The sequence below is a fragment of the Mesorhizobium sp. M0983 genome (assembly GCF_040318975.1).
Lineage (GTDB): Bacteria > Pseudomonadota > Alphaproteobacteria > Rhizobiales > Rhizobiaceae > Mesorhizobium.
The window spans coordinates 501091-558272 of the sequence record NZ_JAMYNH010000001.1; the positions used below are offsets into that span (position 1 = coordinate 501091).

Below are 57182 nucleotides of genomic sequence, written 5' to 3' on the forward strand. Positions count from 1 at the left end.
GCTGCGCATTCCTGCCGCGCGGCGCCAGCCGTTCCATAGTGGCGACGATGGCCAGCGGCAACATGAACAGGACCGGCAGCAGCCAGCGGTCCTTGACAACCGTCACGCCGGTGGCCAGCACAAGTATTGCCAGCATAGCCAAGCCGAGCGCCAAGCTACGCCACAACAGAATTTCCCTGGCCGGACGTTTCGGGTGCCGCTCGGAGAAACGGAACTTCGCCACCCCGAAGGCCAGCGCGGAAACGAGCACCGGCAAGACCGCGAAATTGAAGGTCCCCATGACAAACTTGCCGGCGCCGACAAAGGCCGCCGCGATGCGCCCTTGTTGCGGGTCTATTCCGAACTTCTCGCCTCTCGACAATAAATCGGCGGGATGCATGAGGCTCCAATAGGTGGTTGGTGCCAGCACCAATATCGCGACCGCTATGCTGATTGCGAACTTTGGATCAAGGATGGCGCTGCGCAATTCGCGCAGCGACAGCGCTGCCGCAACAAGGGCCACCACGAGGAAGACGTCGTTATACTTGGCAAGAATTGCCGCCGCCGTGGCCAGGCCAAACGCCGCATAGGCAATCATGCTACGCCGCTCGAGAAGATAGGCCATGGTGAGCAGGAGCAGCGAGCAGAAGCCGACGACGGCGACGGAATGCGACAAAGCGCGCTGCGATTCCCAGACGACCTGCGGGATCGTAAACAGGCCGAACATGGCCGCCGCCGCTGTCGCCTTGGTGTAGCCGAACCGCCGCATGGCGGCGAACACGCTGCAGGCGGCGAGGAACAGCACTGAGTATTTGACGAGCTTCAGCGTGAAGATACTGGTGCCGAAAACATGCGCGGCCAGCCAATTGATCCAGGTGTAGAGAGGTGGTTGCGAGCCGCCATATCCAGCCCAGAGATACGGTACATAGATCAGCTGCTCCGCATCGTCGATGCCGACGCCGGTTCCCGCCCAAGAGCTCAACAGGGACAGTATGATGGTCTGCAAGGCAAAATAAGCCGCGACCATGACGATCGCCGCCGGGAAGGGGCCGATCCGTCCCTCGGCCAGCCACTCGGCCCATTTCATGTCGTACTTCAAGGAAGTCTCATCGCCCCTGCCGGCACAGTTGCCGGCTGGGCTAGCATGAAGAGCGTGCTCCGCACAATGCGACCGGCTGGCTGCACCTACGTTCGCATCTTTTCGCCACTCGGATCGAAGGGCGGCTCGACGTTGATGCGCGCCGACCGCCGGTGTCCAAGGATCTCGATCTCGAACAGCCCGGCGCTCTCGTTTTCGGCAAGCACTGCCGGTACGTAGCCTTGCGCCATCGACTTCTCGACATAATGCGCATAGCCGCCGGAGGTGACCCAGCCGACCACGCGCCAGTTGCCGTCGACAATACCGCGCACGGCAGACGCGCCTTCAGCGGCGTTCGAGCCGCGCACTTCCTTGCCGCCCGCGTCGAAGCGCGGCGCGCCATAGCCATGCGGCTTTTCTACCGTGCCGAAATCCTTGTCGCCGACCTTGGCCCAGATCGGCTCGTCGCCCATGACGTCGGCATCCGCAGCATCGACGATAAAGGAAACGCGGCGCAGCTTCGGCCCTGCCGCCTGTTCCTTGGCCGCTGCCTCGCGGCCGATGAAATCGTTCTTCTCCAGCTTGATAAAGCGGTCCATCGAACCTTCGAACGGTCCGTAGATCGGACGTAGCTCGCGGAACCAGGTCGGAAAGTTCTTTTCAAGCCGCATCGAGAGCAGGGCGCGCATGCCGAAATCAACAAGTCCGAACTCTTCGCCGGCCTCCTTGATCGCCTTGTAGACCAGACGCTGATAGGCCGGCGCCATCCAGATCTCATAGCCGAGATCGCCGGTGTAGGTGATGCGGTTGACCATGCAGGGCGCGCCGCCGACCGCCATCTCGCGGAAATCCATGAAGCGGAAGGCCTTGGTCGAGATGTCGACGTCGACCAGTTTCTGCAGCAGGTCGCGCGATTTCGGCCCGGCGATGGAGAGGCCAACCAGCGTCTGGTCGAAGCGGTGGATGCGCACCTCCGACGCCCTTGGACCGTCCTTCGGCAGATGCTTCTCGAACCAGCGCATGTGATATTTTTGCGCGGCCGAAGAACCCCAGATCATGAAGCGTTCTTCGCCCGCCTTGGCGATGGTGAAGTCGCCGATCAGTCTGCCGAACTCGTTCAGCATCGGCGTCAGCACGATGCGGCCGGTCTTCGGCATGCGGTTGGTCATCAGCCGGTTGAGGAAATCCTCGGCCCCAGGTCCGGAGACTTCGTATTTGGCGAAGTTGGCGATCTCGGTGACGCCGACCCTCTCGCGGGTGGCGCACACTTCCTCGCCGATCGCGCCGAAATCATTCGAGCGGTGGAAGGACACGATGTCCTTCGGCTCCGAGCCTTTCGGCGCGAACCAGAGCGGGGTTTCGAGACCCCAGCTGTCGCCCATGACGGCGTTGTTGGCGAGCATGGTGTCGTAAAGCGGGGTCGTCTGCGCCGGTCTTGCCGCCGGCAATTCCTCGTTGGGAAAGCGGATGGAGAAACGGCGCGAATAATTTTCGCGCACCTTTGCGTTGGTATAGCGCAGCGTTGCCCATTCGCCGAAGCGCGCAACGTCCATGCCCCAGACGTCGAAGCCGGGGTCGCCATGGACCATCCAGTTCGACAGCGCCAAGCCGACGCCGCCGCCTTGGCTGAAGCCGGCCATGACGGCGCAGGCGCACCAGAAATTGGTCAGGCCCTGCACAGGGCCAACGAGCGGGTTGCCGTCGAGCGCGAAGGTGAAGGGGCCGTTGATGATCTGCTTGATGCCGGCTTTCTCGATGCCGGGAAAATGCTTGAAGCCGATCTCGAGCGACGGCGCGATGCGGTCGATGTCGGGCTGCAGCAGCTCGTGGCCGAAATCCCATGGCGTGTTGACCGGCGACCACGGCTTGCAGGCTTTTTCATAGGTGCCGAGCAGGATGCCGTTGCGTTCCTGGCGGGTATAGATCTCGCCCTTGAAGTCGAGCACGCCGATCATCTCGCGCCCGGTCGACTTGTTGAATTCCTCGACCTCCGGCATCGGCTCGGTCAGGAGATACATGTGCTCCATCGCCAGCACCGGCAGCTCGACGCCGACCATGCGACCGATCTCGCGCGCCCAAAGGCCGCCGCAGTTGACGACATGCTCGGCTTTGATCGTGCCTTGCTCGGTGACGACGTTCCAGGTGCCGTCGACCTCCTGCGTCAGTTCGACGACGCGGTTGCGCAGCACGATCTCGGCGCCGAGCTTCCGGGCGGCTTTGGCATAGGCGTGGGTGGTGCCGGAAGGGTCGAGGTGGCCCTCGACTGGATCCCACATAGCGCCGACGAAATTCGTCTCGTCCATCAGCGGGAACATCGCCTTGGCTTCGGACGGCGTGATCAGTTCGGTGTCCATGCCGAGATAGCGGCCCTTGGCATGGGCGAGGCGAAGGAAGTCCATGCGCTCTGGCGTGTCGGCCATCATGACGCCGCCGGTCAGGTGCAGCGAGCAGGATTGGCCGGAAATCTCCTCGATCTCCTTGTAAAGCTGCACCGTATAGGCCTGCAGCTTGGCGACGTTGGGATCGCCGTTCAGCGTATGAAAGCCGCCCGCCGCATGCCAGGACGAGCCGGAGGTGAGCTCCGAACGCTCGATCAGCATGATGTCGGTCCAGCCGGCCTTGGCCAGATGATAGAGCACCGAGCAGCCAACGACGCCGCCGCCGATAACAACCGCTTTTGCATGAGATTTCATGAAGATAGTTCCGTTTTTGAAGAGATTGAATCGAGTGAGCGGGGCGCGAAAACAAAGCGGAGATCGAATAGAGCGATGTTTTCGGCCAGCCTGCCATCAAGCGCGGCAAGAATGGTTTCACAGACGGAAGTACGATGTTTCAGGACGTCATGGCTCCAAAGACGCAGGATCGAGTAGCCTTGGGCGCGCATGAAATCATCGCGGCGGCGGTCATATGAACTGCCGGCGTGCTGTTGTCCGTCGACTTCAACAACAAGCCATTTTTCGCGGCAGACAAAGTCTGCAAAAAAGGCGCCGATGGAGAACTGACGCGTAAAGCGATAGCCGCCAAGCTTGCGCGCCTTTAGTTCAGGCCAAAGCAGTGCTTCGGCCTGATTGCCTGCTTGCCGCAGGCTACGCGCTCGCTGGGTTGTGCCTGTTTTGCGGCGGCTGCGCGTTTCATGAACGGCTTCCCCCACTCCGTCGCCGCTTCGCGGCGCCACCTCTCCCCCCTCCGGGGGGAAAGGAAGGGCGCCAACTGGAATCGTTTCGCGCCCTTCCTCTACCCCGTCGATCGGGGGAGAGGTGTCGAGCGAAGCTCGACGGAGTGGGGGTCGACTACTCATCAGATGATCAGAAATCGGTCGGGGCGCCGCCTTCGGCCCGGCGCTTGTCGACGAAAGCATTGAGCTCCTCGCGGATCGCCGGGTCCATATAAGGCTCTTCATAGGAGGCCAGCCGCTCCTTCCAGACGCGATTGGCTTTTTCGAGCGCGGTCGGTGACCCAGCCTCCGCCCAACTCTCGAAATTGCGCCAGTCCGAAATGATCGGCGCATAGAAGGCGGTCTTGTAGCGGTCCTGCGTGTGCTGGGTGCCGAAGAAATGGCCGCCGGGGCCGACCGACTGGATGGCGTCGAAACCGAGCGCCTCGTCGGAAAGATCGAGCGGCGTCAGGAACTCGGCGACCATCTGCAACAGGTCTATGTCGAGGATGGTCTTCTCATAGGAGCAGCGCAGGCCGCCTTCGAGCCAGCCGGCGGCATGCATCATCAGATTACCGCCGCCCTGGATGGCACCCCACAGCGAGAACACGCTTTCATAGGCGGCTTGCGCGTCGACGGTGTTGGCGGCGCAGGTGTTGGAGGTGCGGTAGGGGATGTTGTAGCGGCGGGCGAGCTGGCCGCCGACCAGCTGCGCCTTCATATATTCCGGCGTGCCGAAGGCCGGCGCGCCGGACTTCATGTCGACATTCGAGGTGAAGCCGCCGTAGCCGACAGGCGCGCCCTTGCGCACCATCTGTGCGAAGGCGATGCCGGACAGCGCCTCGGCATTCTGTTGCACCAGCGCGCCGGCAATCGTCACCGGCGCCATGGCGCCCGACAGGGTGAACGGCGTCACGATGACCACCTGGCCCTTGCTCGACATCTGGATGATGCCTTCCATCATCGGCACGTCGAGCTTGAGCGGCGAATTGGTGTTGATGATGGTGAACACCGACGGCTCCGCAAGCAACTGCTCGTGGCTGATGCCACGTGCGATTCTGGTGATCTCGATGCCGTCGACGTTGCGCTCTTTGCCGAGCGAATAGATGTGGAACATCTTGTCGGTCAGCGTGGCGAGGTCACGGATGCATTCGAGGTGGCGCACGGACGGATGGATGTCGATCGGCTCCACCGGATAACCGCCCGTGCAATTCAATATGTTGTGCATCTGCGCAAGCTTGAGAAAGTTGCGATAGTCCTGCTGGTTGCCCGGCCGGCGGCCGCGGTCGACGTCGGAGCAATTGGGTGCCGACGCCATCATCGAGATGATCAGATTATCGCCACCGAAGCGCACATTGTGCGCCGGGTTGCGGGCGTGGATGGTGAATTCCGGCGGGCAGTGCGCAACCAGTTCCAGGATCATGTCGCTGTCGAAGCGCACCCGCTCGCTGCCTTCGCGGACATCGGCGCCATGCGCCTTCATGATGCGCCGCGCTTCGTCATGCAGCACGTCGACGCCGATTTCCCGCAGCACGCGCAGAGAGGCGAGGTGGATGGATTCCAGCTCGTCCTCGGAAACCAGCCGGGTCGGCGTCAGCGGGTTCTTCAACTGGCGAAACGGCGGCTGGTCGAACGCCGCCGATCCGCCGGCACGCTTCCCCGCGCGGCCGCCGCGACGGGCGCGGTCGTTTGCCAGTGCCGGTTCGGCGGGCTGAAGGGCGGCGGTCATGATAGTCCTCGTACGCTGCGGCAATGCGGCGGCATAATGGACTGCCGGCCCTCCGGCCATTGCGGAGGCGGCGACCACTAGGACGAGGGAAGCGACATGCCCTGGGGGCAGCCGGCGGGATCGTCAGCCTCTTGATCGCGTTCCGGCTGGCGCAAGCGGTTTTCGTTGCCGGTGCTTACTGCGACGGAACCGAAACGCTAATCCTGCATCATGGACCGGGCGGAACAGAACAGCGGCGAGACAGTGCAATGGGCGGCCATCACCGGCGTGATCGCAACCGTCTCGGTGTTCGCCATTGCGCAAGGGCTGAGCTATCCGCTGTTGAGCTTCATCCTGCAGCGCCAGGGCGTCTCGCCGGCCATGATAGGCCTGTCGGCGGCAATGACGCCGATCGGCTTCATCGTCTCCTCGCCGCTGGTCCCGGCTCTGTCGCGCCGTTTCGGGGCCGGGCGCACCGCGCTTACTTGCGCGGCACTTTCCGCGCTGGTGCTGGCGCTGATCGGCTGGACGCAAAATGTCTATCTGTGGTTTCCGCTGCGCTTTTTGATCGGTGGGGTCACCAACCCGCTCTACGTGCTGAGCGAAGTCTGGGTGATCGCACTGGCGCCGCCAGCACGCCGCGGCCGCGTCATGGGCATCTATTCGACGATCATTTCGGCGGGCTTTGCGGCGGGGCCGCTGTGCCTGCTTGCGGTCGGCACCGTGGGATGGCCGCCGTTTCTGGTCGGCATCGGCGCATTCCTGTTTTGCGGCGCCTGCCTTGCCTCGGTGCTGGCACGGCTGCCGAGGGTCGACGAGAGCGGGCACCGGGTTTCGGTGCTGGGATTCGTGCCGCAGGCGTGGCTGCTGTTGTCGGCGGTCGTGGTGGCCGCTGGTTTCGAACAGGCAGTGCTCGCCTTGCTGCCGGTCTACGGAACGCATTACGGCATCGCCGAAGCGCGCATGTCGGCGCTGCTGTCGGTGATGATCGCCGGCAACATCGCTATGCAGGTGCCGCTCGGCCTGTTGGCGGAACGACTGACGGCGCGGCTGGTGCGGTTCATCTGTGTGGCGGTGACGGTGCTCGGATGCGTGCTGTTGCCGGTTCTCATCGAGACGCCGCTCATATGGCCATGCGTCTTCATCTGGGGTGCGGTTTCCTACGGCATCTACACGATGTCGATCATCGAGCTCGGCGAGCGGTTCACCGGCTCGGCGCTGGTCGCCGGCAACGCCGCCTTTTCGCTGATGTGGGGCGTCGGCGGCATCGCCGTGCCGCCGCTGGCGGGCGGCGCCATGGATGTTGTTGGCGCAGGCGGCCTGCCGCTCACGCTTGGCGCCATTTGCCTGGCGCTGGCGCTTGTAACGGTCATTCGAAGGCGGATGGTGTGAATGCCTGAAGTCGCCGTTCTGACGCAATGACTTGAATATTAGCGGCCCCGTGTCGATCTTGGCGATGCCGACGCCCGACTCAACCGGAGACCTCATGACCAAATTGAACAGCCAGGCCCAACCGGATCCGGCGGCCGAAGATCCCTTCCTCTGGCTGGAGGGCAGGACTGACCAGCGAGCGCTCGACTGGGTTCATCGCCAGAATGAAATCACTGTCGCCGAATTGCAGGGTGACCCGTCCTACCAGGCAACGTTCCAGACCGCGCTCGACCTGATGACGGCCGAGGATAACATCGCCGTCGGGGCCGCTATCAACGGCCATGTCTATAATTTCTGGCAGGACCGCACGAACGTACTCGGCCTCTGGCGGCGCACCACCGTCGCGTCCTACAAGACCGACAAGCCGGATTGGCAGACGATCATTGACTTCGACAGTCTGGCGGCGGAAGAGGGGGTGAAATGGGTGTTCAGCGGCGCCAGCCGGCTTTACCCCGATTTCAGCCGCTGCCTGCTCAGCCTGTCGCCGGATGGCGGCGATGCCAGCGAGATGCGCGAATTCGATATCGAAAGCAGGTCCTTCGTCGAGGGTGGCTTTCGTGCTCCCGCCTCGAAATCGAACTTCAGCTGGCTGGACGAGGACACGGTCATCGTTTCCGCCGCCTTCGAGGAGGACGACAAGACCCAGTCCGGCTATCCGCGCGTGGTCAAGCTCTGGCGGCGCGGCACGCCACTGGAAGCGGCGATGCCGATCTTCGAGGCGCTGAAGCAGGATCTCGCCGCCGGCGGATCCGTCGAATTCGACGGTGACAGGCGCCACGTCTTCCTGGCCCGGACGCTCGACTTCTTCGCCTCGCACAGTTTCCTGCGGCTGCCTTCTGGCGAGAACCGGCGCATCCCGTTGCCGGACGACGTCACCGATACGGCGCTGTTCAAGGGCCAGCTTGTCTTCGGCGTGCGTACCCCGTGGACGGCGCCGGACGGCACGCTGTGCAAGCCCGACGGGCTCTATTCACTCGATTTCGAGCGCTGGATCGAAACCGGTCTGTTCGGATCCATCGATATCGTGCTCGAGCCGGCGCACCGTGTCTCGATCGCCGGCATCGCCCGCACGCAGGCCCGGCTGTTCATCAATTTGATGGACAATGTGCGCGGCAAGGTCATCGCCGGCGAGCGCAGCGACAGCGGCTGGGAGTTCAAGCCCGTTGCATTGCCCGAAAACGGCAATGTCGGCATCAGCCATGCCGAGCATTTCGGCTCCAGCGTCTCCTTCTCCTTCACCGATTTCCTGACGCCGAGCTCGATCATCTGGTCGGACGATAATGCCGCGGCGCTGGCAACGGTGAAGTCGCAGCCGGCGCGCTTCGATGCGTCGTCCCTGGTCTCCGAACAGTTCGAGGCGCGCTCGAAGGACGGCACGATGATCCCGTACTTCGTCGTCAGGCGGCGCGACCAGGACGGGCCGGTGCCGACATTGCTTTACGGCTATGGCGGCTTCGAAGTGCCGCTGCTGCCCGGCTATGCCGGCGTGCGCGGCAGGCTGTGGCTGGAGAAGGGCAATGCCTATGTGCAGGCCAACATCCGCGGCGGCGGCGAGTTCGGCCCGAACTGGCACCAGGCGGCGCTCAAGGCCAATCGCCAGAATGCATTCGACGATTTCGCAGCGGTGGCGCAAGATCTGGTCAAACGCGGCATCGCCACACCGGCCACGCTGGGCATCCAGGGCGGTTCGAACGGGGGCTTGCTGACTGGCGTCTCGCTGACGCAACGCCCGGAATTGTTCGGCGCGGTGATCATCGACGTGCCGCTGCTCGACATGCTGCGTTACACCGAGCTGCCGCCCGGCGCGTCATGGATGGCCGAGTATGGCGATCCGGCGAAGCCGGAAGAGGCAGCTTGGCTCGCCTCCTATTCGCCCTACCAGCATGTAGACACGGATGCAGCCTATCCGCCGGTACTGCTGACGACCTCGACTGCCGACGACCGCGTCCATCCCGGCCATGCCCGCAAGATGGCGGCGCGGCTGCAGGCGGCGGGCCATGGCAAGACGCTGTTCTTCGAAGAGACCGAGGGCGGGCATGGCGGGCGCGGCGATCGGCGGCCGCAGGCCGCACAGGCGGCGATGAAGTACGTCTTCCTGCAGCGGGCCCTGACTGGCACCAATTGACCGACATCGCTTGACCGGTACGGCTTGAACTGAGGGCTGGAGGCAGCCTAAGGTACATGCATGGCTCGGCTGGCGAAATCGGGGTGCGCATTTGGGGTGGCGGTGACGCCGTCGCCGCGCACGCTTCGCGCCGAGCTGTTGCGGCTGTGCGCCCGTATCGGCTATTCGCCGCCCGCTGTCCTCTAACGAATCCGCCCCGGCGCGAAAGCTGCCGGATTGGTTCAAGAGGAAAGACCAGACATGACCTACCAGAATTATTCGCTGAAGCAGCTTCAGCAGATCGATGCCGCGCATCACCTTCATCCGTTCACCGACCACAAGGAGATGCGCGAGACCGGCTCGCGCATCATCACTCACGCCAACGGTCCGTTCATCTACGATGCCGAAGGGACGGAAATCCTCGACGGCATGGCCGGGCTATGGTGCGTCAATGTCGGCTACGGCCGCGACGAGCTTGCCGACGCCGCCTACGCCCAGATGAAGGAATTGCCCTACTACAACTCCTTCTTCAAATGCTCGACGCCGACGCCGGTTCTGCTGTCGAAAAAGCTGGCGGAGATCGCGCCAAGGCACATCAACCAGGTGTTCTACGGCTCATCCGGTTCGGAGGCCAACGACACGGCGCTGCGCCTCGTCCGCCACTATTGGGTGCTGGAAGGCAGCCCCGAGAAGAACCGCATCATCTCGCGCAAGATGGGCTACCACGGCTCGACCATAGCCGGTGCCTCGCTCGGCGGCATGGATTTGATGCACAACCAGCTCGGCGGCGCCGTGCCCAACATCGTCCACGTGATGATGCCCTATGCGTACGAGCTCGCACTGCCCGGCGAAAGCGACCATGATTTCGGCCTGCGCGCGGCAAAAGCGGTCGAGGACGCGATCCTCGAAGCTGGCGCCGATAAGGTCGCCGCCTTCATCGGCGAGCCGGTGATGGGGGCAGGCGGGGTGAAGATCCCGCCGATGAGCTACTGGCCGGAGGTGCAGCGCATTTGCCGCAAATACGATGTCCTGCTGATGCTGGACGAGGTTATCACCGGCTATGGCCGCACCGGCGAGTGGTTCGCCGCACAAGCCTTCGATGTCGAGCCCGACACCATCACCACGGCCAAGGCGCTGACCTCCGGCTATCAGCCGCTGTCGGCGCTGCTTGTCGGCGACCGCATCGCGGCGACGCTGGTCGAAAAGGGCGGCGAATTCTATCACGGCTACACCTATGCCGGGCATCCGGTGGCCTGCGCGGTGGCACTGAAGAACCTCGAGATCATCGAGCGCGAGGGCCTGGTCGAGCGCGTCAGGAACGACACCGGGCCTTACTTCGCCAGGGCGCTGCAGGAACGTTTCGGTGGGCATGATCTGGTTGGCGAGGTGCGCTCGTTCGGGCTGATGGGGGCGATCGAGATCGTCAAGGACAAGGTGACCAAGGAGCGCTTCCTGCCGGCCGGCAGCGCGGCGGTGATGGTTCGCGACCACGCCCTTGCCCAAGGCATGATGCTGCGCGCCACCGGCGACACGATGATCCTGTCGCCGCCGCTGATCTGGACGCGCGAGACGATCGACATGGCCTGCGACCGCATCGCCAGGGCGCTCGACCTGGCCGAAGCAGATTTGCGCAAGCGGTAAGATGGAACGATCGCCGGGCGTCCGGTAATCGGGCGCCCGGAGTTTGAATGCCGCTTTATGGCGAAGAGTTCGCCAGGCGAGGCTGTTGGCAGTATCGACGACCACGCGTGATCACTGGCCCGCCTTGACACCGATGACGTGCCCCTTCGCGTCAGTGACCAACATCCCTTTCGATTGGTCCAAGATCACAACAATGTTGCCGAAAGGATCGCGGACACGGGCGCACCGCCCGACCGCGATCTCGAATGGCGGTTGCACAGCCTCACCGCCGGCGGCCAAGAATTCCTCAAACGCGTCGTCCACGTTATCGACCAGGATGTCGGTCTCGGGACCGATATGAAGATGGACAACCAGCTCCGCATCGGTTTCAGGCAGCGCAAAGCCGGCGGCTTCATCGTCCCGCCAAACGAGCGCATGACCGAGACGATCCCCATAGAACGATACGGCTGCATCGAGGTCGCTCACCCGCAATAGATGATTATCGAGCTTGCGGAATAATGGTCTTTTTCGAGGCTCGTGCGCCATTGCGGGACCTCAATATGTGAAGAGATTCGTGCGGCCGTATAGCCTCTAATGAAATAGTCTTCGCGACTATGTCTGCAACTGGGTTGCCTTCAAGCTTTCGAGCCCGCTCGGTGGAAATGGTAGCGAGCCGAAATTCATGTGGGGGTCGTGAGCGGAAATTCAAACTGAGACAGCACCGAAGGGCCGCATCAGCGACGCGGCAATCGGAATATAGCTCCGACGACATGGCGAAAACGCAAAAACCGCGCTCCATCGGAACGCGGCTTTGCCAGATACGCATGGTGCTTCGCCAACAATACACTTGCGAAACTTACGGCGAAACTTACGGGCTCCGGTACGCGAGACCTGATCCGGAGCGCCGGGCGGATGTCCGCCTCGCAATCCGTTTTAAACGCACATCGTTACTGCAGGGTTAGCAAGAGCTTAAGCAAACCTAAATTTGCCGACTTTCCGCTTTGGGCAGATCGAAAACTATGAAATTTGACCTTACGCAGGGTCACCGCGCAGGAAATTGATGATGCCGGAAAAATCCGCGCCGGCATTGCCTTGTGCGTTGAACAGCGCATAAAGCTGGGCTGCCTCGGCGCCGAGCGGCGTTGCCGCACCGACGCTCTGTGCGGCCTCCTGCGACAGTTTCAGGTCCTTCAGCATCAGTGCCGCTGCAAACCCGGGCTTATAGCCATTGTTGGCGGGCGATGTCGGCACAGGGCCGGGCACCGGGCAGTAAGTGGTCAGCGACCAGCACTGGCCGGACGAGGTCGAGGCGACGTCGAACAGCGCCTGGTGCGACAGGCCGAGCTTTTCCGCCAGCACGAAGGCCTCGGCAACGCCGATCATCGAAATGCCCAAAATCATGTTGTTGCAGATCTTCGCCGCCTGCCCGGCGCCGTCGTCGCCGCAATGAACGATGCGGCCGGCCATTGGCTTGAGGATCGGTTCGGCCTTGGCGAAGGCGTCCTTCGAACCGCCGGCCATGAAGGTCAGCGTGCCGGCCGCCGCACCGCCCGTCCCGCCGGAGACCGGCGCGTCGATCGTCAGCAATCCGTGCTTGGCCGCGGTGGCATGGGCCTTTCGCGCCGACTCGACGTCGATGGTCGAGGAATCGATGAACAACGCGCCTTTTTTCGCCTTGGCCGCGATGTCTGCGTAAACCGACAGCACATGCTTGCCGGCCGGCAGCATGGTGATGACCGCATCGGCATCCTTTACCGCCGCAACGGCATTGGCCATGATGACGACGCCGTGCTCCCTGGCGATGACGAGGTTTTCCGGCACCAGGTCGAAGCCGTGCACGGCATACCCGGCCTTGACCAGGTTGGCGGCCATCGGATTTCCCATATTGCCGAGGCCGATGAAGGCGATGGTGGTCATAATGGCACTCCGCGGTTTGGGTAAGGCAGGCAGTAGGCAGTAGGCAGTAGGCAGTAGGCGACCTATTCGGGCGCAAGTTTGCTAATAAGTTGGCGAAGCATTTTTCCGATGCCCTCGGTCGCTAACAGTACGTGATAAGCTTGGTCATGCGTGGCAAGGCCAATGCGTTCAGCGATCTGAAGGTGTGTCTCGAACTCCTTCAACGATCCTTGGGCTATCCTGAGAAATTGCTGATAGGAGCCTCTGTTGTCTCGACCATAACCTTCCGCGATGTTTGCAGGAATAGAGGTTGCTGAGCGGCGAATTTGGCTGGTCAACCCATACAATTCTTCTTTTGGCCATGCCTTGGTCAAGGAGTAGGTGGTGACGGCCAGATCCATCGCCTGCTGCCATACGATAAGATCCTTGTACGAATTGATCTTGCCGGTCATCTTCCTGCCTACTGCCTACTGCCTACTGCCTACTGCCTACTGCCTTACCGTCCGATCAGCGCGCGAGCGATGATGACGCGCATGATCTCGTTGGTGCCTTCGAGGATCTGGTGGACGCGCAGGTCCCGTACCAGCTTCTCGATGCCGTAATCGTGCAGATAGCCATAGCCGCCATGCAGCTGCAGGGCGTCATTGGCGACGTTGAAGCCGGTGTCGGTGACGAAGCGCTTGGCCATCGCCGACCATTTTCCGGCATCCGGCGCCTTGCGGTCGAGCTTCGAGGCGGCGGTGTAGAGGAAGATGCGTGCTGCCTGCAATTCGGTCTCCATGTCGGCGAGCTTGAACTGCAGCGCCTGGAACTGGTTGATCTTCGAGCCGAAGGCCTTGCGCTCGGCGGTGTAGGCGAGAGCCTTGTCGAGTGCCGATTGCGCGCCGCCGAGCGAACAGGCGGCGATGTTCAAGCGGCCGCCGTCGAGCCCGGCCATGGCGATGCCGAAGCCGGCGCCTTCTGCCGACAAAAGGTTTTCCGCCGGCACCTTGCAGTCCTCGAAGACGACCTGGCGGGTCGACTGCATGTGCCAGCCCATCTTGTGTTCGTTGGCGCCGAAGGAAAGGCCGGGCGCATCGTTCGACACGACGAAGGTGGAAATGCCTTTCGGCCCGTCGGCGCCGGTGCGCGCCATGACGACATAGAGGTCGCTGTCGCCGGCACCGGAGATGAACTGCTTGGCGCCGTTCAGCACATAGTCACTGCCGCTTTTGACCGCGCGCGTCTTCAGCGCCGCCGCATCCGAGCCCGAGCCCGGCTCGGTCAGGCAGTAGCTTGCCAGCCATTCCATCGAGGTCAGCTTCGGCAGGAAGCGCCGGCGCTGCTCGTCGCTGCCGAAGCGGTCGATCATCGATGCTGCCATGTTGTGGATCGAGATGAAGGCGGAAAACGCCGGATCGGCACGCGAAAGCGCCTCGAAGATCAGCACGGCGTCGAGCCGGCCGAGCCCCGAGCCGCCGACATCGTCGCGGACATAGATGCCGCCAAGGCCGAGCGGGCCGGTCTCGCGGATCACGTCGGCGGGGAAATATTTGTTGCGATCCCAGTCGAGTGCGTTCGGCGCCACACGATCGGCGGCGAAGGCCTCGGCCATCTCTTGGATGGCGCGCTGGTCCTCGTTGAGTTCGAACTGGCTGGTGCCCGCATCGACAGCGGCGTCCATGGCGTGCTCCCTGATGTTTCCGGCCTGCTGGCCTGTCGTTTTTGGCTTTGCGCGCCGTCCAATCTAGACCAATGATGCCGCCGCGCAACCCGACCGTCTGCGCAGCCGCTGTGTGCGAATGCGCTTTGGAGCAAAGTGTGACGACAAATTTCGACGAACTGCTTGGACGCTTCCATGCCTATCTCCAGACGTTCGATGATGCGCTGGTGCGCGACGCCGTGGCCCGAATCGGCTGGGACATGCCAAGCCGGCCGCTCGAACCGCATGCACTGCCTTGTCTCGTCCTGCTCGACCGTATCGTCGAACTCGCTCCCGCTGCGGCCAAGCCGCTGGCGCGGCTGGTTGCGCAGCGTCGCGGCGATCTGCGCTGGGGCCAGACCTATGGCGAAGCGGATTTCGGCAAGATTTTCATCGACAATTACGGCTGGCTGGAGGTATTCGGCACGCGCGGTCATTTCGTCAATGAAGAGGTCGCGGCCGGCCTGCTGATCCTTGGGCCCGACATTGTCTACCCCGATCACCATCATGTCGCGGAGGAGATCTATATCCCGCTGACCGGCGGCGCCGAATGGCGCATGGGCGATGGCGGTTTTCGCCTTCGAGCGGCGGGCGAGTTGATACACCATGCCTCTGACGTCAGCCATGCCATGCGCACCGGCAAGGAGCCGCTGCTGGCGCTCTATCTCTGGCGCGGCGGCCCGCTGGCAGCCAAGTCGACGATCACCGGAACCGTTGCGCAGGGCAGGGGCTGATATGGCCAAGGCAATCATGCTGCAGGGCACGGGTTCGGATGTCGGCAAGACGGTGCTCGTCGCCGGTCTTTGCCGCGCGGCGAAGAACCGCGGCTTGAAAGTGCGGCCGTTCAAGCCGCAGAACATGTCGAACAATGCCGCCGTCGCCGATATTCCCGGCGATTCAAGCGGCGGTGAGATCGGCCGCGCGCAATGGCTGCAGGCGATCGCCTGCGGCGTGCCGCCGACCATCCACATGAATCCGGTGCTGCTCAAGCCGCAGACCGATGTCGGCGCTCAAGTTGTCGTGCAGGGCAAGGTGTTCGGCGAGGCGCGGGCGCGCGACTACCAGGCGCTGAAGGGCCGGTTGATGGATGCGGTGCTGGACTCCTGGGCGAAGGTCGGCGAGGGCGCCGATCTGGTCATTGTCGAGGGCGCCGGCTCGCCGGCCGAGATCAATCTCAGGAGCCGAGACATTGCCAATATGGGCTTTGCGACGCGCGCCGGCGTGCCGGTGATCCTGGTCGGCGATATCGATCGCGGCGGTGTCATCGCCTCGGTCGCTGGCACCCATCTGATCCTGCCGGAGGAGGACCGGCGTATGATCGTCGGCTACCTCATCAACAAGTTCCGTGGCGATGTCTCGCTGTTCGATGACGGCATCGAGGCGATCGAAAAATTCACTGGCTGGCGCTGTTTTGGCATCGTGCCGTGGCTGAAGGCGGCGGCGCGGCTGCCGTCGGAGGATTCCGTCGTGCTCGAACGGCTGGCGTCCGGCCAGAGGCGCGCGCTGAAGATCGCCGTGCCGGTGCTCTCGCGCATCGCCAATTTCGACGACCTCGACCCGCTCAAGGCCGAACCGCAGGTCGAGATGGTGTTCGTGCCGCCTGGCCAACGCCTGCCGCAGGATGCAGGGCTGGTGGTCATTCCCGGCTCAAAGTCGACGATCGGCGATCTCGTGAAATTCCGCGAGAATGGCTGGGACCGCGACCTTGCCGCGCACAGGAAACGCGGTGGCCATATCGTCGGTATTTGCGGCGGCTTCCAGATGCTCGGCCATAGCGTGCGCGATCCCTACGGCATCGAGGGCAGCGTTACCGAGACGCAAGGCCTCGGCCTGCTCGACGTCGAAACGGTTATGGAGCCGGAAAAGACGGTGCGCAATGTCAGCGCGCGCTCGGTGCCGTTCGATCTGCCGCTCGAGGGCTACGAAATCCATCTCGGCCGCACCACCGGTTCCGACACGCTGCGGCCATCCGCCGTTATCAACGGCGTCGATGACGGCGCCATCTCCGCCGACGGCAAGGTGTCAGGCACCTACATGCACGGGCTGTTTTCCGCCGACGCCTTCCGGGCGAAATTCCTCGAAAGCCTCGGCGTCAAGGGCGGCGGCATCGACTACCGCGCCGAGGTCGAACGGGCACTGGACGAGATCGCAGCCGAACTGGAAACCCACCTCGACTGCGACGCGATTTTCGGGCTGGCGCGTTAGCTGGCGGCTTCGTCAGCCTTCGGCCAGTAGGTGCCGAACGACCAGACATTGCCTTCCGGATCGCGGCAGATGAATTCGCGGCTGCCATAGTCGCGGTCGGTGAGCTCTTCCAGAATCTCGGCGCCGGCGGTTTTTGCCCGAGCGTATGCCGCGTCGGCGTCAGCGACCGCGACATAGATCGACTTGCCGCCGCCCGAGCCGGGCGCGCCGACCATCTTTCCATAGGCATCGTCGCGGGCCGTGCCGAGCATGATGATCGAGGAGCCGAATGCGAGTTCGGCATGGTGCACCACGTCGCCTTCGCCATAGCGGGTGCGGACGCTGAAGCCGAAGGCCTCGCACAACCAGTCGATCATTTTGCCGGCATTTCTGTAGCGCAGCGCCGGGTAAAGCCGCGGTGCTTCGGTGGTGTTCGGCATGGCTGATCTCCTTCGCTGTGTTGGTCGATCAACCCAGTCTGGGCGAAGGCCGGTCGCGCGTCTTGAAGAAATGTTACCTCACGGCGACAGTCGTCGGCGTGACGCCTGCGAGGTCGCGAAACTCGCGCACCAGATGCGCCTGGTCGGCATAGCCGCAGTCGGCGGCGATGTCGGCCCAATCGCTGTTGGCCTTTCTCGACAGGCAAAGCGCGTGGTTGAAGCGGACGATGCGCGAGAGCGTCTTGGGTCCAACGCCGACCGCGCCCGAAAATTTTCCGGCGAGATGCTTGCGGCTCCAGCCAAGCTTTTCGGCCAGCGTCGAGATGCGGGTCCGACCACTCGTCGAGACGATCGTCTCATAGGCCCAGACAATTTCGGCTTGAGTGCCGTCTGTGGTTGCCAACCGGTCGGCGACGAAGGCCTCGGCGATGGCAAAGCGTGAGCTCCAATCCGGCGCATTGCCAAGCCTTTCGCGAAGCGCGACGCCTCCAACGCCGAGCACGTCATCCAGGCCGACCATGCGATCGGTCAGTTCGCTCATCGGCCGGCCGAAGAAGCGACGAGCGCCGAGCGGGGTGAAATTGATCTGCACACAACAGGCGCCGCCGAAGGATTCGATCACCACCGGCCCGGCGTAGAGGCCGGCGGCAAAACTGGCGAAGCGGTCATTGTCGCCGGGGTCCCTGCCGAGCCCGATGGCAAAGGGTTCGGCAAAGCTGATGACCAGCGGCACGGTCAGCGAGGCATATTCGATGACGCGGAAATGGCCTGGCATGGTTTCGCGAAAGCCGCACATGTCGGTGACGGCGCCTTGAAGCCGATGACTGGGCGCGCGCCGCACCATCTCGAACCGATCGAGCCCTGGGCCGTCGTGGCGGCTGCCGTCTTCGCTGGCGGGCATGTGCTTCCCTCGTCCAGGAATTCTAACAGACCATCCTGCAGAATCAAAAGCGCCCCGCGTTTTGGCGGGGGCGGCGAGTTGGCTGAGATTCTGAATTGTCTGGACGTGTTTAAGCGCCGCGCATCAGGCAGCCGGCGGCCAGCACGATGTAGGCGATGACGACAATCCACGCGGCATTCAAAGGGATAAACGCAAGAACGCCAAGCGCGGCGAGAACGCCGATGATGGCGATGACAAGGGATATGATGAAAATAAGCTGGGTAGGCGCACTGAGATTCATGTCCGGTCCCTCCTCAACATGATTCGTACAGCCGCATAGTATCAGTCGCGCGGTCACACACCAATGCGCGCGCAGCGGGGCTTGCCGGATCGGCCAGCAGTTTTCCGGCGAGAATATGGCCGGTTCGACTATGCGCACCCCGTTTGCGCCAAGCCGATTCCGCGTTACCTTCCCGACGAATCGGAAGGGGCTGATGGCGATGGGATTGCTGGATCAGATACGCTCGATCTTCGACGGCGATCCCGGCGTGCGCAAGGTGGCGGACGATCCGGTGCTGTCGGCGGAATTGCTGATGCTGTTCCGCATGATCCTGGCCGACGGGTCGGTCAGCGAGAGCGAAATGACCGCCTTCAGGCGTATCTGCCGGGACGCCTTCGGCATTCCCGAAACCAGCATCGACAGCGTCATCGAGTATCTCAACGAATTCGGCTACGAGACCAACGGCTCGCAAGCCATCGCTCAGTTTCGCGACCTCGACGTCGAGCGGCGCAAGCTGCTCGCCCGTCACATGGCCGAGATCGCCAAGGCCGATTCGCAACTTGCCGGAAGCGAGATGCAGCTGTTGCGCTGCACCCTCGACCTGCTCGACATCAGCCCGGCCGATGTGGTGAAGCCGCAAGACTGAGTCATCGGCTGACTGCTGACGTTCTGAGCGTCATTTTGTCTGTAATAGGTCATCCTCCAGGATAACCTGTCACAGAAATTGCCGTGTCTCATTTATGTGGTGAGGTCCAGCACTGTCACCGTAGTTCCAGTTTTGTACATCTAGCGAAAAAAATCTTTAGGCATCTAATTTCTCTATTTACCTTTGCGTCTCCATCGCAAACTTTTTAAACTGTTCGATAATCTTCGACAAGTTCCTTGCCCCTCCAAATCCCTTGAAAGTACCATCCTTGACTGTTACAAAAAAACCAATCTATTTCCTCGCCATACTGAAAGCTTACGTCTGTAAACTTTCTTCCATAGAGCTGCGTCCCGTGCAAATCTATTGAAACTTCCCATCCAGGGTTGTCGATCGTATCAATTTTTATGCCGTATTGGTGTTCCCAATCGCCGTTGCACTGCCCTTGGTACCACTCCTCTAACCACTCGAGCATTGATAGGTCGACCATTAGCCCCTCCTGTTAGTCGTTTGGAACAGAAGGAGGTTTATCGCCTCCTTTGTTGGGATTTGGCTTTACAGGGTCCCGACGCCCCGTTTCGCCGCCTCCTTAGCCATTCTAATGTCCGCCATTGTTGCCGGTCGAATCCTTGCTTTCTTTGTGGCTAGACTCGACACTCCGCTCGCCTGATTGACCGCGATCGGTGTAGTTTTCACGTGAGGGGGTAGGTATGCTTTGTGGATCAAGCCGTGCCACGAAGCTGCTCACCCCTGTTCTTGCAGCCGTTTCGCAATTGCCCGATGCAAATCGGGAGCGGCGGCGACCAACGCCTTGGCAGCTTCGGATTGCGGGTGGTCGAGCACTTCGCTCGTCCTGCCGCGCTCGACGATCTTGCCGTCATGCATGACCATCACTTCGTCGGTGATGGCGCGGGCGACGGTCAAATCATGGGTGATGAACAGATAGGCGATGCCGAGCTTCTGGTTGAGCTCGGCAAACAGATCGAGGATCTGGGCGCGGATCGAGACATCGAGCGCCGAGACCGGCTCGTCGGCGACGACCAGCTTCGGTCGCGTGATGATGGCGCGGGCGATCGACAGGCGCTGGCGCTGGCCGCCCGAAAACTCGTGCGGATATTTGTCCATGTCTTTAGGCGACAGGCCGACCTCGTGCAGCGCATGCGCCACCATTTCGCGCCGCGCGGCGGGCGCCGGCTTCTTCTCCAGCACATGCAGCGGCTCGGCCACCAATCTCTCGACCTTCTGGCGTGGGTCGAACGAACCATACGGGTCCTGGAACACGACCTGCATGTCGCGCCGCGCCGGCTTCAGCTCCGCCTCGCTCTTGCCGGTGAGGGTGTCGCCACGGAAGCGGATCGTACCGGCCGTCGGCTTGTCCAGCGCCAGGACCATGCGGGCGAGCGTCGACTTGCCGCAGCCGGAGCGCCCCACGAGCGCCACCGACTGGCCGGGCGCCATCGAGAAGGAGACATCGTCGACGGCGCGGATGGGAGCTGCCGGTTTCAACAGCGATATGCGCCGTCCGCGATAGTCCCGCGTTACGTTCGCTACCTGAAGCAGCGGTTTGGCTGATCCGCTGTCATGCGTGCGGGCTCGCACCGGCAAATGCATCGAGGCCTGCGCCAGTTGGCGCGTGTAGGGGTGAAGCTGTTCGGATAGCGTGCGGGCCGTGTCGCCGGCCTCCATCACCTCGCCATGGCGCAGGATGGTGATGCGGTCCGCCATCTCCGTCACCACGGCGAGGTCGTGCGAGATGAGCAGAAGACCCATGCGGTTTTCCGCTACGAGGTCGCGCAGAAGGTCGAGGATCTGCGCCTGCAGCACCACGTCGAGCGCGGTGGTCGGCTCGTCGGCAATCAGCAGCTTGGGTTTCAGCGCACAGGCAATCGCAATGACGACGCGTTGGCGCTGGCCGCCGGAGAGTTCGTGCGGATAACGCGACAGCGGGAATTGTGCTGCCGGCAGGCCGACCCGGTCGACCATTTTTCGCGCCCGTTCCTCGGCGTCGGCGCGGCTTGCCCTGGTGTGCCAGCGAATACCCTCGGCGACCTGCTCGCCGATGGTCTTGACCGGATTGAGCGCCGTCATCGGCTCCTGGAACACCATGCCGATATCGTCGCCGCGCAGCGCGCACATCTGGTCCTCGCTGGCGGCAAGGATGTCGATGCCGTCGAAGGTGATGCGTCCGCTGGTGTGCGCCGCCCAGGGCAGAAGCTGCATGACGGTGAGCGCCGTCATCGACTTGCCGGAGCCGGATTCGCCAACGAGCCCCATCACTTCGCCCGGCGCGACGGAAAGTTCGATGTCTCTGAGGATACGGGTGCTGCCGATGGTCAGCGACAGCTTGTCGATTTCGAGCAGGCTCATCGCTGCCGCCGCGATTTCGGATCGAGAATGTCGGCAATGCCGTCGCCAAGCAGGTTCAGGCCAAGCACGGTGACGACGATCGCCATGCCCGGAAAGATCGCCATCCAGGGCGCCACCACCATGCGGGTCTGGGCGTCGAACAGCATGCGGCCCCAGCTCGGCATCGGCGGCTGGGTGCCCAGCCCGACATAGGAAAGCCCGGCTTCGGCCAATATGCCCAGCGCGAACTGGATGGTGCCTTGCACCAGCAGCAGCGTGGCGATGTTGGGCAGCACATGTTCGATGCTGATCAGCGTCCTGCTTTTGCCGGCGGCGCGGGCGGCGAGGATGAATTCGCGCGGCCAGATCGCCAGGGCGCCGGCCCGGGCGACGCGCGCGAACACCGGGACGTTGAAGATGCCGATGGCGATGATGGCGTTGAACGCGCCCGGCCCGAAGATGGCGGTGATCATGATTGCCGAAAGCAGCGCCGGAAAGGCGAAGACCAGGTCGTTCAGCCGCATCAGCACGTCGTCGGCGATGCCGCCGCGCGCCGCGGCAAAGGCGCCGAGCGGCACGCCGATGCCCATGCCGATGCCGACCGCCACCAGCGCCACGGCGATCGAGTTGCGGGCGCCGACCATGATCATCGACAGGATGTCGCGACCGAAATGGTCGGTGCCGAACCAGTGCGCCAGCGATGGCGCCTGGGTCTTGTCGGAAATGACCAGCCTGGTGACATCGTAAGGCGTCCAGAAGAAGGAGAGGATCGCGACCGCAGCCACCAGCGCGGTGATGACGAAGCCGGCGAGGAACGAACGGTTTTTGAACACCTTGGCCAGGATGCCGGCAAGGTTCTCGTCGGGGATGTCGATGTGCAGCGTCATTGCCGGCCTCTCAGGCGCGGATCGACCACCGCATAGGAGAGATCGACAACGAAATTGACGACGATGACGGCGGCGACCAGCAGCATGACGACGCTCTCGACCACGATCAAGTCACGCTGGTTGATCGCCTGGAACACCAGCCGGCCGAGGCCGGGCAAGTAGAAGACGTTCTCGATGATGACGGTGCCGGCGAGCAGGAAGGCGAATTGCAGGCCTAGAATGGTGACCACCGGGAGCATGGCGTTGCGCAGTGCGTGCCGCCACAAGACAATACGATAGGGCAGGCCCTTGGCGCGGGCGGTGCGGATGTAGTCCTCGCTCAGCACTTCGATCAGCGCTGAACGGGTGACCCGGGCGAGGATCGCCGCCTGCGGCAGAGCGAGTGCGATTGCCGGCAGGAGCAGCGATTTCAGCGCCGGCCAGACGCCGGCGCTCCAGCCGGGAAAGCCGCCGCCAGGCACCAGCCGCAGCCAGACGGCGAACAGATAGATCAGCATCAGCGCAAACCAGAAATTGGGCACGGCGACGCCAAGCTGGGCGGCGCCCATAGCGATCGTGTCGCCGGCCCGGCCGCTACGGCTGGCGGAAAACAGCCCGACCGGGATGGCAATGACGGTGGACAGCGCCAGCGCCATCAGCGCCAGCGGCAGCGACACGACGAGGCGCTCGCGGACCAGATCGATGACCGGCACCGAATAGGTATAGGAACGGCCGAAATCGAGGCTCAGCAGCCCGCCGGCCCAATGCAGATAGCGCAGCACGACGGGAGCGTTGAGGCCCATCTGGTTGCGCAGCAATTCGATCTGGTCGGCGCTGGCGTTCAGGCCAAGCATCAGCCGTGCCGGGTCGCCGGGAATGATCTCCAGCACGGCAAAGACCACCATCGAGGCCAGAACCAGCGTGACGACGGCGATGGCGAGGCGCTTGAGGAGATAGGCGGTCATGAGGGGACCAGTGCGGACGCAAAGATCGGGCTAGGGTGTCGTTCCCGCCCACCCCCCTCTGTCCTGCCGGACATCTCCCCCTCAAGGGGGAAGATTGGCAGTTTCCACGCTGACACTGTCCTTGCAACGCTAGTGGTTAGCGAAAGCTGCGATGAGGGCTCAATCTCCCCCCTTGAGGGGGAGATGTCCGGCAGGACAGAGGGGGGTGTGACGGAGTGCAACTTTCGCCCTTCTGTCAGCGGCTCAATCCGTCCACTTCACCTTGGTCAGGTCGTTGGCCTGGATCGGGGCGTTTTCCCATAGGCCTTGCAGTTTGGCGTCCCAGACGCCGACCTTCGGCAATTCGTAGAGGAAGCCGACCACGGCGTCATCGGCCAGAACCTTCTGCGCCTCGCCGAGCAGCGTCATGCGCTTGGCCTCGTCGGAGGTAAGGTTCAGCTCGTCGATGATCTTGTCGAAGGCCGGATTGTCGTAGTTGAAGTAATAGTCCTTGCGCGAATAGATATCGATGTCGTTGGGCTCGGTGTGGGAAACGATGGTCAGGTCGTAATCCTTCTTGGTGAAGACCTGATCAAGCCACTGCGCCCATTCGACAGGGATGATCTCGAGGTCGATGCCGATTTCGCGAAGCTCGGAGGCGATGATCTCGCCACCAAGCCGCGCATAGGAGGGCGGCGGCAGCTTCAGCGTCGCCTTGAAGCCATTCTCCAGGCCGGCTTCCTTCAGCAACTCCTTGGCCTTGTCCACATTGTGCGGATAGAGGCCGGTGAGGTCGACATAGGCCTTGCTGGCGGGCGACATGTGCGAGCCGATCGGCACGCCGAGGCCGGCCGAGGCGCCGTCGATGATCGCCTTGCGATCGAGCGCAAAGGAAATCGCCTGCCTGACCTGCAGCTTGTCGAAGGGCGGCTTCTTGTTGTTGATCGACAGGATGGTTTCGCCCTCGGTCGAGCCGATCACCACCTTGAAGCGCGGGTCGTCCTTGACCTGGGCGACACTGTCAGGATCGAAGAACGGAAAGGCCTGGATGTCGCCGGAAAGCAGCGCCGGAACGGCGGCGGCGGCGTCCGGAACGATGCGGAACTCGGCCTTGTCGAGGAACACCGGGGCGCCCCAGTAATTGTCCGACTTGACCAGCGTGATCGATGAGCCCTTGGCCCAGTTCTGGAACTTGAACGGGCCGGTGCCGATCGGTTTTTCCTTGTTGGTGTCGGCTGTCTCAGGCGCGACGATCACCGCGTCGCCCCAGCCCATATTGTAAAGGAACGAGCCTTGCGGGTTCTTCAGCGTGACCGTCACCGTCGCGGGATCGACGACCTCGACCTTGCCGATGGCGGCGAACAGGCCCTTTTGCGCGTTGACGGAATTGTCGGCGCGGGCACGATCGAGCGAGAATTTCACGTCGTCGGCGTTGAAGTCGCTGCCGTCATGGAATTTCACGCCTGTATGCAGCTTGAAAGTGTAGACCTTGCCGTCGTCGGAAATGCTCCAGCCTTCGGCGAGATCGGGCAGCACTTCGCCGTTCGGTCCGATGCGGGTCAGGCCCTCGAAGACATTGGCGTAGAGCACCTCGTCGATCGCAGCCGCGGCACCCGCGGTCGGATCGAGATGCGGGGGTTCGAGCGGAATGCCGATGACCAGGTCAGTTCGCGCGGCCATCGCCGAGGTTCCGGCGGCCAACGCCAGCGCCGCTGCGGCCAGAATGGTTTTCCACAATTTCATCGTGCAACTCCCCATATGCTAAAACACGTGCTGAAACCCGGCGGATAGAAGCGTGAATTCGCCGCCGAGTAAATTGCGTTTCGTACCGTCCGCCGCCGCCGGGAGGAATGTTTTTCCGCCCATGGCCGGATCATTGCGGGCCGGCCCCCCTCAGCAGAACGCCGAGGCCGATGGCCATCACCTTTGCCGAGTCCAACATATCGGCAATGCCGACCCATTCGTCGGGTCGGTGGGCAAGGTCGAGAATGCCCGGCCCATAAGCGATGCAGTCATAGATGTGGCCGATGCGGGCGACGTGTTTCTGGTCGTAGGTGCCGGGCGAGATCACGTAATCCGGCTCGCGGTCGAATATCTCCATGATGCCTTGCGCGACCGCCTTCACCACCGGTGCGTCGCGCTCGGTCATCAGCGGCAGCACTTCCATCAGATCGCGGATTTCGTAATCGAATTTCTTGCGCTCGCGCTTCAGCCGCTCGAGGATATCGATCACTTCGCTTTTGACCGTGCCGAGATCCTCTTCGAGCAGGAAACGGCGGTCGATGGTCAGCCGGCAGGAATCAGGCACGTTGGGCGAGGGCAGGCCGGGCCGGAAATCCTCCGTCTGGCCGCCATGGATCGAGTTGATGTTCATGGTCGAGCGTTTTGCGCCTTCGGGCACGACCGGCATGCGCGTCATTTTGCGGTCGAGCACCGGAAACAATTCGTCCTCGAAGGCCCGCAGCACGGCGCCCATATGGCGTACCGCATTGTCGCCGAGGAACGGCATCGAGCCGTGCGCGATCTCGCCTTTGGTCTCGATCTCCGCCCACCAGACGCCGCGATGGCCGAGGCAGATGCGGTCCTTGTTGAGCGGCTCGGGAATGATGACGTGGTCGACCTTCGGCCTGGAGAAATAGCCGAGCTTGGCCAGATGGGCGACGCCGCCAAAGCCGCCGGACTCCTCGTCGACCGTCCCCGAAATCTCGATGGCGCCGGGAAAATCGGGAAAGACCTCCATGAAGGCTTCAGCGGCGATGATCGAGGCGGCAAGCCCACCTTTCATGTCGCAGGCACCGCGGCCATAGACCTTGCCATCCCTGACGATGCCGGCGAACGGATCGAGGCTCCAGCCGTCGCCGGGCTCGACCACGTCGATATGCGAATTGAAGTGCACGCAAGCACCCGGCGCGCGGCCATCGAAGCGGGCGACGACGTTGACGCGCGGATAACGGTCAGTGTCGCCGGGCGTGCCTTCGGCACGGATGAATTCGATCTCAAAACCGCGCTTCTTCAGCCGCGCGCCGATAAATTCGGCACACGGCTGATAGGCTTCGCCGGGCGGGTTGATGGTCGGAAAGCGGATCAGATCCGCGGCCAGCGCAACCAGATCATCGGCTCGGTCATCGATCGCCTTGAGGAGCCGTTCGTTCGGTTCGTTCATTCGGCGAATTGAGCAGCGGATGAGGCGGTTTTGCAAGCCCGATGGCGAATTGCGAGGCGATTGCGTGTCGTTACGGCAACTATTGCGGGAAATCGTTCAAATTCGCTGCTTTGGATTGGTGAAATCGTCAGGGAGTAGGTGTTAGCTCGCTGGCTTGCCATCAAAATGCTGGAGAACAGCGTGAGGGCAGGCAGGCAAGGGGCATCAAAGGGGTTTGATCGCATGAAAAACACTGTTCTCATGGCAGCAGCATTGGTAGCGATGCTGTTCGGTTCGTCGTTCGAGGGCCGGGCGGCCAGCCTGGTCGCGAACATTGATATTTCCTCACAGACGATGACGGTAAGATACGGGCTTTCGTATTACCGGTGGAGCGTTTCCACCGCCCGCAAAGGCTACATCACGCCGCGCGGCAGCTATCGTCCGCAGCGGACGGCCAGGATGTGGTATTCGCGCAAATACGATATGTCGCCGATGCCCTATTCGGTGTTCTTCCGCGGCGGCTATGCCATCCACGGCACCGGTGCCGTCCGGCAATTGGGGCGCCCGGCATCGCATGGCTGTGTGCGCCTCCACCCCAGCAACGCCGCGGCCTTCTATTCGATGGTGCGCAAAGCCGGCTTCGGCAACACGCGGATCCTGGTGACGAATTAGGCCTGTCACTGGGCCCGAAAATAAAAAACCCGCCGGAGCGGCAGGTTCGTCGGCGCCAAGTAGCACCATACCGAAGTTAGTAGCATAGCTGCCGGTACAAAGCAAGAACAAAATACGTCAGTAGCGGAAAATGTTTGCTATGATTTCCGCTCAGGCGGCTTTGTCGCGCAATTTCAACGGCCGCCGCTTTCTGCGCTTGCTGATCTCCCAGCGCTTGTGGAACCACATCCACTGGCCAGGGTCTTCGCGCACCCAGCGCTCGACCACATCGTTGAGAAGCTGAGTGGTGGCGGGGACGTCGACATTGCCGCCTGCGGTGCGCGGCAAGGTGAGCTTGTCCTCGATCTCGAGCCGGAAACGATTGTTCGGCAGGCGCACGCAGCGCGCCGGATAGACATCGCAGTCATAGTGCCGCGCCAGGGTGCCGAGAACCCGGTTGCTCTCGCAGGGGCGGCCGAAGAACGTCGTTTCGAGCCCGCCCGTGAATTTCTGGTCGACCAGCACGCCGATATTGCCGCCTTTCTCGAGGACGGCCGCAAGCGCGAACGAGGCGCCGGTCGAAGACGGCAGCAGCGATCCCATGCTCGAGCGGCGGGTCGAGAGGATGTAATCGGCTAGGTAAGGATTGTTGGGCGGGCGAAACAGTGCCGTGATGTTCATGCCGAAAGTGGCGGCCGCGACAGGCAGCAGCTCGAAATTGCCGAGATGCCCGGTAAAGACGATATGCGGCTTGTCCTCGCCGGCGATGCGCACGAAATGCTGCTCGCCCTTGACCTCGACGCGGCCCGGCTTTGTCGCAGCGGGATCATAGTCGAATAGGGCATCGAGGAAGATATATTCGGCGGCGAGGCGAGCCATGTTGCCCCACATATCGGAAGCGATCGCCTCGATCTCGGCATCGCTTTTTTCCGGATAGGCCTTGCGCAGATTGTCGACAGCAACTTGATGGCGCTGCACCCAAGGGCCGATGCGGCGGGCGGCGCGGTCGGCGAAATTGAGCGCCCGGTCGGGCGGCAGCAGCCGCAGCGCGGAGATGATGATCATCGCAACCCGCGCGACCAGCCAGTAGTTGAACTGGCGAAGCCGCCTGCCATAGCGGAATCCCAGGTCCCTGCGGATCTTCCTGAAAGCGTTGCCGATCATTCTCAGCCGACGCGCAGGATGATCTTGCCGAACACGTCGCGGCCCTCCATGCGCTTCAGCGCGGCATCGATGCCGTCGAAACCGACCTCGGTGTCGATCACCGGCGCCACCAGACCTGCCGCCATCTTCTGCATGGCGTCGGCCATGTTTTCCATGCGGCAGCCGAACGAGCCGAGCAGCTTCAGCTGCTGCTGGAACAATTGCATCAAATTGATCTGCGTCGACACGCCGGAGGTCGAGCCGCAGGTGACGAGCCGTCCGCCGCGTTTCAGGCACAGCATCGAAGCGGCAAAGGTGTCGGCGCCGACATGCTCGAACACCACGTCAACGCCCCTCTTCTTCGTCAGCTTGCGCACGACGCCTTCGAAGCGGTCGTCGCGGTAATTGATGACGTGGTCGGCGCCGAGCGCCTTGGCCTTGTCGATCTTTTCGTTCGAGCCGACGGTGGTGATGACCGTGCAGCCCATCTTCTTGGCCAGCTGAATGGCGGCTGAGCCGATGCCGGAGCCGCCGGCATGGACCAGTATCGTCTCGCCGGGCTGCAGCCGGGCATTGTCGAACAGCATATGCTCGACCGTGCCGAAGGTAACCGGCGCCACCGCCGCGCCGATCTCGCTCACGCCGGGCGGCGCGGGGACCAGAAGGCGCGCCGGCAGGTTGATCTTTTCCTGCGCAAAGCCGTCGAGATGGAAGCCGTGCACGCCCGAAACATGCTCGCAGAGATTGTCGCGGCCTTCGCGGCAGGCGCGGCAAAGACCGCAGGTGCGGGCACCGTAGATCGACACCAATTGCCCGGGCACAAGGCTGGAAACGCCGGGGCCGACCGCCTCGACCTCGCCGGAAGCCTCGGCGCCGACGACCAGCGGCAGCTTGCGCTTGGCAAAAGCCATGCCGCGCCAGCCCCAGACGTCGATGTGGTTCAGCGCCACGGCCTTGATGCGCAGCGTCACCTCGCCGAGCGAAGGCGGCGGCGGTGGTGGCAGGTCCACCGTTTCAAGCCGGCGATCCTCGATAAGTTGCAATGCGCGCATGCCAGATCCCAGGTTGCGCATGACCCGAGAACCGTTTCGGAAAGGACCATGCGCACGACAACAGTGCTAGAGCGGAACGGTCGCTTAGACCGGTTCCCGCGCCATGACAAGGCAGGTGTTCTGGCCGCCGAAGCCGAAGGAGTTCGACAGGACCGTGCCGACCTCGGCGTTGCGCTTGGTGTTCGGCACCACGTCGAGCACGATCGCCGGGTCGGGATTGTCGTAGTTGATGGTCGGCGGAATGACGCTTTCGCGCATCGTCATCAGCGAAAATGCAGCCTCGACGGCACCGGCTGCCGATAGGGTATGGCCGATCATCGACTTGTTCGACGAGACCGGCATTGACGAGATACGCTCGCCGAACACCGTCGACAGCGACAAATGCTCCATCTTGTCGTTTTCGGGCGTCGAGGTGCCATGGGCGTTGACATAATCGATCCCGTCCTCGCTCAGGCCGGCATCGGCAAGGGCGGCGCGCACCGCCGCGATCGCCGGCGAACCGTCCGGCTTGGAGCGGGTGCGATGGAAGTCGTCGGCCTTTTCGCCGCAGCCGCGCAATATGCCGAGAATGGTGGCGCCGCGGGCAAGTGCTGCCTCCAGCGATTCCAGCACAAGGGCGCCCGAGCCTTCGGCCAGCACGAAGCCGTCGCGATCCTTGGAGAACGGCTTGGATGCCTTTTCGGGGATGTCGTTATGGGTGGAGAGCGCCGACAGAAGCGAGAAGCGGATCAGCGCCTCCGCGGTTGCCGATCCGTCGGCGCCGATCGACAGCGCCCGGTCGCATTCGCCGCGGCGGATCGCCTCGACGCCGAGCTGGATGGCCGTGGCGCCCGAGGCGCAGGCGGTCGACAGCGTGATCGGCAGGCCGCGCGTGCCGAAACGATCGGCAAGCCGGTCGGCGATCGAACCGAACTGAGTGGTCTCGAAAATGTCGAGTTCCCTCAGGCCGCGCGCCACCCGCAGGAGCCTCTCTGCACCGGTATCGTGCGTGTCGGAATTGTAGAGCGAAAAGCGCTCGCTCCAGTCGAGTTCGACCGGCGGCGAAGCGAGGAAAAGCGGTCCGCCGAAATCGCCGGCATCGAGGCCCGCCTCCGACATCGCTTCCTGGGCGGCGGTTTCGGCAAGCTCATAGGTGAGGAGACTGGCGCCCTTGGAACTCGACGGCAGGAAATCGACCATGCCGGAGATGCGGGTGTTGAGATGATCGACCGGGAAGCGGGTGATCGGATGGATGCCGGATTTGCCTGACGTAAGTGCCGCCCAATTGTCGGCCTTGCCGACACCGAGCGAGGTCACCACGCCGATGCCAGTGACGGCGACGATCGGCCTGCCCATGTGGTCGTTCAGATTGGCCATTTGTTGTCCAAAAACCTGTTTCTCTTGGAGCATCGGATCGCCCGAAAACCGTGTCACACTTTCGGTGCGATGCTCTAGGCGGCTTTGATCAGCGCCATGCCCTCGAATTGGTGATAGCCGATCGCCGTTGCAAGGACGGTCTTCGGGACGCCGGCAAACGGTTTTTCGACTGTGGCGTCGAAGACAGGGTAGGCGGCCTCGCGGTCGACAGCCAGGGCCGCCAGCGCGACGGCGAAGGGGAACTGCGCTTCCTTCATGTGGCCGGTGAGCGTCGAAAAGCCGCGTGCGGCGATCGCCGGATTGGCCTCGAGCGCCGATTTCTCGGCGGCGGTCGCGGCATGGGCGCCCGAAGCGCCGGAGATCGCCAGCAACTCGCCGTCCGGCAATGCGGCTTGCTTCAGCAGCATGGCGATCTCTCCATCGAGTTCGCCCCGCCGGCGCCTGGCGCGACCGGACAGGACCGGGCCAAGTTCCGCATAGATCTTCCGGCCACGGCTTGTCGCGTGCTCGCGCTGCTCCAGGACGAGAAACGCGCCGCCGGATCCGGTCACCACGCCGCCGCCCTCGGCACCTTGCCTCTGCCAGACCGGCCGCCACGGACCGCGATGCAGGTAGCCGGCCAGTTCATAGCCGAGCAGCATGTCGGAATGTTCGGTCTGGAAAGCGCCGCCGACCAGTATATGCGTCGACTGACCGGAACGGATGCGCGCGGCCGCGGTCTCGACGGCGGCGACGCCCGCACCTTCCTCGCCCATGAAGGTGCGCGACGACCCCGTCACCTTGTGGACAATCGAGATGTTGCCGGCGAGCAGGTTGGAAAGCTGTGCCAGAAACAGCGTCGGGCGCAATTCCGTGGTCAGCTTCTCGTTGAGCAGCACGTCGCGGTCATTGCGGCTTTCCGATGCCGCGAGAATGGCCGCGTCGACCGCTTCGTCGCGCTCGCCGCCGCCGGCGGCCACCACCATGTCCATGGTCGCGCAGAGTTCGTCATTGCCCTTGATGCCGGCATCATCGAGCGCAAGGCCGGCCGCATAGGTGCCGAGCCTCTGCCAGGTCTCCATCTGCCGCTGGTCGCCACGCTTGGAGATCTGCAGGTTCCAGTCGACCTCCGGCAGCGGGTGGACTGTATAGGGCGAGAAGCGCGAGGCCTCCAGAACCGGCTCAAGGCGCGGCTGGACGAGCTTTTGCCAATGCGCATCCGGACCCTCGCCCAGCGACGAGACTAGGCCGATGCCTGATATGACGACGTCGTGGGGGTTCATGGGCGGCTGTTCGGGTGAAGGCGCGTCAAGCGCTGTGCTTACGTGGCGTTCTTGGCGGCGACGAGCGCGTCGATCTTGGCGCACAGGTTCTTCATGACGAAATAGTCGTCGGTCGACGCCTTGCCGTCATTGACCTCCTGCGTCCACTTTTCCAGCGGCACCTTGATGCCGAATTCCTTGTCGATGGCAAAGACGATGTCGAGGAAGTCGAGGCTGTCGATGCCGAGATCGTCGATGGTGTGGCTTTCGGGCGTGATCGTCTCGATGTCGATCTCGCTGGTGTCGGCGATGATCTTGGCGACTTTGTCGAACGTGGTGGACAAGGGCTTTTCCTTCGATTGCGGGCGGAATCTGTCCGCATGTGTTTTGGGCTGTCTAATCGGTTTTTCCGGGCAGGAAAAGGCCTGATGCGCCGGCGGCAACTGGGATTGCTGTTCTGGCAGAGCAATAGGGGTCGCTGGCAACCCCTCCCGGCGATATGCCGAAACCGTCCCATCTCTGGTCATTGCGTGTACCAATGTACCACGAAGATCTATGACCATAGAACGCGTGCAGACCGGGTGCGCCTGGAAAAACGATTGGTGAAGGTGCTCAAGGCCTTGGCTAAGCATGGCGACATGAGCATGGGTGGGCGGCTGGCGCACCGCATCCGCTATGTTCGCGTTACGCCGGATTCGCGTGTCGGATTGTCGAGGTGGCCTGCCGACCGACCACTAACGGAGGCACGGAGGCGTCGATTACCTATGCGTTCACTGCCTGAGCCCGGCAGGACCATCGTATCTGTCCGAACTGACGGAGGACGCGTTCGCGGACATGATCGAGGGATGGAAGCTCCATGTCGACGCTTGGCTGGTAGCGGTGAAAATCTGACGCCGGGTAACTTGAACGAATTGCCACCAACGGTGGAATGTTACCTTCGTCTCGTAGATGGGAACGAGCAAGTAGCGGACAAAGCGGTCGCTCAGTGAGTTTTCCTTCGTTCTGTGCCTTGATGGGACAATTCTTCGCCGCTGATCGGAGCAACACCCGTGGTCATGCATTCCTTCCACATCCACATCCCGGATGAACAGATCGAGTACCTCCAGCGTCGTATCCAAGCGACAAGATGGCCGTCGTCGATCTTCGCATACGGATGGGAGGACGGTACTGACGTTGATTTCCTCAGAAAGCTTTCACGTTACTGGGAATACGATTTCAGGTGGCGCGATCACGAAAAACGTCTGAACCTGTTGCCTCAGTTTAGGGTCACGATAGACGGGTGCGACATCCATTTCGTTCACCAGAAAGGAAAGGGGTCATCGCCCTTGCCGTTGATCCTCACTCATGGCTGGCCCGGCTCCTTCGCCGAGTTCGAGCATGTCATTCCGCTGCTCACGGAACCTGCCAAATACGGCGGGGATGCCGATGACGCCTTCGATGTCGTCGCACCGTCGCTTCCGGGTTTCGGCTTCTCGTCCCCGCCGCGTCAAGCCGGCGTTAGCTCAAAGCATGTCGCGAAGCTGTGGCGGGGGCTGATGCGCGAACTGGGATATGATCGCTTCGCCGCACAAGGTGGCGACATCGGCGCCGGCGTCTCGACCTGGCTCGCTCAGCTTTACCCGGAGGACCTTATCGGATTGCACCTGAATTACATTCCGGGCAGTTTCCGCCCGACCCTCGGTCGCGACGACCCACCTGTCACGCCGGAGGAGAAGGCATTCCTCGACAGTGCGGCGAATTTCGCCGCGACGGAGGGGGCCTACGCTTTTCTGCAGGGGACCAAGCCCCAGACGCTAGCCTTTGCACTGACAGATTCCCCAATCGGGCTAGCCGCATGGATTGCCGAGAAGTTCCGCAGTTGGAGCGACTGCGAAGGCGAACTCGAACGCGCCATCCCTCTAGACACGCTGCTTACCGACATCTCGCTCTACTGGTTCGGTAACACGATCGAGGCCTCGCTCCGGATTTACAAAGAGAACCGGCTCTGCCCCCTGATCTTCGGGCCAAGGGAGCGAATAACACCGCCCCTCGGCGTTGCAGTCTTCCCCCGAGAGCTCCCTATGCCACCTCGCTCCTGGGTCGAACGAGTCTTCCGTGTCGAGCGCTGGACCGACATGCCGAAAGGAGGACATTTCGCGGCGATTGAGCAACCCGAACTCCTGGTCGAGGACATCCGGGCCTTTTTTCGGCCGCTGAGGCTCCGGCCGGCAAAGTAGAGGACGAAAACCTCGCCCGTTGTCACGGCTCGGAAGGCCTAATGAGACGTACCATCGCATTCGCTTTCGTTGAAAGCGCTCGTTGGTCCTGACTAAGGGTCAATGTCGACCTTGGACTCGATCAAGACCTCATCGCGGGTCGGAACCGGTATTCCGCTTAAGGTACCAAACGCTAGATTTCACTACTAGCGAACGCTTCAACCGGCTCCGGCGCAGTCAGAAAGTGACGCGGCCGAGTACTCGCAGGCCGTCGCCCTGCGGCTCGACGACCACCGCCTCGCCTTCACGCGGCGAGATCCCGGTCAATTCCTGGATGTTTTCGAGATGCGTGACCATGACCAGATTGTCGGAGCCGGAATAGCCGCGGATCTCGGCAAGGATCGCGGCAATTTGGTCGGCCTTTTCCTTTTCGTCGGTCTTCAGCAGGTCAAGCGGTGCGAACGGCTCCGGCTCGCTTTCGAAAGCGATGCGGGCGGTCTCAAGGCAGCGGCAATAGCGGCTGGACAGCACGCGCTCGACCGGTGCGGCGCGGGCGCCAAACAGCGCGCCGATCTTGCGCGCCTGTTGCTTGCCGCGCTCAGAGAGATTGACCTGGGTCGCGCATTTGCCGAGGTCGAAATTGGCCGCATCGGTGGTGCCGGTGACCATGGCATGGCGAAGCAGGACCACATGCCCGCCGTCGCGGAGCAGCGCCCAGCCGGCTTCCGTCGCATGGGCTGTGGCGGAAACGGCAAGCAACAGCAGCGCCAGCACAAATCGAAGCATCAGACATCCTTTCGGGTGACCGGCAGGCAGGTCCCCGGTGACCGGCATATAGGGACGGCAAAGCCGGCTGAAAGACAAGCCGAGTGCAACCTGCGGCCGAGACGCCTATTTCTTCGCTATCTGCTTCTTCACCAGATCGATCTTGCGGTCGGTCAGCGGGATGGGGAGTGTGTAGCCGGCTTCGGTAAAGCCTTGCTTGGCGTTCTCGAAGAATTCGATCGCCTTTTGGTATTCGGCATTGCCGCCGCCATAGCTGCCGCGGTTCCAGTGGACGTCGCCGAGATTGTTCTGCTCGAAGGCCCATTGCATCGGCTGGCCTTCGCGGGTGAAGACCTTGAGCGTCGCCTCGAAGGCGGCTTCGGCGTCGTCCAGATATCTGCCGGTCCGTTCGAGATTGCCGAGATTGATCAGGCTCATGCCGATGCCGTTCTGCGCGTTTGCCCAATCGACGGGGGAGGTCTCGAAGGTCAGCACCTGTAGCGCCGCCCGGCGCGCGGCGATAGAAGCGGCCAGTTTGCCGGGATCGGCCTCGCTCATGCTCAGCCATTGCAGCGCCGAGCCGAGGCCGGCCTGCGCCAGCGCCCATTGCCGCGGCGTCGTCTCGCGCTTGTATTCGCGCAGTGCATCGCGATAGGCCTCGATCGCGTCTTCGTAGTGCACCGGCTTGTCGGTCACGCCGCCGAGCAGTTGCAGCGTGTTGCCGAGATTATAGTGGGTCATCGCCCAGTCGAGCGGAAAGCCCTTCTTGGTATAGACGCGCCGTGCCGCCCGGTATGCGGCGGCCGATTGCTCAAGCCTGGCAGCATCGCGGGTGCGCTGGCCGAGCGTCTGGTAGATCGAGCCGAGATTGTTCTCAGCGGAAGCCCAATCCATCGGAAAGCGCTGGCGGGTGAAGATGGTCAGCGCATCGCCGTAGGCGGCAGCCGCCTCTTCGAGCAGGCCGGTGCCGAGATCGAAACGAGCAGCACTGCTCAGCGCGTTGCCGAGATTAAGGCGGCTGGTCGCCCAGGAGACCGGAAAGGTGGCGCGGGTGCGGATCTTGAGCGCAGCGCGAAAGGCATCGGCCGCTTCGTCGATTTTCGCCTTGTCGTTGCGTTGCGTGCCGAGAGACACCAGCGTGTTGCCCAGATTGTTCTGAAGCATCGCCCACTGAACGGGTGCTTTTTCGCGCGTGTACTCTTCAAGCGCCAGCCGGTAGGCAGTCTCGGCCTCGGTCAGGCGCTCGCCATTCGGTTCCCGTTCCGAAAGCGCATAAAGCGCAAGGCCGAGATTGTTTTGCGAGGCGGCCCAGTCCAGCGGGACTTTGTCCCGCGGACGCTTCTCCAGCGTGGCGCGCATCGCCACCACCGCCTCGTTCAGGCGTTTCGGGTCGCTCTCGCGCTCGCCGATCTTAAGCAGCACATTGGCCAGGTTGTTCTGGGCGGCGGCCCAGTTGAGGTCGTCCTTCTCGCGCTCGAACACGACAAGCGAATCGCGAAAGATCTTCGCTGCCTCTTCCAGCCGGTCGGTTTCGCGCTCGCGCTCGCCGATCGTCTGCAGCACCACCGCCATGTTGTTGCGGGTGATCGCCCAGTCGCGGTTCTGCTCGCCATTGGGGATGAAATTCAGGATGACGCGGTAGGCGTCGATGGCGCGCTGCAGCGCTTGCCTGTCGCCGGTGGCATTGCCATGGGCATTCAGCGCTTCCGCCTCCTGGTTCTTGTAGTTCCAGCGCAGTCTGTCGTCCCATTTCTCGACCAGCGAGAAGGCCTTGCCGTAATCGTTGGCGGCCGACAGATAGTCGAAGACCAGCGCCGAAGCGTCGGCGCGCCTGGTATAAATCGCCGCGTCGGCAAGACGTTTTTGCCTGACCAATTCCTCCGCCTGGTCGACGGCGCCGCTGGCCTGCTCGACCCGGCCCACCGCTTGGTCGAGGAAGTTGCGCGCGGTGACGATGGCGCCCTGGCCTATGGCCTTGTCGGCCGAGGCGACGAGGCGGCTTATCTCGGGGTCGTCGGTGCGCAGCGCGTCGCGCTCGGAAATCATCTTCTTCAGGCGCTCGGCCTGGGCGTCGAGCAGCTTTTGCAGGTCGGTGGGGTCTTCCGGCATCTTTTCGGTGCCGAGCGCCTTCAGCACGCCATAAAGCGCGTCGAGCGGCACGCCGTCCTGCAGCGAGGCCAGTTCCACCTGTGCCCGCTTGGGGTCCGGCAACTCGGCAATCGTCAGCAGCAATTGCCGCCGCTCGCCGGTGATCAGCCCGTCGTCGCCGGTCGGTTCCTGCGGTGCTACGCCGAAATAGAGCAGCCGGCGCAGGCTTTCATTGACCCATGGCCGCTGCTTTGCCTTGGTGTCGAGATAGACCTCCTCGGTCACCATGCGCATGACCGAGCCGAACTCCGTGCCCTTCATCGCCGCGAGATGGCGCAGAAGTGCCGCTGCGTAGGGGCTGTTTTCGCCGACGATACCGTCGAGTGCCGGCCGCCCCGGCTCGGCGGCAAAGCCGATCACCGTTCCCAGATTTTCCGTCGCGGTCGCGTCCGCCAGTGCCTTGGCGCCGCGCACCGGCTCCAGTCCGCCGGCGCCGATCGGCGAGGCCGAGGCCGTGGGCGTCCGGCGCAGCACCGCGTCCGCCGGAAACGGGTTGGTGCGGCAGGCATCGAGCAGCATGATCGTTACCGGCACGGTCGTCTTCAATTCGTCCATGACGGCGGAGATCGGCACCAGGGCCTGATCGGCGTCCTTCAATGAAGAAACGTCGGCGTCGACCGGCACGAGATAGTTTTCGCCGCCGGCCTCGATGCCGTGGCCGGAATAGTAGATCAAGGCGACGTCGGCGTCCTCGGCATCCTCGGCGAAACGCTCGAGATCACGCTTCAGCTTTGCCGCGTCGCGGTCGGTGACGCTGCGCGCGTCGAAGCCGAGATCGGTCAGCAACTTGGCGATGTCGCGGGCGTCGTTGGCGGGGTTGGGAAGAGCCGTTATGTGCCGGTATTTCGACTGGCCGACGATCAGCGCCACGCCCTTGAGGCTTGCTGGCTCCGCGGCATGAGTCGAGGTCACCACGAGACAGAGCAGGGCGGCGACGAAAGCCGTCAGCCACGCCTGCTTGAAGAAGTGCTGATTTCCGACAAGGCCCATTCGCCGCGTGTCCCCCGACAACCCTGTATAGCGCTGCCATCCAACCATGAGCAAATTCGGGCAAGATCCGAGCGGCCGGATTGTTGGCTGGTACATTCGCGAGGGAAGGGCGATTGCGCCGCGATCAGGGCTCGCCTATCACGGCAAAAATGTCTCCGCTTACCGAAACCGTCCTCTTCGTCTTCAGTCTCGTCGGGCTCGGCTATCTTGCCGGGTTGACCGGCTATTTGAAGCCGGCGAGCGGCGAGGGCGTATCCGAATTCGCCATCAACGTGGCAATGCCGCTTTTGCTGTTCCAGACCATGATAAAGGCGGATTTCCACGGCGTGGCGCCGTGGTCGCTGTGGGGCGCCTATTTCGCAGCGGTGGCGCTTACCTGGGCTGCCGGCCATCTGGTCATTACGCGCATCTTCGGACGAGACGCACGCGCCGGCGTCGTCGGCGGCGTGTCGTCGTCCTATTCCAATGTCGTCCTGCTCGGTGCTCCCTTCATCATCGGCGTGTTCGGCCCGGCCGGGTTCGAAGTGCTGTCGCTGCTGGTTTCCATTCACCTGCCGGTGATGATGATGGCCTCGATCATCCTGTTCGAAATGTTCGGCCGCGGCGGCAGCGAGCCTGTGCATCCGCTCCGCGTCATCACGAGCTTTCTCAGGAGGGTATTCATCAACCCGCTGATCATCGGCATACTGGCCGGGCTCGCGTGGCGCTTCACCGGTACGCCGCTGCCAGCGCTTGCGACGCGGTTGAGCGACGCGCTGGCCGGCACGGCCGCCCCGGTGGCGCTGTTTGCCATGGGGCTAAGCCTGCGCCGTTTCGGTATTTCCGGCAATGTCCGCCCGGCGCTGGCGCTGTCGGCGCTGAAACTGTTCCTGATGCCAGCACTGGTTCTTTGCCTGGTCTGGCTGATCGGCCTGCCGCCATTGACCGCCAAAGTGGCGGTCATGGTTGCGGCGTTGCCGTCCGGCATCAATTCCTATCTCATTGCCGTGCAGTTCAACACCGGCCAGGCGCTGGCATCGAACCAGATGACCATCGCCACCGCCAGTGCGGTCGTGACCACTGCGTTTTGGCTGACAGTGGTCGTCCATATTTTTGGATAGGAGCCCGGCGGGATCGCTCTCGCTTTGGCTGGCCTAAACCCTATATGCCATCTTGTGATTGCTTGCGGGGCTTGCCCTGGGCTAAGAGCAGTGGCTCTAGCGATGCTATCGCGCACGTCCATTCACGAAATCAGCGACCGGCCCGCCAGGTGCCGAACGGAGGCGAGATCATGCTTCAGAAAACCAGCCATTTCATGCGGCAGGCCAATCTCATCAATGGCGAATGGGTGCAGGCCGATTCAGGCCAGACGGTCGACGTCAACAACCCTGCCACCGGCCTCAAGATCGGCACCGTGCCGAAGTCGGGCAAGGCCGAGACCCGCCGCGCCATCGAGGCCGCCGACGCTGCCTTCAAGACATGGCGCAAGACCACCGCGCTCGAACGCTCGAAGCTGTTGCGCAAGCTGCACGACGCGATGATGGACAATCAGGACGTGCTGGCCGAACTGCTGACCATCGAGCAGGGCAAGTCGCTGTTCGAATCGAAGGGCGAGATCGGCTCGGCCGCGTCCTACATATTGTGGTTCGCCGAAGAGGGCCGCCGCACCTATGGCGACGTCGTTCCGTCACCCTGGGCGGACCGCCGCATCCTGGTGACCAAGGAGTCGGTCGGCGTCATCGCCGCCATCACGCCATGGAATTTTCCATCCTCGATGCTGGCCCGCAAGCTCGGCCCGGCGCTTGCCGCCGGCTGCACGGCCGTGGTCAAGCCGGCGTCGCAGACGCCTTATTCCGGGCTTGCCTGGGGCGCGCTTGCCGAAGAAGTCGGCTTCCCCAAAGGCGTGATCAACATCCTGACCGGCGCCGCCGGCGAGATCGGCGACGAGATCTGTGCCAATCCGCTGGTCAAGAAGATCACCTTCACCGGCTCGACCGAGGTCGGCAAGATCCTGATCCAGAAGTCGTCGGTGACCGTCAAGAAAGTGTCGATGGAGCTCGGCGGCAATGCGCCGTTCATCGTTTTCGACGACGCCGATCTCGATCGGGCCGTCGCTGGCGCCATCACCGCCAAATACCGCAATTCCGGCCAGACCTGCGTCTGCACCAACCGCTTCCTGGTGCAGGCCGGCATCTATGACCGGTTCGTCGAAAAGCTGGCTACTGCGAGCAACGGGCTGAAGGTCGGTTCCGGCCTCGAAGACGGTGTCCAGCAGGGACCGCTGATCGATGAGAAGGCGGTGGAGAAGGTCGAGGAGCTGATTGCCGACGCTACTGCCAAAGGCGGCAAGATCGTCGCCGGCGGCAAGCGCCACGCGCTCGGCGGCTCGTTCTTCCAGCCGACGGTGATCGCCAATGCCACGCCGAAGATGCGCTTCATGAAGGAAGAAATCTTTGGCCCGGTGGCGCCGGTGTTCAAGTTCGAGACCGAGGAAGAGGCCGTAGGACTCGCCAACGATACCGAGTTCGGGCTGGCCGCCTATTTCTACACCGGCGATCTCGGCCGCGCCTTCCGGGTCATGGAAGGGTTGAAATACGGCATGGTCGGGGTCAATGAAGGGCTCATCACCACGCCTGAGGCGCCGTTCGGCGGCGTCAAGGAATCGGGCCTCGGCAAGGAAGGCGGCCATCAGGGCATCGAGGATTATCTCGACACCAAATATGTCTGCATCGGCGGACTTGGTCTCTAGAAGCCTCATACGGTAATACCGAAAACGATCCTGGGCCGCTTCGGAAAGGCCAGGCTGGCGTCGATCGAGCAACGAACTTGCGAGCATGGCGATGAAGGACGGCGAGGTTTTCGGCACGACGCAGGCGGGCGAGGAAGTCCGCCGTTTCACCATCCGTGGCGGCGGCCTTACCGCCAACATTATCGGCCTGGGCGCGATCATCCAGGATCTGCACCTGGCCGGGCACGAGGCGCCATTGGTGCTCGGGTATGATCGTTTCCAGTACTATGAGACGGATAAGGCCTTCTTCGGCACTGTCGTCGGGCGCTACGCCAACCGTATCCGCGACGGCCGCTTTACGCTTGCCGGCAAACGCTACCAGACCGAGCGCAATTTCCTCGAAAAGCATACGCTGCATGGCGGTTCGCAAGGTTTTTCGCGACGAGCCTGGGCGGTTTCGCTGCATGGCAGGGATTTTGTCACGCTGACCCTGCATGACCCCGACGGCACGATGGGCTTTCCCGGCGCGCTCGACGTGACCTGCACCTACCGGCTGAAGATCCCCGGCACGCTCAGCATCGAACTGACCGCCACCTGCGAGGAGCCGACGCTCTGCAACCTCACCCAGCATTCCTATTTCAACCTGGATGACGGCGGCGCCGGCGACATTCTCGACCACCGGCTGATGCTGAATGCCGGCGCCTATATTCCTGTCGACGCCGATTTGATTCCGACAGGCACGGTCAAGCCGGTCGACGGCACACCTTTCGACTTTCGCCAGGCGCGGCCGCTGCGCATGGAGACCGAGGGCGAACAGCTCCCCTACGACCAGAATTTCTGCCTTGCCTCGACGCGCGGGCCGCTGAAGCAGGCATCATGGGCGCAAGGCGCGAATTCCGGCGTCGAGATGGAGCTCTGGACCACCGAGCCGGGCGTCCAGCTCTATACCGGCCAGTATCTGGCGCCGTCTTCGCCTGGTTTGGGCGGCCGCCAGTACAAGCCTTTTTCAGGCTTCTGCCTGGAACCGCAAATCTGGCCGGATGCGCCCAACCGGCCGTATTTCCCGCAAGCCACGCTGTGGCCGGGCCAGATCTACCATCACGTGACGGAATACCGGTTTAGGCTGCCTTAGGGCATGACCCCCGGAAACCGGCATGGTTTTGCTGCGCTGACCTCCGGTTCGGAAAGGATCATGCAAATTCAAAGTGTTATAGCGTCCTTTGCGCGTCCAATGACGCGCGGCGCTCTGGAGTCAAAACGCAATCACTCTGAACGACCGACTTCGAACCCTCTCGGACCTTTGACGCCGAGAGCCCTGACGACGCAAGTTGACCCTGAGCTGCCCTTCGTCAGCCCATTTCACTGCGCGATAGCCGACATTCGCGGCACTCGGCACTGACCCCTTGCTGACCTTCTCCAAGACCAGCCCCAAGCGCAAGTCGTGGCCCCAGTGGGGACAATCGACAGGCGCGATCACCCTATGTAGCTGCTTGGCGATCGAGCCTCGAAGTCAACCTGATAGACTTTTGAAATGGGCGGCATAAAATTCGCTTTTCTGCTTTCAATGAAAGCAACGCGAAATGGCCGAAGAACGCGCCCAACGCCGCCTTGCCGCCATATTGGCTGCCGACGTGGTGGGCTACAGTCGACTTCTGGACCTGGACGAGCAAGGAACGTTGGCCGCTTTAAGGAGGACGAGGAAGGAAATCCTCGAACCACTCGTCCGCGACCGTCATGGCCGTATTGTGAAAGTGATGGGTGATGGCGTTCTGGTCGAGTTCGGAAGCGCGGTGAACGCCGTGTCATGCGCCGTGGACCTTCAGAAGCGGATGGCGGCCGCAAACGAGGGTGTGACCGCCGACCGGAGAATCTACCTGCATATCGGCATCAATCTGGGCGATGTCGTTGTCGAGGACGGCGATCTGTTCGGCGACGGCGTCATTGTCGCAGTGCGGCTCCAGGCAATGGCCGGGGCAGGAGATGTCTGTGTGTCCGGCAGCGTCTACGACCAAGTCAAGCGGAAGCTCGATTGCGGCTTCGACGAACTTGGTCCGCAAGCGATCAAGAACGTCACCGAACCAGTGTCTGTCTACCGGATCCGGCTGTCGACCGCATCGGACGATGGCGGGCTCGCGGAGAAAGCGCCTCTGCAGCTCCCCGCCAAGCCCTCCATTGCCGTCCTGCCCTTTACGAACATGAGCAATGATCCGGAGCAGGAGGCATTTGTCGATGGCCTCACCGAAGACTTGATCACGGATCTGTCGAGGACAAGCGAGTTGTTCGTCATCGCCAGCAACTCGGCATTTGCATACAAAGGCAGGCACGTGGATGTGCGTCGCATCGCGCGAGAACTGGGAGTTCGCCATCTTCTTGAAGGTAGTGCACGGCGGGCCGCTGGACGGGTGCGTATCAACGCCCAACTGATCGACGCGATCGCGGGTGACCACCTTTGGGCCGAAAGATTCGACCGGAGCCTAGAAGATATCTTCGCCGTTCAGGACGAGGTGACCGGCAAGATTGTCGAGGCTCTGGTTGGCCGCCTGACCACCGCGCCGGCGCGCAACAGACCGAGCAACCTGGAGGCCTATGATCTCTGTGTGCGTGCCCGGGCCCTTGGCCTGCAAACGGCGCTCACCGCGAAAGAGGCCATTTTGCTGCTGAACCGGGCAATCGCGCTCGACCCGGAATACGCGGAGGCGCACCGTTGGCTGGCGCTCAACCTCTGGCTGGGCTGGGAGTTCTGGGACGAACCGATGGACCCCAACCGCGCAAGAGCGCTCGCCGAAGCACAGCTGGCGGTCGAACTCGACCCGAACGACGCCGGGAACAGATGGGTATTGGGCGTCATACTGGGACATGAGAGTCGCTGGGTGGAATCGGATGCCGAATTCGATGCTGCCCACGAGCTGGACCCCAACCACGCCGACGCTTGGGCGATGCGGGCCGAGTTGACGACTGAAAAGGGGCGACCTGCCGAAGCCATAGAGCAGGTCCGCAGGGCACTGCGACTCAACCCTCACCCGCCCGGTTGGTATTACTGGATGTTGGGCCAGGCCCAATATGCCATGGGCGACTACGAATCCGCGATCCAAACGCTGCGCAGGCCCGAAACCTATCGCACGACTTCACGACGCCTGCTTGCAGCAAGCCTTGCGCAACTTGGCCGTTTGGAGGAAGCGCGCTGGGAGGCGAAAATGTTCATGATAAGCAATCCGCACTTCACTATCCGGCACTGGTCGGATTCGCAGCCATTCCCAGCCGAAGACGTGCGCCGGCATATCGTGGAAGGTTATCGCATGGCGGGGCTGCCAGAATGACTGTCATTGGTTATACCTTCGGCCTGCTGTCGACAGGCGTCCCAAGGCTGCCGCAGCAGCGAACATTTTGGTCTTCTGACGGAACGAAATTCGCCATATCGTGCGTTTGTTTCGCCTCATGGTGTGCTTGAACATGGCCAGTGAAGACTTTCGGCACCGGATAGCGCGACGCGAGGACCTCGCCTCCATGATTGCGCTCATGGATGCAGCGATCTCCGAACTCCAGAAACCGTTTCTCGACGATGACCAGATCCGATCCAGCCGCGCAATCATGGGGCTGGACACGCAGCTTGTCGATGATGGCACCTATTTCGTCGTGGAGCACGCCGGCGTCCTGGCAGGCTGCGGTGGCTGGAGCCGGCGCACGACCATGTATGGTGGTGATCAGTCACCGGGACGCAACGCGGCACTGCTTGATCCAGCCACGGACGCGGCGCGTATCAGAGCCATGTATACGCATCCGGACTTTGTCCGGCGAGGCGTCGGCCGCCTTATCCTTTCGCTGTGTGAACGTGCCGCTAAGGCTGAGGGCTTCCGCCGTGCCGATCTGGCAGCCACGATGGCAGGAGAGCCGCTCTATCGAGCCTGCGGCTACCAACCCGCCGAGAAATTCGTCGATGACCGTGGCGGCGCTCCGGTTCCGATCCTGATGATGAGCAAGACGCTCTGAGCTACGCTCAAAGGCCACTCGCTCGCGGCCGGCACTCGCTCCGGCCAGTATGGCAGGAGGAGGATGCTGGAGATTGAACCAGGCCATCTCGAACGAAACAGTACTTCGCCTGTACTTCCGCTCCATGGTCGAGTCGCGACCGACGTGGAGGTTTTCGGGAACGTCTCGAGATGGCGCATGTGGTCGGGTGGCGCGTTGAGTTTAACCGGATCAAACGACCATCCGCTTCGGGTCCGCATCAGGTCGTAGCGAGAACGAGCGCAATGCTGAAGCGCCATGATTGTCAGCAAATGGCGCTCTGTGCTCATTCCCGCCGACTAATTCAAACGGCAAGTTCCGCCCATCTGGGCCATTGGCGGCAGCCAGTCTGATTGAGTTTTGACCCTAATCCTCAAACGCCGCCCTCAGCGTTTCGAACGTCGCAAACACGCCCAATGCAGCGCCCTCGGGATTCTTGGTCGGTGGCAGAGCTTCAGCTATCCGGCGCACCAAGGTCGTCTCAGAACCGGCTGGAGCGTTCTTTCGGCTGAGGCGACTTCAAGCCCTGACAGGAGCATTCCGGATCAGCGGGAAGTCGCGCGGCGGTCTCCAGCGCGACCCGCGAGGCTGTCATGGAGAGATTGGGCAGCACGTCCTCCTGCAGCAGTTTCTGGCGATTGCGATCCATATAGTCGTTGAAGCCCGCCGTCACGAATGCGCAAGGCACGAAACACGCGCCGATCTCGCGCGACAAGGTCGCCTCAGGGGCGATGGAATGGTTGAGGACATCCGCACCCATGCCCCGATACGCCAAGGCTTCGGCTGGCGTTGTCAGCCGGGGCCCATAACAATGGGCAGCCACCAACTGCTGTTCGATGCCGTAAACGCGGCATTCGGCTGGCCAATGACGGCGGGCCGTTTCGACCAGAACCGCCGCACATCTTGGACACACGATTTGCTTGCCCGAACAGTCAAAGCTCTGGCGGTCAGGAAGCAGTGAAAACGGGGTCTGCGTCAGTTCAATGATGTCGGCGGTCACCACCATGTCGCCCGGCTGGATCGCCTTGTTGACGGCGCCTACAGTCGAGCAGGCGAGAACTTGCCGTACACCCGCCCGCATCAACACCCAGAACGCGCGGCGATGGCAGGAATGGTCGATACGGTCGCGGGGATTGCCGTGCGAATACATGCACAACGCGCGCTTCGCTCTCCCTTCGGCTGTGATCGACGCATCGAACTCGAGCAACTTCCAGTTGTCGGTGCGACCGAAAGGCGTTTCAAAACTCATGTCGCGCCGCAACGTGCGCACACCATCGAATTCGACATCTTCCGGGAAGGCAAGCCCCCAGTTTGCCGACCCGGTGATGATGGCCAACCCTACCTGAGGGATGTCCGTCGAATGATCCGTCAGATCGTCGGCTGCATGGTGATTGGTGGGCATGTTTCCAGTCTCGGTCAGGATTTTTGGCGAAGGGTCACAATCAGGACCACGGCCACCACGATGACGGTCCACAATGTCGAGATCGCCGCAATGGTCGGATCGATCTGATCGCGCAGCGACAGGAACATAAGCTTCGGCATCGTGCTGTTGCGACCGCTTGCGATGAAGATCGAAATCACAGACTCGTCGAGCGAAGTCAGGAACGCCATCAATGTCGCCGACAGCAAGCTGATCCGAAGTTGCGGAACGATTATTCCGCCAATGGCTCTGGCCCAGTTTGCACCGAGGCTGCGCGCCGCCTGGACCTGGTTCCAGTCAAAGCGGGCGAGAGCCGGCAGCAACACAATGCAGGCGACCGGAACGGCCAGCACCACATGTCCGACCAGCACACCGAATAGCGTTCCGATCAGATGTTGTGCAGCCAAGACAAAGAAGAGACCGATCGCAAGCAGGATACCCGGGGTGATCGAGGGGGTTAGCAGGACGCTCTGGATGATCGCAGCGGTTTTTCCGCCCAGCCGATTCATTGAAATGCAGGCGAGCAGCGCAAACGGCACCGCGATCAACGCCGTCAATGTCCCAAGGATCAAACTCGTTCTGAGCGCAGCCATCCACGTTGCCGAGCCGAAGAAGTTCTCATACCAACGCAACGAGTAGGCGTGCGGCGGAAACTCGAGGAGATTCGACGCCGAAAAGGAAAGCGGCACCACCACGAGCGTTGGCAGCATCAGAAATGCCATGACAAGAGCGGCAAAGCTCCAGAGCAAAATGCGGGCGAGCCTGTTTTGCGGATAGGCTTCAAGCATAGGGGGCTTCCACTGTGTTCTGGGCCACCAGGCGGCGTGCCGCCAGCAACATCACACCGATCAGCGCCATAAGAACGAGGAGCAGAATGCCCAGGACGCTCGCCGACCCCCAGTCCTGAAAGGTCGATAGTGTACGCTCGATCCGGGTAGAGAGAGGATTTACCTTGCCGCCGCCAAGCACCGCCGGCGTGATGAAAAAACCTATGGCGTAGATGAGGACGATGATCGAACCGGAGAAGATGCCGCCCGCCGATAGCGGCAAAATGACTGTGCGGATGACCTGCCTGAGAGTGGCTCCCATGCTCGCTGCCGCGCGAATGAGATTTGGGTCGATATCGCGCATCGCAGCATAAACAGGCAGCAGAAAGAGTGGCAGCATGTAGTGCACCATGCCGATGAGCGTTCCGGTGAAGTTGTAGACCAGCGGCAATGGCTCCGCCGTCAGGCCTGAACCGGTCAACGCCGCGTTGATCAGGCCATCGCGCCGCAAGAGCACGAGCCAACCATAGGTACGCACCAGAATGGAGGTCCACAGCGGCAGCATGACGAACGCCATCAGCACGTTGGCCACCCTTGGTCTGACGCTGGCCAGAGCCAGCGCCAGAGGGATGCCGAGAAGAATGCAGGCCGCCAGCGTACCCAAGGACAGTTCGAGGGTCGTGACGAGCGCCGACCACGTCAGTCCGCTCGAAAGGACCTTCTGGTAATTGCCGACCGTGTACTCACCCCCGGTGGTCAGGAAGGATTGCCGGATGATCCAAAGGATGGGCAGTATCGCCGCCAGCCCAACGATGAACAGCGCCGGGAGCGAAAGCGAAAGAAAAAACCGCCGCTCGCGCCGTGCATCCGCCGCGAGCGCCGGATCCCGGACGACGATCACGCCATCGCTCCCGGTATCGCGTGAACCTTCGCTGCTGGTGCATATGCGGTCATCCGCTGACCGGCGGCAAGCTCGGCGCAGCCGCCGGCCAGCGCTGCCGGAATGCAGACAAGAACCTCTTGCCCACCGTCAAGCGCCAGCGTCAAAAGCCAGTTTTCGCCGCGGAACGCTTTGGCGCGCAGTATTCCTTCGAGAGCCACTCCGTTTCCCCCGACGAGCTTCGCATCAAGATGGAAGCTTTCGGCGCGGATCATCAGAGTTTCGCGTGATGGTTCGGCGCCGTCGATTCTGCGTGCTGAGCCTGGCGCCACAATGTTAGCCTCGCCCATGAACTCCGCGACGAAGCGGGTCGATGGACGATCATAAATTCGCTGCGGCGTATCTATCTGCTGGATGCGGCCAGAGTTCATCACCGCAATCCGGTCAGACATAATCAGCGCTTCGCGCTGGTCATGGGTCACATAGATTGTGGTGATCCTTAGATGATCATGCAGGCGCCGGATCTCATACTGCATGGTCTCGCGCAGATTCTTGTCGAGCGCCGACAGCGGCTCGTCCATCAACATCACGCGCGGTTCGAAGACGATAGCCCGCGCCAATGCCACCCGTTGACGTTGGCCGCCGGATAGTGCGGCAACATTGCGCTCCGCCAGGCCATCCAGCTTCACGCGGGCCAAGGTATCAAGCGCCCGCTGACGCGCCTCCGCTCTCGGTATCTTGCGCAGCACCAGCGGATACGCGACGTTCGCCAGGACATTCATGTGGGGAAACAGGGCGTAATTCTGGAATACTATGCCAATGTCTCGTTTGTTGGGCGGCAGGCGGGTGATGTCTCGATCGCCCAAGAGAAGTTTACCGGAATCCGGCCGGACAAAACCGGCCAGAGCCATGAGTAACGTGGTCTTGCCCGATCCCGATGGCCCTAGCAGCGTGAGGAATTCGCCAGCCTGAATGTCGAGCGAAACATCATCCAGTGCGACGTAGGATCCATAAGCCTTGTGCACGCTTTCGATGGTGATCGCGAGCGACTTCATCATGTGCTCCAGCCTTAAGGCGCGTCGCCTTCGACCGGCCTCACGCGACACGCTTTAGGTTCTTGTTTTCATGCATGTTGTTGTCGCAAAACCGCTGCACACTTTTGCGCGATATGCATTAGAGCTGAGAGTCAGCGGGCCATCATTTCATCGAAGGCTCTTTGGGCAGCCTCGCCATTCTTGACCCACCATTCTGAATTCGAAAACACCGACGTGCCAGCATTTTCAGGCGCGGTCGCAAGGGTCTTCAGACGGTCCTCGGGAATAAGGCCACCCTCATATGCCGCAGGATTGACTGGGCCGTAGGCAATGAAATCGGTCAGCTTCGCAACTCGCGCAGGCTGCGTCATCGCTGCGATGAGCTTCATCGCGGCTTCCTTGTTCGGCGCTCCCTTCGGCACCCCAAGGCAGTCCGTGCCGATGACCGAACCCTTGAACGTGTAGTCAGCCGCGCCGCCATCTGCTTTCACGGTTTGAGCCCGTCCGTTCCAGGTAATGACCAAATCCGCCTCACCATCTTTCAGCAACTGCGCGGACTGAGCTCCCGAGGTCCACCACACGGCGACATTTGGTTTGATCGCTTCAAGCCGGTTGATGGCGCGCTCTAGCCCTTCCGGCGTGCTGAGCACGGAATAGACGTCCGCGGGTGCCACGCCATCGGAGAGAAGCGCGATCTCGATCGAGTCTTGCGCATTGGCGCGCAACGCGCGCCGGCCAGAAAATTTGGCAACATCCCAGAATTCCGCCCACGTCTTCGGCGGGTTCTGGCCATAGGTCTTGGTGTTCCACGACATGACGGTGCCGTAGGAGTCGAACGGATAGCAGTAGTCGGACTTCGCACCCTCCGGCACGGATTTCGGATCGATGATCTTGTAGTCGAGTGGCTCAAGCAGCGATTGTGCGGCCGCCTGGGCACCTTCCGGTGAGCCCAGGTGAATGACGTCGGTCGTGACCGCACCCGATGTGACCTGCATCTTCAAGGCGGCTAGGCCGTCGCTTAGGGTCTCCTCGCGGACATCATAGCCGAGCTCTTTTGCAGCAGGCCCCCACATGGCTTCCTTCATGGCGTTGCCATAATCGCCACCTGCGGTCGTGATGGTGACTGTTTGCGCATGGACGGGCAAGGCAGCCGAGATTGCGAATGCTGTTAAGGAAATGCGTAGCCAGGACATAGGTTCTCCTCCCCAACTTTATCCAAATGTCGCTCAAAAGTGCCATTATTTTGTAATCGTAACGTTACGATTGCATCTGAATGCGCTGGAGTCAAGCTGCTTCCTGCGGGAGTTTGGATTGACCGGGATGTCGAATCCGGTAACGTTGGCGGTCAGCAAAATCAGCCGGCGCTTTCGCAAACGAAGTCGGGCGAACAATGGCCAATCTAAAGCAGATCGCGGCGGAACTTTCCCTCTCGGTGACCACGGTATCCCGCGCTCTGAAGGATGGGCCGGAAGTGCAGCCCTCGACCATAGCCCGCGTCAAGGAGGCGGCTAAGCGGGTCGGCTATTTACCAAATCATCATGGTCGCGCGCTCAAAACCGGTCGAACGCAGACGCTGACGGCAGTACTCCCGATGGAGACACGAGACCATCTGTCCGATCTGTTGAAGCTTCCTTTAATCGAAGGCATGACGCTGGCGGCGCGGCAAGCCGGTTATAGTCTGTCCATCTATTCCACCACTCCCGACGACGATCCCGTCGAGAGTGTGGAGCGGCAGCTCCAGGCGCGCAGCGCAGACGGCCTGATCATCACACGCCTGGTGTCGGCTGATCCGCGCGTCAAGCTGCTGCTGGATAAACGCATGCCATTCGTCGCGTTTGGAAGAACCGACCTGGATATCGCGTATCCCTATGTCGATGTCGACAATGAACAGATTGCCTACGAGGCGACCCGGCGGCTCATGGATAAGGGCTGTCGACGCATTGCGCTGCAACTTCTCGTTCCGGAGGACCAGGCGAGTGCCATGCGGCTTTCCGGGTATGGAAGGGCAATGGCCGAGGCCGGTATTCCGATCGACCAATCGCTGATCGGTCATGGCATGTTCACCATGGAATCGAGCGCAGGCTGGTTCGATCGCTTGCTGGCGTCATCAGATCCGCCGACGGGCTTGGCGTGCGCCAACGAACTGGGCCTGCTGGGAGCGTTGCACGCCCTCGGCAAGCGGGGTCTTACACCAGGCCGCGACGTCCACATCGTCACCCGTGACAGCACGCGGCTGGCACGTTTCCTGCCGGCAAAGATCGGAGTTCATTCCGTGGATATGGCGGGTGTTGGACGCAAACTTATCGAAGTCCTGGAGAGCCGGATCATCAATCCGCTTGGGCCGGTGGAGACAGTCTTGGTGCAAGGCAGATTCGAGCCGGCCGAATAGTCCGGGCTGCCCTCAGGGGGCCACCTCGTCTTGAACCGGCCGGATCAGCGCCTTTGCGGCAGCTGCTCCCGCTGCAAGGATGCGATCCGACAATTCCGTCCCTTCCAGGGCGCGGGCCAGTTGAAGCGCGCCGATGAGCGTTGCAAACACACCCAACGCAACGCCCTCTGGATCATTGGTCGGCGGCAGAGCGTCGGCTATCTGACGCACCAGGGATTGGGCGCGTTCGGCATAGAGGGCCCGCGTTTCAGGCGGCTGCCGCGCTATTTCCGGCAGTAGCGCGGCCGAAGCGCAGCCCTTTCCAGGATTGTCCCGGTGCTCGGCCGATAGATATGCCCCTATGGCCATTTCCGGACCGCCGGCGGCCAACGCTTCCTGCACTTGCTGCGACTGCGCGTCCAGGGCCGCCGCCACGCTTTCACGGACGAGCTCCGCCTTGGACTGAAAGTGCGGATAGAAGGCCCCGTTCGTCAGCCCGGCGTCGCTCATGATGGTCGCCAGCCCGGACGCCGCGATGCCGTCAGATCGAAAACGTTCGGCGGCGACCTCCATGATCCGGCTGCGTGACGCGTCTTTTCGGCCCTTTTCGTAGCGCATGTCTTTCTTTCCTGTCCTGCTATTGCATTATGCTCATAATCTGATATTACGACCATAATTCAATTCGTGGAAATAAGCTAGACCTCTCGAACCTGGAACATCAAAAATGGATGGGAATTCTGAAAAAACCGCAATCGTGACCGGAGCCTCCTCGGGCATTGGCCGCGCCAGCGCCGAGGCCTTGGCGCGGGCGGGGTTCACTGTCTTTGGCACAAGTCGCCGCAAGACCAGTAATGGCCGGAAGGGGGTGACCATGCTGGCATGCGACGTGACCGATGATGCGGCCGTCACTGCGCTCGTTACCACCGTGCTCGCGCAGACCGGCCGGATCGATCTCCTGGTCAACAATGCCGGTGTCGGCCTGCTAGGGGGTGCCGAGGAATCCTCGGTCGCACAGGTACAAGCCCTGTTCGACGTCAATCTGTTCGGCGTCATGCGGATGACCAACGCAGTGTTGCCGTCGATGCGGCAGCGCGGCCAAGGGCGCATCATCAATATCGGCTCCATTCTGGGATTGGTACCCGCGCCATACTCAGCGCATTATTCGGCAGTCAAGCACGCGCTCGAAGGCTATTCGGAATCGCTCGACCACGAGGTGCGCGCCTTCAACGTCCGCGTTTCCGTCATCGAGCCGGCATTCGTCCGCACCGTCTTCGACCAGAACGGCATCGAGCCGGATTCGCTGTTGAAGGAATACGATCGGGCTCGAGCCGGGCTCAAGGCGTTGCTGGGCGATGTGATGCCGATAGCCGATCGGCCGGAAGTGGTGGCGAATGTGGTCGTCAAGGCGGCGACCGATGCCCGTCCGCGACGGCGTTACACCGCTGGCAAGGCAGCGCGCCAGGTCAGCCTGCTGCGCCGCTTTGCCCCCGCGGGGATGTTCGACAAGAGCCTGCGCAAGCAGTTCCGCTTGCCGGTCTGAGCAACAGCGAGGCAGAGGATTTCACGCACATGCGACTAGCAACCACAACACATTTGGCCAGGTCCTTGTGCGCAAACTCATCGTAGCTGGCGCGGGGCCGGCCGGTGGCGAAGGCATCGACAAGGTGACGCCGCTGACGATCGTGGACATGATCAAGGGCGCGCTGACTTTGCGGGATCCGAAATACTATCTCTTCTTCACAACGACGCCGAATGGGCGCCGCGCCGCAAACGCATTTCTGCAACGGCTGAAAGAGCGCCGGTCCAACCGGGACAAGGCGGTATCGCTGAGCGCCTTCGGCGCGCAACTCAAGGCGATCAAGGCCTACGGACTCCAGGCGCCGCAAGACCTGAGCGCTATCCGCATTCCCACTTTGGTTGCGAATGGCGACCAGGACAGGATGGTGCCGAGCAGCAATACCTACGATCTCGCCGGGCGTATCCCAGGGGCGCATCTGGTTATCTATCCGGATGCCGGGCATGGCGGGGTAGTTCAGAACTACGCCGATTTCGTCCCGAAAGCCCTGTCCTTCCTCGAGGCTGAGGTCTTGCCGCAGGGCGGCCATGCAACTGAAAACGTTCGGCTTGTTTTGTCGCGGAACACCAACAGACATTCTTAGAAAGTAACTGCCATGAAGGCATTCGTTGTCGATAAATATAATAAAAAGGGCCTTCTGCGGCTGGCCGAAATGCCGGAGCCGCAGCTCCAGGACAGCGATGTCCTGGTCGAGGTTCATGCCGCAGGGGTGAACCTGCTCGATTCCAAGGTCAGAACCGGAGAATTCAAGCTCATCCTGCCCTATCGCCGGCCCTTCATCCTGGGCCACGACGTGGCTGGGAAGGTTATCCGCGTGGGATCGAAAGTCCGCAAGTTCAAGGCCGGCGACGATGTCTATGCGCGGCCGCGCGATGGCCGGATTGGGACATTCGCCGAGTTCATCGCCATGGATGAAGCCGATGTGGCCTTGAAGCCTGAGAATCTCAGCATGGAAGAGGCGGCCTCGATTCCCCTGGTCGGTCTCACCGCCTGGCAGACGCTTATCGACAGGGCAAACCTGAAGAAGGGACCGAAGGTCTTCATCCAGGCTGGTTCCGGGGGCGTGGGAACATTCGCTATTCAGTTGGCCAAGCACCTCGGCGCGACCGTTGCGACAACCGCGAGCGCGTCGAGTGCCGATCTGGTGAAAAGTCTCGGCGCCGATGTTGTCGTCGACTACAGGCAAGAAGACTTCGAGAAGGTTCTGTCGGGCTACGATGTCGTCTTGAACAGCCAGGACGCCAAGACGCTCGAAAAATCCCTGAGCGTGCTGAAACCGGGTGGCAAGCTCATCTCCATCTCGGGTCCACCGGATTCCGAGTTTGCCAGGGAAAAGGGACTGAATTTTATGCTGAGGCTGGTGCTGCGCTTCCTGAGCCGCGGAATTCGGGCCAAAGCCAAGCGCCGTGCCGTGCAGTTTTCGTTCCTTTTCATGTGGGCGCAGGGCGATCAGCTGAGCAAAATCACCTCCCTAATCGAATCCGGCGCGATCCGCCCGGTTCTGGATCGGGTCTTTCCATTCGAAGCGACCAATGAGGCTCTGGCCTATGTCGAAACAGGACGCGCCAAGGGCAAGGTCGTCATCAAGGTCAGATAGCAGTTGCCTCGAACGCAGCCCTGAGCGTCTCGAACGGCGCCAGGGCGCCGCGCACCTGTACGACGGCGGCGGCGACGCGATGGGCGCGCTGCACCGCCTCAGTCGGCGCATGGCCGGCAAGGCGGGCGGCGAGATAGGCGCCATTGAAGGAGTCGCCGGCGCCGGTGGTGTCGACCGGGGTGGCGACGTGTACCGCCGGCACGGTTTGCAAGGTTCCATTTTGCGCGATCATCGCCGGTTCCTCGCCGTTCTTGACGACGACCTCGCCGACCAGCTTTCGCAGCCGTTCGGCTGTTTCCTGCGGTGTCGTATCACCAAACAGCATCTGCTCGTCGGGAAAGGTGGGCAGCGCGATGTCGGCGACGGCGAGCGCCTCGAGGATCGCGGCCTGCGCTTCCTCGCTTTGGCGCCACAGCCGCGGCCGGTAATTGGGATCGAAGGCGATCAGCGAGCCGGCCGCGCGCGCCTTGGCCACGGCCGTCAGCAGTACCTTGCGCGCACCCTCGTCGAGGATTGCCAAAGTGATTCCGGAAAAATAGACCAGCGCCTGGTTTTCAAGGCTTTTCTGTAAAGCGGCTGGGTCCGAAGCCAACTGCCTCGCGGCCGCATCGGCCCGCCAATAGGTGAACGAACGTTCGGCGCCGGTCAGCGTGATCGCATAGAGGCCGGGGCGGGCGCCCGCTATGACCGGGCTGGCGCCGACGCCGATGCCGTTTTCGGCGAGGAATTTGATCTGGTCGCCCGAGAACGGGTCGTCGCCGAAGGCCGAGACATAGGTCGCCGGCCGCTCGCCGCTCAAGGCATGCAGCGCCCATAAAGTGTTGAACGTGTCGCCGGCAAAGCCCATGCGCCAGTTCGGCCCGGCCTGGCCCGAAAGCTCGAGCATGCACTCGCCGATCGAGGCGACGCCGTTTCCTGCCATGAAGTACTCCTCCATCCGTGCAATTGCGGTGCTGTAGCTTTTTGCGGCCGGCAGCGCCATGCTTGGCGACGGCGGATTCTTGCGCTGGGCGCGATTTCCCACAGGGGCGTGGGACGCGATCTGCCCAGCGAAACGTTATCCGCAGAACAGGAACCGGTTTGGCATCGTTATGGCGTTATCTTCTTGGAGGCCTCGGCCTGGCTGCCTTGCTCGCCGGTGTGCTGGCCGTCGTCTATCTGACGGCGCCGCATGCGCCGCAACCAAGTTCGGATGTAGGCCGTTCCAGGACGACGGCGAACAAGCTGTTCGTGGCGACCTTCGAGCCCGAGAAAGGCGTCATCCGGCAGGGCGAACTGGAGTCCTGGCTGCTGACGCTGAAAACCGTCGAGGGTGCGCCGGTGGAAGGTGCTGCGATAACGATTTCCGGCGGCATGCCGCAGCACAAGCACGGTCTGCCGACCAGCCCGCAGGCGACCGATTACCTCGGCGAAGGACGCTATCGCATCGACGGCGTGAAATTCACGATGAGCGGGTGGTGGCAATTGCATTTTGCCATCTCCGCCGCGGCCGGTTCGGACACTGTCGTCTTCAACGTGGTGCTGTGAGCCAAAGATGAGCCGGTTTTCCAGTCTTCTCGCGTTGGTGATGGTGGCCGTGCTCGCCGGCTGCGGCAGGCCGGAGTTTTCCGACGCCGAGAAGCAAACCGTCGCCTCATTGGCGCTGTCCAAGCTGCCGCCGCTGAAACCCGACACGACCAATCGCTTTGCCGATGTGCCGGCCGCCGCGGCACTCGGTTCGACGCTGTTCTTCGACACCGGGATGAGCGGCGGCGGCACCGTATCCTGCTCGACCTGCCACAAGATCGACCGCCAATTCCAGGACGACCTGCCGCAAGCGGTCGGCGTCGGCCGCACCAACCGGCGCACCATGCCGTTGGCCGGCGTCGCGCACGATCCCTGGTTCTTCTGGGACGGGCGGCGCGACAGCCTGTGGGCGCAGGCGCTGACACCGCTCGAAAATCCGCTGGAGCAGGCCGGCAACCGCGCCGCCTTCGCGCATTACATCAAGGCCCGTTTCGGCGAGCGCTACGAGCGCATCTTCGGGCCGCTGCCGGACCTTTCGGGCGTGCCGGCCAATGCCAGCCCGCTCGGAACCGATGCAGAGAGGGCGGCCTGGAACGCCATGCCCGCCAGCCGGGCCGAGGAGGTTGATCGCGTCTTTGCCAATATCGGCAAGGCGATTGCCGCCTTCGAGCGCTCGATCGCGCCGCCGCAGACGCGCTTCGACCGTTTTGCCACCGATCTTGCGGTGGGCGCCGAGCCGCAAGGCGACGCCGTCTTTTCGCCGGAGGAAATCCTCGGCCTGAAGCTGTTCATCGGCAAGGGCAATTGCGTGACCTGCCACAACGGCCCGCGTTTTACCGACGGCAGTTTTCACAACACCGGCGTGCCGCCGGTCGTGGGCCTGCCGCCGGATCGCGGCCGTGTCGATGCGGTGATGCAGGTCGAGGCCGATCCGTTCAACTGTTTCGGCACCTTTCGCGACGGTGATGCCAGCGCCTGCCGCGAGTTGCGCTTCATGGTCAAGGCCGGGCCGGAACTCATTCGTGGGTATAAGACGCCGTCGCTGCGCGGTGCCGCCACCCGGCCGCCCTACATGCATGCCGGGCAGTTTTCCTCGCTGGACGAAGTGGTGGCGCATTATTCCAAGGCGCCGGCCAGTGTCGAAGGCGTATCCGAGATCCACCCGCTGCAGCTTTCGGACCGCGAACGCGCGGCTCTGGTGGCGTTTTTGAAGACGCTGGCGGAGTGAGACCGGGTTTGTCTGCGACAAGAGCGGACCACCGTCTTGGGCCGCCAAATAACGTTGACACGATGCAGGGTCGCTGCTCATGATAACCAAGGCGCAAAGTGCGATACCTCAGGCTGTGGGAGGATAAAATGCAGCCACTTGAAATCGACGCCAAGCCTCAACCTGTTTCAATTGACC

General features: G+C 62.3%; 50 protein-coding genes and 1 pseudogene (2 of these 51 only partly in view). 20 read left to right on the forward strand and 31 right to left on the reverse strand.

The window, feature by feature from the left end:
• The 4 genes from NKH71_RS02580 to NKH71_RS02595 form a co-directional block, all read right to left on the reverse strand.
• A protein-coding gene (locus NKH71_RS02580) for a glycosyltransferase family 39 protein (RefSeq protein ID WP_352495951.1) crosses the window boundary here: on the reverse strand, positions 1-1078 show its 5' portion. The gene continues 494 nt to the left of window position 1, outside the view; 1078 of the gene's 1572 nt are visible here — the first part of the coding sequence; its start codon is at positions 1076-1078; its stop codon lies beyond the left edge, outside the window.
• 86 nt (positions 1079-1164) lie between these two features.
• Positions 1165-3750, reverse strand: a complete 2586-nt coding sequence (locus NKH71_RS02585) for a GcvT family protein (RefSeq protein ID WP_352547270.1) — start codon at positions 3748-3750, stop codon at positions 1165-1167.
• A complete protein-coding gene (locus NKH71_RS02590) occupies positions 3747-4232 on the reverse strand; it encodes an endonuclease domain-containing protein (protein WP_352894239.1) in 486 nt (161 codons plus the stop codon). The genes NKH71_RS02585 and NKH71_RS02590 overlap by 4 nt, the downstream gene beginning before the upstream one ends.
• A 130-nt stretch (positions 4233-4362) precedes the next feature.
• On the reverse strand, positions 4363-5940 hold the full coding sequence (locus tag NKH71_RS02595; RefSeq protein WP_352484532.1) for a trimethylamine methyltransferase family protein: 1578 nt from the start codon (positions 5938-5940) through the stop codon (positions 4363-4365).
• A 210-nt stretch (positions 5941-6150) separates the two neighbouring features.
• On the opposite strand from NKH71_RS02595, the gene NKH71_RS02600 reads away from it, so the two are divergent.
• The 3 genes from NKH71_RS02600 (at position 6151) to NKH71_RS02610 (ending at position 11095) form a co-directional block, all read left to right on the forward strand.
• The gene (locus NKH71_RS02600; protein WP_352484533.1) at positions 6151-7311 is read left to right on the forward strand and encodes an MFS transporter; all 1161 of its coding nucleotides are present in this window, start codon (positions 6151-6153) and stop codon (positions 7309-7311) included.
• 94 nt (positions 7312-7405) lie between these two features.
• Positions 7406-9475: a prolyl oligopeptidase family serine peptidase gene (locus NKH71_RS02605; RefSeq protein WP_352484534.1), complete on the forward strand. Its 2070-nt coding sequence runs from the start codon at positions 7406-7408 to the stop codon at positions 9473-9475.
• Between the two features lie 240 nt (positions 9476-9715).
• Positions 9716-11095 (forward strand): aspartate aminotransferase family protein, encoded by a 1380-nt coding sequence (locus tag NKH71_RS02610; RefSeq protein WP_352484535.1) that lies wholly within the window; start codon positions 9716-9718, stop codon positions 11093-11095.
• Positions 11096-11206: 111 nt separating this feature from the next.
• On the opposite strand, the gene NKH71_RS02615 is transcribed toward NKH71_RS02610, so the two are convergent.
• The 4 genes from NKH71_RS02615 to NKH71_RS02630 all read right to left on the reverse strand — a co-directional run bounded on the left by NKH71_RS02615 (position 11207) and on the right by NKH71_RS02630 (position 14633).
• A complete protein-coding gene (locus NKH71_RS02615; RefSeq protein WP_156948098.1) occupies positions 11207-11620 on the reverse strand; it encodes a VOC family protein in 414 nt (137 codons plus the stop codon).
• 486 nt (positions 11621-12106) lie between these two features.
• Entirely contained in the window at positions 12107-12991 is an 885-nt protein-coding gene (gene mmsB, locus NKH71_RS02620; protein WP_352484536.1) for a 3-hydroxyisobutyrate dehydrogenase, read from the reverse strand.
• Positions 12992-13053: 62 nt separating this feature from the next.
• Positions 13054-13422, reverse strand: coding sequence for a four helix bundle protein (locus NKH71_RS02625; protein WP_023719958.1), 369 nt, complete (start codon positions 13420-13422; stop codon positions 13054-13056).
• 44 nt (positions 13423-13466) lie between these two features.
• Positions 13467-14633: an isobutyryl-CoA dehydrogenase gene (locus NKH71_RS02630; RefSeq protein WP_023719959.1), complete on the reverse strand. Its 1167-nt coding sequence runs from the start codon at positions 14631-14633 to the stop codon at positions 13467-13469.
• A 137-nt stretch (positions 14634-14770) separates the two neighbouring features.
• Here NKH71_RS02630 and NKH71_RS02635 point away from each other — a divergent pair, with 137 nt between their 5' ends.
• Together NKH71_RS02635 and NKH71_RS02640 are read left to right on the forward strand one after the other, a co-directional pair.
• Positions 14771-15385 carry a dimethylsulfonioproprionate lyase family protein gene (locus tag NKH71_RS02635; protein ID WP_352791994.1) on the forward strand — a complete coding sequence of 205 codons (615 nt, stop codon included), beginning with the start codon at positions 14771-14773 and terminating at the stop codon, positions 15383-15385.
• Position 15386: 1 nt separating this feature from the next.
• Complete coding sequence (locus tag NKH71_RS02640) at positions 15387-16856, forward strand: cobyric acid synthase (protein WP_352791995.1); 1470 nt, start codon at positions 15387-15389, stop codon at positions 16854-16856.
• On the opposite strand, the gene NKH71_RS02645 is transcribed toward NKH71_RS02640, so the two are convergent.
• The 3 genes from NKH71_RS02645 to NKH71_RS02655 all read right to left on the reverse strand — a co-directional run bounded on the left by NKH71_RS02645 (position 16853) and on the right by NKH71_RS02655 (position 18456).
• Positions 16853-17275 (reverse strand): VOC family protein, encoded by a 423-nt coding sequence (locus tag NKH71_RS02645; RefSeq protein ID WP_023719962.1) that lies wholly within the window; start codon positions 17273-17275, stop codon positions 16853-16855. The genes NKH71_RS02640 and NKH71_RS02645 overlap by 4 nt on opposite strands.
• A 73-nt stretch (positions 17276-17348) precedes the next feature.
• The gene (locus NKH71_RS02650) at positions 17349-18176 is read right to left on the reverse strand and encodes a helix-turn-helix domain-containing protein (protein WP_352791996.1); all 828 of its coding nucleotides are present in this window, start codon (positions 18174-18176) and stop codon (positions 17349-17351) included.
• Positions 18177-18285: 109 nt separating this feature from the next.
• A complete protein-coding gene (locus NKH71_RS02655; protein ID WP_023676480.1) occupies positions 18286-18456 on the reverse strand; it encodes a hypothetical protein in 171 nt (56 codons plus the stop codon).
• Positions 18457-18649: 193 nt separating this feature from the next.
• Here NKH71_RS02655 and NKH71_RS02660 point away from each other — a divergent pair, with 193 nt between their 5' ends.
• Complete coding sequence (locus tag NKH71_RS02660) at positions 18650-19081, forward strand: tellurite resistance TerB family protein (RefSeq protein WP_352792093.1); 432 nt, start codon at positions 18650-18652, stop codon at positions 19079-19081.
• Between the two features lie 205 nt (positions 19082-19286).
• On the opposite strand, the gene NKH71_RS02665 is transcribed toward NKH71_RS02660, so the two are convergent.
• The 6 genes from NKH71_RS02665 to NKH71_RS02690 all read right to left on the reverse strand — a co-directional run bounded on the left by NKH71_RS02665 (position 19287) and on the right by NKH71_RS02690 (position 26397).
• Positions 19287-19568, reverse strand: a complete 282-nt coding sequence (locus tag NKH71_RS02665; protein ID WP_352894243.1) for an Imm53 family immunity protein — start codon at positions 19566-19568, stop codon at positions 19287-19289.
• 254 nt (positions 19569-19822) lie between these two features.
• Entirely contained in the window at positions 19823-21445 is a 1623-nt protein-coding gene (locus tag NKH71_RS02670) for an ABC transporter ATP-binding protein (RefSeq protein WP_352792094.1), read from the reverse strand.
• Positions 21442-22311, reverse strand: coding sequence for an ABC transporter permease (locus NKH71_RS02675; RefSeq protein ID WP_352894246.1), 870 nt, complete (start codon positions 22309-22311; stop codon positions 21442-21444). Before NKH71_RS02675 ends, NKH71_RS02670 begins: the two co-directional genes overlap by 4 nt.
• Complete coding sequence (locus NKH71_RS02680; RefSeq protein ID WP_352495965.1) at positions 22308-23255, reverse strand: ABC transporter permease; 948 nt, start codon at positions 23253-23255, stop codon at positions 22308-22310. The genes NKH71_RS02675 and NKH71_RS02680 overlap by 4 nt, the downstream gene beginning before the upstream one ends.
• Positions 23256-23498: 243 nt before the next feature.
• Positions 23499-24977 carry an ABC transporter substrate-binding protein gene (locus NKH71_RS02685; protein ID WP_023719970.1) on the reverse strand — a complete coding sequence of 493 codons (1479 nt, stop codon included), beginning with the start codon at positions 24975-24977 and terminating at the stop codon, positions 23499-23501.
• A gap of 130 nt (positions 24978-25107) precedes the next feature.
• A complete protein-coding gene (locus NKH71_RS02690) occupies positions 25108-26397 on the reverse strand; it encodes an acetylornithine deacetylase/succinyl-diaminopimelate desuccinylase family protein (RefSeq protein ID WP_352640464.1) in 1290 nt (429 codons plus the stop codon).
• A gap of 222 nt (positions 26398-26619) precedes the next feature.
• Here NKH71_RS02690 and NKH71_RS02695 point away from each other — a divergent pair, with 222 nt between their 5' ends.
• Entirely contained in the window at positions 26620-27048 is a 429-nt protein-coding gene (locus NKH71_RS02695; RefSeq protein ID WP_023719972.1) for a L,D-transpeptidase, read from the forward strand.
• A gap of 150 nt (positions 27049-27198) precedes the next feature.
• Here the strand turns inward: NKH71_RS02695 and NKH71_RS02700 are convergent, their stop codons facing one another.
• The 5 genes from NKH71_RS02700 to NKH71_RS02720 all read right to left on the reverse strand — a co-directional run bounded on the left by NKH71_RS02700 (position 27199) and on the right by NKH71_RS02720 (position 32163).
• On the reverse strand, positions 27199-28191 hold the full coding sequence (locus tag NKH71_RS02700) for a lipid A biosynthesis lauroyl acyltransferase (RefSeq protein ID WP_352640463.1): 993 nt from the start codon (positions 28189-28191) through the stop codon (positions 27199-27201).
• A gap of 2 nt (positions 28192-28193) precedes the next feature.
• Positions 28194-29222, reverse strand: coding sequence for a zinc-binding dehydrogenase (locus NKH71_RS02705; RefSeq protein WP_352640462.1), 1029 nt, complete (start codon positions 29220-29222; stop codon positions 28194-28196).
• An 84-nt stretch (positions 29223-29306) separates the two neighbouring features.
• Positions 29307-30578 (reverse strand): beta-ketoacyl-ACP synthase, encoded by a 1272-nt coding sequence (locus tag NKH71_RS02710; RefSeq protein WP_023719975.1) that lies wholly within the window; start codon positions 30576-30578, stop codon positions 29307-29309.
• A gap of 74 nt (positions 30579-30652) precedes the next feature.
• The gene (locus tag NKH71_RS02715) at positions 30653-31840 is read right to left on the reverse strand and encodes a beta-ketoacyl-ACP synthase (protein ID WP_352495968.1); all 1188 of its coding nucleotides are present in this window, start codon (positions 31838-31840) and stop codon (positions 30653-30655) included.
• Positions 31841-31878: 38 nt separating this feature from the next.
• Positions 31879-32163 (reverse strand): acyl carrier protein, encoded by a 285-nt coding sequence (locus NKH71_RS02720; protein ID WP_023719977.1) that lies wholly within the window; start codon positions 32161-32163, stop codon positions 31879-31881.
• Positions 32164-32874: 711 nt separating this feature from the next.
• Between NKH71_RS02720 and NKH71_RS02725 the strand changes: the two genes are divergently transcribed.
• Positions 32875-34035, forward strand: coding sequence for an epoxide hydrolase family protein (locus tag NKH71_RS02725; protein WP_352791380.1), 1161 nt, complete (start codon positions 32875-32877; stop codon positions 34033-34035).
• A 216-nt stretch (positions 34036-34251) separates the two neighbouring features.
• Here NKH71_RS02725 and NKH71_RS02730 read toward each other — a convergent pair whose 3' ends face one another.
• Entirely contained in the window at positions 34252-34800 is a 549-nt protein-coding gene (locus NKH71_RS02730; protein ID WP_352495969.1) for a histidine phosphatase family protein, read from the reverse strand.
• A gap of 105 nt (positions 34801-34905) precedes the next feature.
• Complete coding sequence (locus tag NKH71_RS02735; protein ID WP_023719980.1) at positions 34906-37917, reverse strand: caspase family protein; 3012 nt, start codon at positions 37915-37917, stop codon at positions 34906-34908.
• 149 nt (positions 37918-38066) lie between these two features.
• Between NKH71_RS02735 and NKH71_RS02740 the strand changes: the two genes are divergently transcribed.
• The 5 genes from NKH71_RS02740 to NKH71_RS02760 all read left to right on the forward strand — a co-directional run bounded on the left by NKH71_RS02740 (position 38067) and on the right by NKH71_RS02760 (position 44611).
• Positions 38067-39017, forward strand: a complete 951-nt coding sequence (locus tag NKH71_RS02740) for an AEC family transporter (RefSeq protein ID WP_352495988.1) — start codon at positions 38067-38069, stop codon at positions 39015-39017.
• 170 nt (positions 39018-39187) lie between these two features.
• Positions 39188-40645, forward strand: coding sequence for an NAD-dependent succinate-semialdehyde dehydrogenase (locus tag NKH71_RS02745; RefSeq protein ID WP_352640456.1), 1458 nt, complete (start codon positions 39188-39190; stop codon positions 40643-40645).
• An 85-nt stretch (positions 40646-40730) separates the two neighbouring features.
• Complete coding sequence (locus NKH71_RS02750) at positions 40731-41756, forward strand: aldose epimerase family protein (protein WP_023719983.1); 1026 nt, start codon at positions 40731-40733, stop codon at positions 41754-41756.
• Between the two features lie 448 nt (positions 41757-42204).
• Complete coding sequence (locus tag NKH71_RS02755) at positions 42205-43941, forward strand: adenylate/guanylate cyclase domain-containing protein (protein ID WP_023719984.1); 1737 nt, start codon at positions 42205-42207, stop codon at positions 43939-43941.
• A gap of 199 nt (positions 43942-44140) precedes the next feature.
• On the forward strand, positions 44141-44611 hold the full coding sequence (locus tag NKH71_RS02760) for a GNAT family N-acetyltransferase (protein WP_352894252.1): 471 nt from the start codon (positions 44141-44143) through the stop codon (positions 44609-44611).
• A 499-nt stretch (positions 44612-45110) separates the two neighbouring features.
• Here NKH71_RS02760 and NKH71_RS02765 read toward each other — a convergent pair whose 3' ends face one another.
• The 5 genes from NKH71_RS02765 to NKH71_RS02785 all read right to left on the reverse strand — a co-directional run bounded on the left by NKH71_RS02765 (position 45111) and on the right by NKH71_RS02785 (position 49875).
• The gene (locus NKH71_RS02765; protein WP_352640455.1) at positions 45111-46031 is read right to left on the reverse strand and encodes a phosphorylase family protein; all 921 of its coding nucleotides are present in this window, start codon (positions 46029-46031) and stop codon (positions 45111-45113) included.
• A 14-nt stretch (positions 46032-46045) separates the two neighbouring features.
• The gene (locus tag NKH71_RS02770) at positions 46046-46837 is read right to left on the reverse strand and encodes an ABC transporter permease (RefSeq protein WP_023719987.1); all 792 of its coding nucleotides are present in this window, start codon (positions 46835-46837) and stop codon (positions 46046-46048) included.
• Entirely contained in the window at positions 46830-47717 is an 888-nt protein-coding gene (locus NKH71_RS02775) for an ABC transporter permease (protein ID WP_352640453.1), read from the reverse strand. The genes NKH71_RS02770 and NKH71_RS02775 overlap by 8 nt, the downstream gene beginning before the upstream one ends.
• Entirely contained in the window at positions 47714-48751 is a 1038-nt protein-coding gene (locus NKH71_RS02780) for an ABC transporter ATP-binding protein (protein ID WP_352894415.1), read from the reverse strand. The genes NKH71_RS02775 and NKH71_RS02780 overlap by 4 nt, the downstream gene beginning before the upstream one ends.
• A 131-nt stretch (positions 48752-48882) precedes the next feature.
• Positions 48883-49875, reverse strand: a complete 993-nt coding sequence (locus tag NKH71_RS02785) for an ABC transporter substrate-binding protein (protein WP_352715141.1) — start codon at positions 49873-49875, stop codon at positions 48883-48885.
• Positions 49876-50120: 245 nt separating this feature from the next.
• Here NKH71_RS02785 and NKH71_RS02790 point away from each other — a divergent pair, with 245 nt between their 5' ends.
• Positions 50121-51119, forward strand: a complete 999-nt coding sequence (locus NKH71_RS02790; protein WP_023719991.1) for a LacI family DNA-binding transcriptional regulator — start codon at positions 50121-50123, stop codon at positions 51117-51119.
• Positions 51120-51131: 12 nt separating this feature from the next.
• On the opposite strand, the gene NKH71_RS02795 is transcribed toward NKH71_RS02790, so the two are convergent.
• Complete coding sequence (locus tag NKH71_RS02795) at positions 51132-51716, reverse strand: TetR/AcrR family transcriptional regulator (protein WP_023719992.1); 585 nt, start codon at positions 51714-51716, stop codon at positions 51132-51134.
• A gap of 106 nt (positions 51717-51822) precedes the next feature.
• Here NKH71_RS02795 and NKH71_RS02800 point away from each other — a divergent pair, with 106 nt between their 5' ends.
• The 3 genes and pseudogenes from NKH71_RS02800 to NKH71_RS02810 all read left to right on the forward strand — a co-directional run bounded on the left by NKH71_RS02800 (position 51823) and on the right by NKH71_RS02810 (position 54271).
• Positions 51823-52638 carry an oxidoreductase gene (locus tag NKH71_RS02800; protein WP_352894255.1) on the forward strand — a complete coding sequence of 272 codons (816 nt, stop codon included), beginning with the start codon at positions 51823-51825 and terminating at the stop codon, positions 52636-52638.
• Positions 52639-52702: 64 nt separating this feature from the next.
• Positions 52703-53179: pseudogene (locus tag NKH71_RS02805) on the forward strand (alpha/beta fold hydrolase); the annotation flags it as partial.
• Between the two features lie 90 nt (positions 53180-53269).
• Positions 53270-54271, forward strand: coding sequence for an NADP-dependent oxidoreductase (locus NKH71_RS02810; protein ID WP_352894258.1), 1002 nt, complete (start codon positions 53270-53272; stop codon positions 54269-54271).
• Here NKH71_RS02810 and NKH71_RS02815 read toward each other — a convergent pair.
• A complete protein-coding gene (locus NKH71_RS02815) occupies positions 54264-55193 on the reverse strand; it encodes a sugar kinase (protein WP_352894260.1) in 930 nt (309 codons plus the stop codon). The genes NKH71_RS02810 and NKH71_RS02815 overlap by 8 nt on opposite strands.
• A gap of 158 nt (positions 55194-55351) precedes the next feature.
• Between NKH71_RS02815 and NKH71_RS02820 the strand changes: the two genes are divergently transcribed.
• The 3 genes from NKH71_RS02820 to NKH71_RS02830 form a co-directional block, all read left to right on the forward strand.
• Complete coding sequence (locus NKH71_RS02820; RefSeq protein ID WP_352894262.1) at positions 55352-55798, forward strand: FixH family protein; 447 nt, start codon at positions 55352-55354, stop codon at positions 55796-55798.
• 7 nt (positions 55799-55805) lie between these two features.
• Positions 55806-57005, forward strand: coding sequence for a cytochrome-c peroxidase (locus NKH71_RS02825; RefSeq protein WP_352894265.1), 1200 nt, complete (start codon positions 55806-55808; stop codon positions 57003-57005).
• A gap of 128 nt (positions 57006-57133) precedes the next feature.
• Positions 57134-57182, forward strand: partial view of a hypothetical protein gene (locus tag NKH71_RS02830; RefSeq protein WP_031194293.1) — the start only. Its footprint extends 152 nt past the window's final position; the window shows 49 of its 201 coding nt (coding positions 1-49); it begins with the start codon at positions 57134-57136; the stop codon falls past the right edge of the window.

Coding starts and splice junctions, on each gene's coding strand:
- NKH71_RS02655 (WP_023676480.1), bottom strand. CDS start 18,456: ATGAATCTCAGTGCGCCTACCCAGCTTATTTTCATCATATCCCTTGTC.
- NKH71_RS02640 (WP_352791995.1), top strand. CDS start 15,387: ATGGCCAAGGCAATCATGCTGCAGGGCACGGGTTCGGATGTCGGCAAG.
- NKH71_RS02665 (WP_352894243.1), bottom strand. CDS start 19,568: ATGGTCGACCTATCAATGCTCGAGTGGTTAGAGGAGTGGTACCAAGGG.
- NKH71_RS02825 (WP_352894265.1), top strand. CDS start 55,806: ATGAGCCGGTTTTCCAGTCTTCTCGCGTTGGTGATGGTGGCCGTGCTC.
- mmsB (WP_352484536.1), bottom strand. CDS start 12,991: ATGACCACCATCGCCTTCATCGGCCTCGGCAATATGGGAAATCCGATG.
- NKH71_RS02765 (WP_352640455.1), bottom strand. CDS start 46,031: ATGCCCACCAATCACCATGCAGCCGACGATCTGACGGATCATTCGACG.
- NKH71_RS02625 (WP_023719958.1), bottom strand. CDS start 13,422: ATGACCGGCAAGATCAATTCGTACAAGGATCTTATCGTATGGCAGCAG.
- NKH71_RS02615 (WP_156948098.1), bottom strand. CDS start 11,620: ATGGCGCACGAGCCTCGAAAAAGACCATTATTCCGCAAGCTCGATAAT.
- NKH71_RS02750 (WP_023719983.1), top strand. CDS start 40,731: ATGGCGATGAAGGACGGCGAGGTTTTCGGCACGACGCAGGCGGGCGAG.
- NKH71_RS02650 (WP_352791996.1), bottom strand. CDS start 18,176: ATGCCCGCCAGCGAAGACGGCAGCCGCCACGACGGCCCAGGGCTCGAT.
- NKH71_RS02600 (WP_352484533.1), top strand. CDS start 6,151: ATGGACCGGGCGGAACAGAACAGCGGCGAGACAGTGCAATGGGCGGCC.
- NKH71_RS02760 (WP_352894252.1), top strand. CDS start 44,141: ATGGATGCAGCGATCTCCGAACTCCAGAAACCGTTTCTCGACGATGAC.
- NKH71_RS02755 (WP_023719984.1), top strand. CDS start 42,205: ATGGCCGAAGAACGCGCCCAACGCCGCCTTGCCGCCATATTGGCTGCC.
- NKH71_RS02690 (WP_352640464.1), bottom strand. CDS start 26,397: ATGAACGAACCGAACGAACGGCTCCTCAAGGCGATCGATGACCGAGCC.
- NKH71_RS02770 (WP_023719987.1), bottom strand. CDS start 46,837: ATGCTTGAAGCCTATCCGCAAAACAGGCTCGCCCGCATTTTGCTCTGG.
- NKH71_RS02730 (WP_352495969.1), bottom strand. CDS start 34,800: ATGCTTCGATTTGTGCTGGCGCTGCTGTTGCTTGCCGTTTCCGCCACA.
- NKH71_RS02585 (WP_352547270.1), bottom strand. CDS start 3,750: ATGAAATCTCATGCAAAAGCGGTTGTTATCGGCGGCGGCGTCGTTGGC.
- NKH71_RS02815 (WP_352894260.1), bottom strand. CDS start 55,193: ATGGCAGGAAACGGCGTCGCCTCGATCGGCGAGTGCATGCTCGAGCTT.
- NKH71_RS02705 (WP_352640462.1), bottom strand. CDS start 29,222: ATGCGCGCATTGCAACTTATCGAGGATCGCCGGCTTGAAACGGTGGAC.
- NKH71_RS02715 (WP_352495968.1), bottom strand. CDS start 31,840: ATGAACCCCCACGACGTCGTCATATCAGGCATCGGCCTAGTCTCGTCG.
- NKH71_RS02595 (WP_352484532.1), bottom strand. CDS start 5,940: ATGACCGCCGCCCTTCAGCCCGCCGAACCGGCACTGGCAAACGACCGC.
- NKH71_RS02710 (WP_023719975.1), bottom strand. CDS start 30,578: ATGGCCAATCTGAACGACCACATGGGCAGGCCGATCGTCGCCGTCACT.
- NKH71_RS02630 (WP_023719959.1), bottom strand. CDS start 14,633: ATGGACGCCGCTGTCGATGCGGGCACCAGCCAGTTCGAACTCAACGAG.
- NKH71_RS02685 (WP_023719970.1), bottom strand. CDS start 24,977: ATGAAATTGTGGAAAACCATTCTGGCCGCAGCGGCGCTGGCGTTGGCC.
- NKH71_RS02810 (WP_352894258.1), top strand. CDS start 53,270: ATGAAGGCATTCGTTGTCGATAAATATAATAAAAAGGGCCTTCTGCGG.
- NKH71_RS02790 (WP_023719991.1), top strand. CDS start 50,121: ATGGCCAATCTAAAGCAGATCGCGGCGGAACTTTCCCTCTCGGTGACC.
- NKH71_RS02745 (WP_352640456.1), top strand. CDS start 39,188: ATGCTTCAGAAAACCAGCCATTTCATGCGGCAGGCCAATCTCATCAAT.
- NKH71_RS02780 (WP_352894415.1), bottom strand. CDS start 48,751: ATGAAGTCGCTCGCGATCACCATCGAAAGCGTGCACAAGGCTTATGGA.
- NKH71_RS02660 (WP_352792093.1), top strand. CDS start 18,650: ATGGCGATGGGATTGCTGGATCAGATACGCTCGATCTTCGACGGCGAT.
- NKH71_RS02605 (WP_352484534.1), top strand. CDS start 7,406: ATGACCAAATTGAACAGCCAGGCCCAACCGGATCCGGCGGCCGAAGAT.
- NKH71_RS02695 (WP_023719972.1), top strand. CDS start 26,620: ATGAAAAACACTGTTCTCATGGCAGCAGCATTGGTAGCGATGCTGTTC.
- NKH71_RS02800 (WP_352894255.1), top strand. CDS start 51,823: ATGGATGGGAATTCTGAAAAAACCGCAATCGTGACCGGAGCCTCCTCG.
- NKH71_RS02725 (WP_352791380.1), top strand. CDS start 32,875: ATGCATTCCTTCCACATCCACATCCCGGATGAACAGATCGAGTACCTC.
- NKH71_RS02740 (WP_352495988.1), top strand. CDS start 38,067: ATGTCTCCGCTTACCGAAACCGTCCTCTTCGTCTTCAGTCTCGTCGGG.
- NKH71_RS02680 (WP_352495965.1), bottom strand. CDS start 23,255: ATGACCGCCTATCTCCTCAAGCGCCTCGCCATCGCCGTCGTCACGCTG.
- NKH71_RS02670 (WP_352792094.1), bottom strand. CDS start 21,445: ATGAGCCTGCTCGAAATCGACAAGCTGTCGCTGACCATCGGCAGCACC.
- NKH71_RS02700 (WP_352640463.1), bottom strand. CDS start 28,191: ATGATCGGCAACGCTTTCAGGAAGATCCGCAGGGACCTGGGATTCCGC.
- NKH71_RS02735 (WP_023719980.1), bottom strand. CDS start 37,917: ATGGGCCTTGTCGGAAATCAGCACTTCTTCAAGCAGGCGTGGCTGACG.
- NKH71_RS02675 (WP_352894246.1), bottom strand. CDS start 22,311: ATGACGCTGCACATCGACATCCCCGACGAGAACCTTGCCGGCATCCTG.
- NKH71_RS02645 (WP_023719962.1), bottom strand. CDS start 17,275: ATGCCGAACACCACCGAAGCACCGCGGCTTTACCCGGCGCTGCGCTAC.
- NKH71_RS02795 (WP_023719992.1), bottom strand. CDS start 51,716: ATGCGCTACGAAAAGGGCCGAAAAGACGCGTCACGCAGCCGGATCATG.
- NKH71_RS02610 (WP_352484535.1), top strand. CDS start 9,716: ATGACCTACCAGAATTATTCGCTGAAGCAGCTTCAGCAGATCGATGCC.